General features: G+C 54.7%; 53 protein-coding genes (2 of these 53 cut by a window edge). 29 read left to right on the top strand and 24 right to left on the bottom strand.

Annotation, left to right across the window (positions count from 1 at the left end; genetic code table 11):
* The 11 genes from HUF19_RS18150 to HUF19_RS18100 form a co-directional block, all read left to right on the top strand.
* A protein-coding gene (locus tag HUF19_RS18150) for a ParB/RepB/Spo0J family partition protein (protein WP_260997896.1) crosses the window boundary here: on the top strand, window positions 1–521 show its 3' portion. Its footprint begins 385 nt before the window's first position; 521 of the gene's 906 nt are visible here — the last part of the coding sequence; the start codon falls outside the window, past its left edge; its stop codon occupies window positions 519–521.
* 445 nt (window positions 522–966) lie between these two features.
* Entirely contained in the window at window positions 967–1,335 is a 369-nt protein-coding gene (locus HUF19_RS18145; protein WP_260997895.1) for an ATP synthase subunit I, read from the top strand.
* Window positions 1,336–1,358: 23 nt separating this feature from the next.
* Entirely contained in the window at window positions 1,359–2,285 is a 927-nt protein-coding gene (atpB, locus tag HUF19_RS18140) for a F0F1 ATP synthase subunit A (protein ID WP_260997894.1), read from the top strand.
* 63 nt (window positions 2,286–2,348) lie between these two features.
* On the top strand, window positions 2,349–2,585 hold the full coding sequence (atpE, locus tag HUF19_RS18135) for a F0F1 ATP synthase subunit C (RefSeq protein ID WP_260997893.1): 237 nt from the start codon (window positions 2,349–2,351) through the stop codon (window positions 2,583–2,585).
* Between the two features lie 66 nt (window positions 2,586–2,651).
* Window positions 2,652–3,122, top strand: coding sequence for a F0F1 ATP synthase subunit B (locus HUF19_RS18130; RefSeq protein ID WP_260997892.1), 471 nt, complete (start codon window positions 2,652–2,654; stop codon window positions 3,120–3,122).
* 11 nt (window positions 3,123–3,133) lie between these two features.
* Window positions 3,134–3,670 carry a F0F1 ATP synthase subunit delta gene (locus tag HUF19_RS18125; protein WP_260997891.1) on the top strand — a complete coding sequence of 179 codons (537 nt, stop codon included), beginning with the start codon at window positions 3,134–3,136 and terminating at the stop codon, window positions 3,668–3,670.
* Window positions 3,671–3,687: 17 nt separating this feature from the next.
* Window positions 3,688–5,232 carry a F0F1 ATP synthase subunit alpha gene (atpA, locus tag HUF19_RS18120; protein WP_260997890.1) on the top strand — a complete coding sequence of 515 codons (1,545 nt, stop codon included), beginning with the start codon at window positions 3,688–3,690 and terminating at the stop codon, window positions 5,230–5,232.
* 64 nt (window positions 5,233–5,296) lie between these two features.
* On the top strand, window positions 5,297–6,157 hold the full coding sequence (gene atpG / locus HUF19_RS18115) for a F0F1 ATP synthase subunit gamma (RefSeq protein WP_260997889.1): 861 nt from the start codon (window positions 5,297–5,299) through the stop codon (window positions 6,155–6,157).
* A gap of 39 nt (window positions 6,158–6,196) precedes the next feature.
* A complete protein-coding gene (gene atpD, locus HUF19_RS18110) occupies window positions 6,197–7,591 on the top strand; it encodes a F0F1 ATP synthase subunit beta (RefSeq protein ID WP_260997888.1) in 1,395 nt (464 codons plus the stop codon).
* 66 nt (window positions 7,592–7,657) lie between these two features.
* Entirely contained in the window at window positions 7,658–8,086 is a 429-nt protein-coding gene (locus HUF19_RS18105; protein WP_260997887.1) for a F0F1 ATP synthase subunit epsilon, read from the top strand.
* A 730-nt stretch (window positions 8,087–8,816) separates the two neighbouring features.
* Window positions 8,817–9,416, top strand: a complete 600-nt coding sequence (locus tag HUF19_RS18100; protein WP_260997886.1) for a porin family protein — start codon at window positions 8,817–8,819, stop codon at window positions 9,414–9,416.
* A gap of 91 nt (window positions 9,417–9,507) precedes the next feature.
* Here HUF19_RS18100 and HUF19_RS18095 read toward each other — a convergent pair whose 3' ends face one another.
* Window positions 9,508–10,128, bottom strand: coding sequence for a TIGR02466 family protein (locus tag HUF19_RS18095; RefSeq protein ID WP_260997885.1), 621 nt, complete (start codon window positions 10,126–10,128; stop codon window positions 9,508–9,510).
* Between the two features lie 202 nt (window positions 10,129–10,330).
* Between HUF19_RS18095 and HUF19_RS18090 the strand changes: the two genes are divergently transcribed.
* The gene (locus HUF19_RS18090) at window positions 10,331–12,532 is read left to right on the top strand and encodes a choice-of-anchor Q domain-containing protein (protein WP_260997884.1); all 2,202 of its coding nucleotides are present in this window, start codon (window positions 10,331–10,333) and stop codon (window positions 12,530–12,532) included.
* 95 nt (window positions 12,533–12,627) lie between these two features.
* On the opposite strand, the gene HUF19_RS18085 is transcribed toward HUF19_RS18090, so the two are convergent.
* A complete protein-coding gene (locus HUF19_RS18085; protein ID WP_260997883.1) occupies window positions 12,628–13,482 on the bottom strand; it encodes a crotonase/enoyl-CoA hydratase family protein in 855 nt (284 codons plus the stop codon).
* A gap of 156 nt (window positions 13,483–13,638) precedes the next feature.
* Here HUF19_RS18085 and HUF19_RS18080 point away from each other — a divergent pair, with 156 nt between their 5' ends.
* Window positions 13,639–14,565 (top strand): LysR family transcriptional regulator, encoded by a 927-nt coding sequence (locus tag HUF19_RS18080; protein ID WP_260997882.1) that lies wholly within the window; start codon window positions 13,639–13,641, stop codon window positions 14,563–14,565.
* Here the strand turns inward: HUF19_RS18080 and HUF19_RS18075 are convergent.
* From HUF19_RS18075 to HUF19_RS18055, 5 genes are all read right to left on the bottom strand, one after another.
* Window positions 14,562–15,677 carry a hypothetical protein gene (locus HUF19_RS18075; protein WP_260997881.1) on the bottom strand — a complete coding sequence of 372 codons (1,116 nt, stop codon included), beginning with the start codon at window positions 15,675–15,677 and terminating at the stop codon, window positions 14,562–14,564. The genes HUF19_RS18080 and HUF19_RS18075 overlap by 4 nt on opposite strands.
* A 125-nt stretch (window positions 15,678–15,802) precedes the next feature.
* Complete coding sequence (gene cynS / locus HUF19_RS18070) at window positions 15,803–16,243, bottom strand: cyanase (RefSeq protein ID WP_145467426.1); 441 nt, start codon at window positions 16,241–16,243, stop codon at window positions 15,803–15,805.
* A gap of 119 nt (window positions 16,244–16,362) precedes the next feature.
* Entirely contained in the window at window positions 16,363–17,277 is a 915-nt protein-coding gene (locus HUF19_RS18065) for a histone deacetylase family protein (protein WP_260997880.1), read from the bottom strand.
* An 11-nt stretch (window positions 17,278–17,288) separates the two neighbouring features.
* Window positions 17,289–19,751: an EAL domain-containing protein gene (locus tag HUF19_RS18060; RefSeq protein ID WP_260997879.1), complete on the bottom strand. Its 2,463-nt coding sequence runs from the start codon at window positions 19,749–19,751 to the stop codon at window positions 17,289–17,291.
* Window positions 19,748–20,623, bottom strand: a complete 876-nt coding sequence (locus HUF19_RS18055; protein ID WP_260997878.1) for an ABC transporter substrate-binding protein — start codon at window positions 20,621–20,623, stop codon at window positions 19,748–19,750. The genes HUF19_RS18060 and HUF19_RS18055 overlap by 4 nt, the downstream gene beginning before the upstream one ends.
* A gap of 241 nt (window positions 20,624–20,864) precedes the next feature.
* On the opposite strand from HUF19_RS18055, the gene HUF19_RS18050 reads away from it, so the two are divergent.
* Window positions 20,865–21,143: a hypothetical protein gene (locus HUF19_RS18050; RefSeq protein WP_260997877.1), complete on the top strand. Its 279-nt coding sequence runs from the start codon at window positions 20,865–20,867 to the stop codon at window positions 21,141–21,143.
* A 143-nt stretch (window positions 21,144–21,286) separates the two neighbouring features.
* Here the strand turns inward: HUF19_RS18050 and HUF19_RS18045 are convergent, their stop codons facing one another.
* Entirely contained in the window at window positions 21,287–21,862 is a 576-nt protein-coding gene (locus HUF19_RS18045) for a YceI family protein (RefSeq protein ID WP_260997876.1), read from the bottom strand.
* A gap of 61 nt (window positions 21,863–21,923) precedes the next feature.
* Window positions 21,924–22,466, bottom strand: a complete 543-nt coding sequence (locus tag HUF19_RS18040; RefSeq protein WP_260997875.1) for a cytochrome b — start codon at window positions 22,464–22,466, stop codon at window positions 21,924–21,926.
* A 143-nt stretch (window positions 22,467–22,609) separates the two neighbouring features.
* Here HUF19_RS18040 and HUF19_RS18035 point away from each other — a divergent pair, with 143 nt between their 5' ends.
* A complete protein-coding gene (locus HUF19_RS18035) occupies window positions 22,610–23,506 on the top strand; it encodes a LysR family transcriptional regulator (protein WP_260997874.1) in 897 nt (298 codons plus the stop codon).
* 6 nt (window positions 23,507–23,512) lie between these two features.
* On the opposite strand, the gene HUF19_RS18030 is transcribed toward HUF19_RS18035, so the two are convergent.
* Both HUF19_RS18030 and HUF19_RS18025 read right to left on the bottom strand, forming a co-directional pair.
* Window positions 23,513–24,154 carry a hypothetical protein gene (locus tag HUF19_RS18030; RefSeq protein WP_260997873.1) on the bottom strand — a complete coding sequence of 214 codons (642 nt, stop codon included), beginning with the start codon at window positions 24,152–24,154 and terminating at the stop codon, window positions 23,513–23,515.
* A 210-nt stretch (window positions 24,155–24,364) separates the two neighbouring features.
* Complete coding sequence (locus HUF19_RS18025; protein ID WP_260997872.1) at window positions 24,365–25,693, bottom strand: MATE family efflux transporter; 1,329 nt, start codon at window positions 25,691–25,693, stop codon at window positions 24,365–24,367.
* Window positions 25,694–25,755: 62 nt separating this feature from the next.
* Between HUF19_RS18025 and HUF19_RS18020 the strand changes: the two genes are divergently transcribed.
* The gene (locus tag HUF19_RS18020; RefSeq protein ID WP_260997871.1) at window positions 25,756–26,379 is read left to right on the top strand and encodes an SCO family protein; all 624 of its coding nucleotides are present in this window, start codon (window positions 25,756–25,758) and stop codon (window positions 26,377–26,379) included.
* A gap of 7 nt (window positions 26,380–26,386) precedes the next feature.
* Here the strand turns inward: HUF19_RS18020 and HUF19_RS18015 are convergent, their stop codons facing one another.
* Together HUF19_RS18015 and HUF19_RS18010 are read right to left on the bottom strand one after the other, a co-directional pair.
* Window positions 26,387–26,803 (bottom strand): hypothetical protein, encoded by a 417-nt coding sequence (locus HUF19_RS18015; protein WP_260997870.1) that lies wholly within the window; start codon window positions 26,801–26,803, stop codon window positions 26,387–26,389.
* A gap of 88 nt (window positions 26,804–26,891) precedes the next feature.
* Window positions 26,892–29,564 carry a S8 family serine peptidase gene (locus HUF19_RS18010; RefSeq protein ID WP_260997869.1) on the bottom strand — a complete coding sequence of 891 codons (2,673 nt, stop codon included), beginning with the start codon at window positions 29,562–29,564 and terminating at the stop codon, window positions 26,892–26,894.
* A 142-nt stretch (window positions 29,565–29,706) separates the two neighbouring features.
* Between HUF19_RS18010 and HUF19_RS18005 the strand changes: the two genes are divergently transcribed.
* Both HUF19_RS18005 and HUF19_RS18000 read left to right on the top strand, forming a co-directional pair.
* Window positions 29,707–31,221, top strand: a complete 1,515-nt coding sequence (locus HUF19_RS18005; protein WP_260997868.1) for a YifB family Mg chelatase-like AAA ATPase — start codon at window positions 29,707–29,709, stop codon at window positions 31,219–31,221.
* 86 nt (window positions 31,222–31,307) lie between these two features.
* On the top strand, window positions 31,308–31,472 hold the full coding sequence (locus HUF19_RS18000; protein WP_260997867.1) for a hypothetical protein: 165 nt from the start codon (window positions 31,308–31,310) through the stop codon (window positions 31,470–31,472).
* Here HUF19_RS18000 and HUF19_RS17995 read toward each other — a convergent pair.
* A complete protein-coding gene (locus HUF19_RS17995; RefSeq protein ID WP_260997866.1) occupies window positions 31,454–32,893 on the bottom strand; it encodes an EAL domain-containing protein in 1,440 nt (479 codons plus the stop codon). The genes HUF19_RS18000 and HUF19_RS17995 overlap by 19 nt on opposite strands.
* Before the next feature lie 527 nt (window positions 32,894–33,420).
* Here HUF19_RS17995 and rep point away from each other — a divergent pair.
* A complete protein-coding gene (rep, locus tag HUF19_RS17990) occupies window positions 33,421–35,448 on the top strand; it encodes a DNA helicase Rep (protein WP_145467453.1) in 2,028 nt (675 codons plus the stop codon).
* Between the two features lie 75 nt (window positions 35,449–35,523).
* Here the strand turns inward: rep and HUF19_RS17985 are convergent, their stop codons facing one another.
* Window positions 35,524–37,812, bottom strand: a complete 2,289-nt coding sequence (locus tag HUF19_RS17985) for a hypothetical protein (protein WP_260997865.1) — start codon at window positions 37,810–37,812, stop codon at window positions 35,524–35,526.
* A 223-nt stretch (window positions 37,813–38,035) separates the two neighbouring features.
* On the opposite strand from HUF19_RS17985, the gene HUF19_RS17980 reads away from it, so the two are divergent.
* The 5 genes from HUF19_RS17980 to HUF19_RS17960 all read left to right on the top strand — a co-directional run bounded on the left by HUF19_RS17980 (window position 38,036) and on the right by HUF19_RS17960 (window position 44,626).
* Window positions 38,036–38,782, top strand: a complete 747-nt coding sequence (locus HUF19_RS17980) for a substrate-binding periplasmic protein (protein WP_260997864.1) — start codon at window positions 38,036–38,038, stop codon at window positions 38,780–38,782.
* Between the two features lie 235 nt (window positions 38,783–39,017).
* Window positions 39,018–40,181, top strand: a complete 1,164-nt coding sequence (locus HUF19_RS17975; RefSeq protein ID WP_260997863.1) for a hypothetical protein — start codon at window positions 39,018–39,020, stop codon at window positions 40,179–40,181.
* A 245-nt stretch (window positions 40,182–40,426) separates the two neighbouring features.
* A complete protein-coding gene (locus HUF19_RS17970; RefSeq protein WP_260997862.1) occupies window positions 40,427–43,231 on the top strand; it encodes a DUF2339 domain-containing protein in 2,805 nt (934 codons plus the stop codon).
* Window positions 43,232–43,304: 73 nt separating this feature from the next.
* Window positions 43,305–43,883, top strand: coding sequence for an LVIVD repeat-containing protein (locus HUF19_RS17965; protein WP_260997861.1), 579 nt, complete (start codon window positions 43,305–43,307; stop codon window positions 43,881–43,883).
* The gene (locus HUF19_RS17960) at window positions 43,880–44,626 is read left to right on the top strand and encodes an LVIVD repeat-containing protein (protein WP_260997860.1); all 747 of its coding nucleotides are present in this window, start codon (window positions 43,880–43,882) and stop codon (window positions 44,624–44,626) included. Before HUF19_RS17965 ends, HUF19_RS17960 begins: the two co-directional genes overlap by 4 nt.
* Window positions 44,627–44,635: 9 nt before the next feature.
* Here HUF19_RS17960 and HUF19_RS17955 read toward each other — a convergent pair whose 3' ends face one another.
* From HUF19_RS17955 to HUF19_RS17945, 3 genes are all read right to left on the bottom strand, one after another.
* Window positions 44,636–45,172 (bottom strand): hypothetical protein, encoded by a 537-nt coding sequence (locus HUF19_RS17955; protein WP_260997859.1) that lies wholly within the window; start codon window positions 45,170–45,172, stop codon window positions 44,636–44,638.
* Between the two features lie 103 nt (window positions 45,173–45,275).
* Window positions 45,276–45,923 (bottom strand): anti-sigma factor family protein, encoded by a 648-nt coding sequence (locus HUF19_RS17950; RefSeq protein ID WP_260997858.1) that lies wholly within the window; start codon window positions 45,921–45,923, stop codon window positions 45,276–45,278.
* Between the two features lie 9 nt (window positions 45,924–45,932).
* Window positions 45,933–46,421: an RNA polymerase sigma factor gene (locus HUF19_RS17945; RefSeq protein ID WP_260997857.1), complete on the bottom strand. Its 489-nt coding sequence runs from the start codon at window positions 46,419–46,421 to the stop codon at window positions 45,933–45,935.
* Window positions 46,422–46,567: 146 nt separating this feature from the next.
* Here HUF19_RS17945 and HUF19_RS17940 point away from each other — a divergent pair, with 146 nt between their 5' ends.
* The 3 genes from HUF19_RS17940 (at window position 46,568) to HUF19_RS17930 (ending at window position 50,320) form a co-directional block, all read left to right on the top strand.
* On the top strand, window positions 46,568–47,968 hold the full coding sequence (locus tag HUF19_RS17940; RefSeq protein WP_260997856.1) for a S8 family serine peptidase: 1,401 nt from the start codon (window positions 46,568–46,570) through the stop codon (window positions 47,966–47,968).
* 77 nt (window positions 47,969–48,045) lie between these two features.
* Window positions 48,046–49,401, top strand: a complete 1,356-nt coding sequence (locus HUF19_RS17935; protein WP_260997855.1) for a DUF5666 domain-containing protein — start codon at window positions 48,046–48,048, stop codon at window positions 49,399–49,401.
* A complete protein-coding gene (locus HUF19_RS17930; RefSeq protein WP_260997854.1) occupies window positions 49,394–50,320 on the top strand; it encodes a hypothetical protein in 927 nt (308 codons plus the stop codon). The genes HUF19_RS17935 and HUF19_RS17930 overlap by 8 nt, the downstream gene beginning before the upstream one ends.
* A 9-nt stretch (window positions 50,321–50,329) precedes the next feature.
* Here HUF19_RS17930 and HUF19_RS17925 read toward each other — a convergent pair whose 3' ends face one another.
* Complete coding sequence (locus HUF19_RS17925; RefSeq protein WP_260997853.1) at window positions 50,330–51,196, bottom strand: lipase family protein; 867 nt, start codon at window positions 51,194–51,196, stop codon at window positions 50,330–50,332.
* 174 nt (window positions 51,197–51,370) lie between these two features.
* Window positions 51,371–52,819: a hypothetical protein gene (locus tag HUF19_RS17920; RefSeq protein ID WP_260997852.1), complete on the bottom strand. Its 1,449-nt coding sequence runs from the start codon at window positions 52,817–52,819 to the stop codon at window positions 51,371–51,373.
* A 525-nt stretch (window positions 52,820–53,344) separates the two neighbouring features.
* On the opposite strand from HUF19_RS17920, the gene HUF19_RS17915 reads away from it, so the two are divergent.
* Window positions 53,345–53,554, top strand: coding sequence for a hypothetical protein (locus HUF19_RS17915; RefSeq protein WP_260997851.1), 210 nt, complete (start codon window positions 53,345–53,347; stop codon window positions 53,552–53,554).
* A gap of 113 nt (window positions 53,555–53,667) precedes the next feature.
* The gene (locus HUF19_RS17910; RefSeq protein ID WP_260997850.1) at window positions 53,668–54,051 is read left to right on the top strand and encodes a hypothetical protein; all 384 of its coding nucleotides are present in this window, start codon (window positions 53,668–53,670) and stop codon (window positions 54,049–54,051) included.
* Between the two features lie 15 nt (window positions 54,052–54,066).
* On the opposite strand, the gene HUF19_RS17905 is transcribed toward HUF19_RS17910, so the two are convergent.
* From HUF19_RS17905 to HUF19_RS17890, 4 genes are all read right to left on the bottom strand, one after another.
* Window positions 54,067–54,255, bottom strand: a complete 189-nt coding sequence (locus HUF19_RS17905) for a helix-turn-helix domain-containing protein (protein ID WP_260997849.1) — start codon at window positions 54,253–54,255, stop codon at window positions 54,067–54,069.
* A gap of 97 nt (window positions 54,256–54,352) precedes the next feature.
* Entirely contained in the window at window positions 54,353–56,167 is a 1,815-nt protein-coding gene (gene glmS, locus HUF19_RS17900; protein ID WP_260997848.1) for a glutamine--fructose-6-phosphate transaminase (isomerizing), read from the bottom strand.
* A 4-nt stretch (window positions 56,168–56,171) separates the two neighbouring features.
* Window positions 56,172–56,978 carry a DeoR/GlpR family DNA-binding transcription regulator gene (locus HUF19_RS17895; protein WP_260997847.1) on the bottom strand — a complete coding sequence of 269 codons (807 nt, stop codon included), beginning with the start codon at window positions 56,976–56,978 and terminating at the stop codon, window positions 56,172–56,174.
* A gap of 108 nt (window positions 56,979–57,086) precedes the next feature.
* Window positions 57,087–57,180, bottom strand: partial view of a GGDEF domain-containing protein gene (locus HUF19_RS17890; RefSeq protein ID WP_260997846.1) — the final stretch only. It continues 1,550 nt past the right edge of the window; only the last 94 of its 1,644 coding nucleotides appear in the window; its start codon lies off the right edge, out of view; the stop codon is at window positions 57,087–57,089.

Below are 57,180 nucleotides of genomic sequence, written 5' to 3'. Positions count from 1 at the left end.
CCATCGCCATGGCGCTGATTGAGAATATTCAGCGTGAAAACCTGAATCCGATGGAAGAAGCCGCGGCCCTGCACCGCCTGCAGCACGAGTTCGAACTGACGCAGATGGAAGTCGCCGAAGCCGTGGGTAAAAACCGCGCCACCGTTGCCAACCTGCTACGTCTGATGAATCTGAACGAAGACGTAAAACGCCTGCTTGAGCACGGCGATATCGAAATGGGCCATGCCCGCGCCCTGCTCGGCTTAAGTGGTGGCCAGCAGAGTGAAGCCGCGGCGCAGGTTGTCAGCCGTACGCTTACCGTGCGTCAGACCGAAGCGCTGGTGCGTCATCTGCAGGAAGGCAAAAGCGCAGATAAAACCGCCAGCAAACCCAATCCGGATATTCAGCGTCTGGAGCGTTTACTGGGCGACCGTCTGGGCGCCAAAGTGGCCATCAAGCACAGCGCCAAAGGCAAAGGCCAGCTGGTGATTAACTACACCAACCTGGATGAGCTGGACGGCATTCTGGCGCATATCAAGTAAGTTACTGTGCGGAGGCATTGCGGCTGTTCAGCAGCAGCGAATGCCTCTCCCCTTCCTCTTTTAATACCAACCAGGCCGCAGCTTTCTCACCCTGACTGAACATCAGCCGGCTCTTGTCAGGCGCGGTCCTGTTCAGCATCAGCAGGTCGCTGCGCCGGCAGGCAGGTCCGGCGGACTGACGCTCATCTGTAGCGGAAGAAAAACTGCAGTGACAAGATGGATAAGTGAGTCATCACTCTGTGATAAAGGCCTGACAAATCCTGACGTTAGCGGGAAGACGGCTGAAATTCAGCGCATATGGCCTTTCCCGGCTTGCCGGCCGAGCTATTGGCTGAATTATTCTCGCTTTGCCCCCGGTTTCGGTTGAAGCTGACTGGTCGAGCCAATATAATCACCGCGCCTTAAAATAGGCTGTTGCAGATTTTTGACTAATGTGAGGCTGGGGATGACAGGCATACCGCGTCCACCGGTCTATCGGATCGTGATTTTTCAGCTGATCCTGACGTTTGTTGTTGCACTGGTCGCCTGGTTGTATAGCGATGTAGCCGCCAAGTCGGCATTGATGGGGGGGCTGATCTGCGCTCTGCCTAATGCGTATTTCGTCTGGCGAGCATTCCGTTATCGCGGAGCCCGGTCATCAGCACAGATCGTGCAGTCGTTTTATCAGGGTGAAGCCTGGAAGTTTGTTCTGACCGGATTTGCCTTTGCTGCCGTGTTCAGCCAGAACTGGCCACTGAATTATTTGGCACTGTTTGCAGGCTTTGTGACAGTGCAGCTGGGACATTTGTTCTCAGCAAAAATTGCCAATTTATAAACCTTTGGAACAGAGAGTGAAGAATGGCTTGTAACTCACAAGAGTATATTGCTCATCACTTAACCAATCTTACCTACGGTAAATTGCCTTCCGGCTATGTCCGCAAAGAGTTAGTACCGGTTAAAGATGATGCAGGTAATGCGGTTGCAGATGACTCCGGTTGCCCGGTGACTACTGTTCGTGAAACTGAACTGACGACATCAACCTGGACCATCGCAGCAAACGGTCAGGAAGCCAAAGACATGGGCTTTATGGCTGTGCACGTGGATTCTCTGGGCTGGTCCGTCTTTATGGGTCTGCTGTTTGTATGGTTCTTCAGCCGTGTTGCTAAGAAAGCAACTTCTGGTGTTCCTGGTACTGCACAGAACCTGGTTGAAGCGGTGGTTGGCTTTGTTGATAACACCGTAAAAGAAACCTTCCATGGCCGCAGCCCGCTGATTGCTCCGCTGGCTCTGACCATTTTCGTATGGGTGTTCCTGATGAACTCCCTGAAGTGGATCCCGGTTGACGTTGTTCCTGGTATCGCACACGCGCTGGGCGCCCCTTACTTCAAGATCGTACCAACCGCTGACCCGAACGGTACCCTGGGTCTGTCCATCGGCGTATTCCTGCTGATTATTTTCTACAGTATTAAGGTGAAAGGCGCCGTTGGTTTTGCCAAAGAGCTGTCGTTTACTCCGTTCAATCACTGGCTGGCCGTACCTTTCAACCTGTTCCTTGAGATTCTGGGTCTGCTGACCAAGCCTCTGTCTCTGGCACTGCGTTTGTTTGGTAACATGTATGCCGGTGAGGTTGTATTTATTCTGATTGCGCTGCTGCCATTCTATGCGCAGTGGGTACTGAACGTACCCTGGGCAATCTTCCATATTCTGGTAATCCCGTTGCAGGCGTTTATTTTCATGGTTCTGACGATTGTATATCTGTCTCAGGCCCACGAAGATCATCACTGATACGGAATTGACAGACTGTTTTAAACCCTTAAATCACTAACTAGTAACTTTCAGGAGTCTCAAATGGAACTCGTATATATTGCTGCATCTATCATGATCGGTCTGGGTGCTCTGGGCACTGGTATCGGCTTCGCCCTGCTGGGTGGCAAGCTGTTAGAAGGTACCGCGCGTCAGCCTGAGCTGGGCCCACAGCTGCAAACCAAAACCTTCCTGATGGCAGGTCTGCTGGATGCTGTGCCAATGATCGGTGTTGGTATCGCGATGTACCTGATCTTCGTAGTAGCACCGTCTGCAGCCTGATAAGTAGGTGCGATCCCCGGATCGCTCGTCTACCTACTTTAACGTAATGGCAAGAGGTGAATCACTGTGAATATGAACCTGACCATCTTGGGTCAAATGATTGCCTTTGCGATTTTTGTCTGGTTCTGCATGAAGTTTGTATGGCCGCCACTTGTGGCTGCCATGCGCGAACGCCAGGAGAAAATTGCAGAAGGTCTTGACGCTGCTAACCGTGCTACACGTGATCTGGAATTGGCTCAGGAAAAGGCCATGAATCAGATGCGTGAAGGCAAGGAAAAAGCTGCCGAGATCATCGAACAGGCTAACAAGCGCGCCAATCAGATTATCGATGAGGCTAAAGAAGCCGCTCGTGCTGAAGGTGCACGTCTGGTAGCCGCTGCTCAGGCGGAAGTCGAGCAGGAAGTAAACCGCGCTAAAGAAGAACTGCGTAAGCAGGTGTCTGAGCTGGCCGTTGCCGGTGCAGCCAAAATTCTTGGCAAGTCAGTCGATGCAGCCGCCCATGGCGATCTGCTGAATAAATTAGCTGACGAGCTCTAAGCGAGGTTTCCATGGCTGAATTAACAACACTCGCTCGGCCATATGCCAAAGCGGTGTTTGCTGAAGCAAGTGAGAAAGGTGCCTTTGATGCCTGGTCTGCGGATCTGGCATTGCTGAGTGCATGTGTAGCTGATGAAACTTTAGTCGGCGTTCTGCAGCACCCTTCCCTTACTGCTACACAGCAGGCACAGACACTTACAGGCGTATGTGGCGATAAGCTGAATGAAGCAGCCAAAAACCTGGTCACTGTTCTGGCCGAAAACAAGCGTCTGGCGCTGCTGCCTGAAATTTCTGAATTGTATGAAGAAATGAAGGCGAAGCTGCAGAACACCGTGGATGTTGTGGTGAAAACAGCATATCCACTGAGTGATGAACAGAGCGAAAAGCTCTCTCAGGCGCTTAAAGCCAGACTGCAGTGTGATGTACGTATGAGCAGCGAAGTCGATGAGTCCATCATCGGTGGCGCCATCATTCGTGCCGGTGACCTGGTAATCGACGGCTCCTTAACCGGTAAGCTGTCCAAATTAGCCGAAGCGATGAAATCCTAATTTGAAGGACGATGCACATGCAGCAACTGAATCCATCTGAGATCAGTGAAGTCATCAAAAAACGCATCGAAAATCTCGATGTGACTTCACAAGCCCAGAACGAGGGCACCGTCGTATCTGTATCCGACGGTATCGTTCGTATCCATGGTCTTGCCGACGCTATGTACGGTGAGATGATTGAATTTGAAGGCGGCGTATACGGCCTGGCAATGAACCTGGAGCGTGACTCCGTTGGTGCTGTTGTTCTGGGTGAATACAAAGGTCTGGCTGAAGGCCAGACTGCCAAATGTACTGGCCGTATTCTGGAAGTACCAGTTGGTGAAGCCCTGCTGGGTCGCGTAGTCGACACTCTGGGTAACCCGATCGACGGTAAAGGTCCGATCGAAACCAACCTGACTGCTCCGATTGAACGTGTTGCGCCAGGCGTAATTGCACGTCAGTCCGTTGATCAGCCGGTTGAGACTGGTTACAAAGCAGTTGACTCCATGGTGCCGGTAGGCCGTGGCCAGCGTGAGCTGATCATTGGTGACCGTCAGACTGGTAAAACTGCGATGGCTATCGACGCCATCATCAACCAGAAAGGCTCTGGTATTAAGTGTATCTACGTTGCTATCGGTCAGAAGCAATCTTCTATCGCTAACGTAGTACGCAAACTGGAAGAACACGGCGCGATGGAACACACCATCATCGTCGCAGCAGGCGCGTCAGACCCGGCAGCAATGCTGTTCCTGGCTCCTTACGCCGGTTGTGCGATGGGTGAATACTTCCTGGATCGTGGTGAAGACGCTCTGATCGTTTATGACGATCTGACCAAGCAGGCATGGGCATATCGTCAGATCTCCCTGCTGCTGAAGCGCCCACCAGGCCGTGAAGCTTACCCAGGTGACGTATTCTACCTGCACTCCCGTCTGCTGGAGCGCGCATGTCGCGTGAACCCAACGTACGTTGAGCGCATGACTAACGGTGAAGTGACAGGCAAAACCGGTTCTTTGACCGCTCTGCCAATCATTGAGACCCAGGGCGGTGACGTATCTGCGTTCGTACCGACCAACGTGATCTCTATTACCGATGGTCAGATCTTCCTGGAAACTAACCTGTTCAACTCCGGTATCCGTCCGGCGATGAACGCGGGTATCTCTGTATCCCGTGTAGGTGGTGCTGCTCAGACCAAGATCATCAAGAAACTGGGCGGTGGTATCCGTCTGGCTCTGGCTCAGTACCGTGAACTGGCGGCTTTCGCCCAGTTTGCATCGGATCTGGACGAAGCGACTCGCGAACAGCTCGAACACGGCCGTGCCGTTACCGAACTGATGAAGCAGAAGCAGTACGCGCCAATGTCCACCGCTGAGATGGGTCTGGTGATCTACGCTGCGACTGAAGGCTTCCTGAAAGACGTTGACGTGAACAAGATTCAGTCATTCGAAGCCGCTCTGCTGAGCTACGCCAACAGCGAATACGCTGAACTGATGGCGAAGATCAACGTGAAGGGCGACTACAACGACGAAATCGCCGCCGGTCTGAAAGAGTGTATTGAGAAATTCAAGAGCACTCAGACCTGGTAAGTCCGGTGCTGGCGGCCCGGTAACGGTAACCGCCAGCTGGATTCACTCAACGTAGGGCAGCTAAATGGCAGTCGGAAAAGAGATTAAAGAGCAGATTACGAGTGTAAAAAGCACGCAGAAAATTACTTCAGCAATGGAAAAAGTTGCTGTAAGTAAAATGCGTCGCGCTCAGATGCGCATGATGGCAAGCCGTCCATACGCGGATAACATCCGTCGTGTGGTAGGTCACCTTGCCAGTGCTGCGACTGAGTCACGTCACCGTTATCTGCTTGATCGCGAAATTAAGCGAGTTGGCTATATCGTGGTGTCTTCCGACCGTGGACTGTGTGGCGGCTTGAACAACAACCTGTTCAAGCGTGTTGCTCAACAGTCAAAAGAGTGGAAAGACAAAGGTGTGGAAGTTGACTTCTGCGCTATCGGCTCTAAAGCCGGTCTGTTCTTTTCCAGCTTTGGTGGCAATGTTGTGGCGTCTAAAACCCATCTGGGTGACGCGCCTGAACTGGCCAGCCTGATCGGAGCTGTAAAAGTGATGCTTGATGCATACGATGAGGGTCAGATTGACCGTTTGTACATCGTGCATAATCGCTTTGTAAACACGATGACCCAACTGCCGGTCGCAGAACAATTACTCCCGTTAAAGGCAGTCGAAGACGATTTAACAAAGAAAAACTGGGATTACCTGTATGAGCCGGATGCAGAGACCATTCTTGATGGTCTGTTGCTGCGCTACATCGAATCACAGGTATACCAGGGTGTGATTGAAAACAACGCCTGTGAGCAGGCTGCGCGTATGCTGGCGATGAAAAACGCCACCGATAACGCCGGCGGCATGATCAAAGAGCTGAACTTGCTGTACAACAAAGCTCGTCAGGCAGCGATCACCCAGGAAATTTCAGAAATCGTTAGCGGTGCCGCGGCCGTTTAAGGCCCGGGAACACAGGTTTTAAGTTAAGAGGAACCGAATATGAGCGGACGTATCGTACAGATCATCGGTGCCGTTATCGACGTGGAATTCCCGCGCGATGTGGTGCCTAAGGTCTACGACGCCCTGACCGTAGATGGTACTGAAACAACTCTCGAAGTTCAGCAGCAGCTGGGCGACGGCGTAGTTCGTACTATTGCGATGGGCTCGACAGAAGGTCTGAAACGTGGCCTTTCTGTAACAAACTCTGGCGCACCAATCTCCGTACCTGTTGGTATCGAGACTCTGGGTCGCATCATGGACGTGCTCGGCCGTCCAATCGACGAATGTGGTCCTATCGGTGAGAAAGAAGTTGCTTCTATTCACCGTGCAGCACCAACCTTCGACGAGCAGTCTGCCAGCAGCGATCTGCTGGAAACCGGTATCAAGGTAATCGACCTGGTTTGTCCATTCGCTAAGGGTGGTAAAGTTGGTCTGTTCGGTGGTGCCGGTGTTGGTAAGACCGTTAACATGATGGAACTGATCAACAACATCGCCAAGGCACACTCCGGTCTGTCTGTATTCGCTGGTGTTGGTGAGCGTACCCGTGAAGGTAACGACTTCTACTACGAAATGGCTGAATCCGGCGTTGTAAACCTGGACGACAAAGTCAAATCCAAAGTAGCAATGGTTTACGGTCAGATGAACGAGCCACCGGGTAACCGTCTGCGTGTAGCTCTGACTGGTCTGACCATGGCTGAAAAATTCCGTGACGAAGGTAAAGACGTACTGTTGTTCGTAGACAACATCTACCGTTACACCCTCGCGGGAACCGAGGTATCTGCACTGCTGGGTCGTATGCCTTCAGCGGTAGGTTACCAGCCAACTCTGGCAGAAGAGATGGGCGTTCTGCAGGAACGTATTACTTCTACCAAGACTGGTTCCATTACTTCGGTACAGGCCGTATACGTACCTGCGGATGACTTGACTGACCCAAGCCCGGCGACCACCTTCGCCCACCTGGACTCAACCGTAGTACTGTCACGTGATATCGCTTCTAAAGGTATCTACCCTGCGATCGACCCACTGGATTCCACCTCTCGTCAGCTGGATCCACTGGTAATCGGTAACGAACACTACGACGTAGCTCGTGGCGTTCAGGGTGTTCTGCAGCGCTATAAAGAGCTGAAAGACATCATCGCGATTCTGGGTATGGACGAACTGTCCGACGAAGATAAGCAGCTGGTAGCCCGTGCACGTAAGATCGAGCGTTTCCTGTCTCAGCCATTCCACGTGGCCGAGATCTTTACTGGTGCGCCTGGTAAGTACGTGTCTCTGAAAGAAACCATCCGTGGTTTCCAGGGTATCCTCAATGGTGAATTCGATGACCTGCCAGAACAAGCGTTCTACATGGTTGGTACCATCGACGAAGCTATCGAGAAAGCCAAGAAAATGTAACTTGGGCGGGTCAGGGAGCGAGTAGTGTAGTCCGCTCCCCGGCCTCCTCAGTCTGAGGGAAAGATTATGGCGATTACCGTCCATTGCGATATCGTCAGCGCCGAAGAGAATCTGTTCTCCGGTCTGGTTGAGCGTGTGGTAGCCCGTGGTGTGATAGGTGAGTTAGGTATCGAACCTGGCCACGCTGCGCTGCTGACTCCGCTTGTGCCAGGCACTGTCCGTATTATCAGACAGGGTGGTGAAGAAGAGGTTGTTTACGTCTCTGGCGGTTATCTGGAAGTTCAGCCGAATTCAGTGACTGTACTGGCTGATACGGCGGTGCGCGCAGGCGACATCGACGAAGCTGCAGCTATTGAAGCCAAGAAACATGCGGAGCAGGCTATCGCGAATCAGGGTGCAGACTTTGATTATTCCCGTGCGCTTACTCAGTTGGCAGAAGCTGCGGCTCAGCTGCGTACCATCCAGCAGATCCGCGCAAAACTCGGTAAGCACTAAGCTTCCTTGTTTGGCTGCGAAAGAAGCCCGCTCTGTGCAAACAGAGTGGGTTTTTTTATGCCTGCTGAAATACGCAGCGTGCTGCGACTAAACCTGAGCCAGCAGATCCGCGCAAACCCCGGTAAGCACTAAGCTTCCTTGTTTGGCTGCGAAAGAAGCCCGCTCTGTGCAAACAGAGTGGGTTTTTTTATGCCTGCTGAAATACGCAGCGTGCTGCGACTAAACCTGAGCCAGCAGATCCGCGCAAAACCCGGTAAGCACTAAGCTTCCTTGTTTGGCTGCGAAAGAAGCCCGCTCTGTGCAAACAGAGTGGGTTTTTTATGCCTGCTGAAATACGCAGCGTGCTGCGACTAAACCTGAGCCAGCAGATCTGCGCACAACCCGGTAAGCACGAAGCTTCCTTGTTTGGCTGCTAAAGAAACCCGCTCTGTAGAAATGCAGCGTGGTTTTTTTATGCCTGCTGAAATACGCAGCGTGCTGCGACTAAACCTGAGCCAGCAGATCCGCGCAAAACTGGGCAAGCACTAAGCTTCCTTGTTTGGCTGTAAAAGAAACCCACTCTGTAGAAATGCAGCGTGGTTTTTTTTATGCCTGCTGGAATGCAGCCCGATGTGAATCGACTCTAGATTAGTTATGAAAAATGTTGATAAGGATAATCGAGGCTGGATAATGCACGACCGTGCAGAATGGTTCTGTACGTATTTCTTTGATGCTAAGGACAAGCATTTATATGACCAACACAATAAAAACCATTGCAGGCGTTCTTGCGCTTACGTCTTTTTCTTTATTTGCGCAGGCAGATATTGCTGAGTCTCGTCCCCGTTTTTATCTGGGCCTGACCGGAGGTTTAGGCGGCGGTGATACCGAGTTCGAGGGTAATATTACTATTACCGAAGATATGGACACGACATTATCAGCATTGGTATTAGGCGTTGAGCTCCGTACTGGTAACCGGTTTGAAGTGAGCTTTACATCCATTACTGCCGATTTTGAGAATGCTTCCGCTGATGATGAGTTTTCAGGTATCGATTTTGACTGGAAATTCCCTTTTGGCGAAGAAACGGTTAAGCCATTCCTTGGTTTAGGTCTCGGTTTGTATACTTGGGAAGATACCGCTGACTTGTTTGCTGACGATGAAGACCTGTCAGGTATTGCCCTGAATCTGATGGGGGGCGTTCTGGTTCAGCCGCATGAGCATTTGGAGTTTGAAGCGGGTTATCAGTACAAAGGCATTGGTTGGCAGACGATCCGGCCGGTAGGCTCAAATACGGATGTTGACACCTCAACCTCTATGGGCAATTTGTATATATCCGCGAAATACAAGTTCTGATGCCTGAAGCAGCGGAGCAGTTTTGCTCCGCTCAGCGCTCTTACTCCTTTCCCCCTTTCACCGCAAACAGGTCTTCGTGCTGCGCCGGTTGTTAACGCGCAAACCGCTGAATATTTGCCGCAACGCGGAAATTAAAAGCAACGCTGATACGCGGTTTATCGCTGAAGTGCGGTGCCACCATATGCATCAGATAAGACGGGAAGACATACATCGTACCTACCTTCGGCGTGTAGGCAACGGTGGTCGCTGGCCGGTACGGGGCTCCCACAGGTACCGGATCAAGGAACAGGATATCACCGTCGTGAATACCGCTTTCTGACACTGGTGCAATGTCTGCTACATCAATATAAAGCACGCCACTCCATTCACACGGCAAATGCACATGTGGAGCATTCCAGGCTCCGGCATCGTTGATATTGGCCCACATCGAACTCAGTAACAGCTCAGTATTATCGGGCATATGGTCTGCATGGCGGATCAGCTTACCGGCCACCTGAAAAATAACTTCACTCAGCCATTTGATTGGTTCAGCCGGGTGATTGAACAGGTCATCCTGTGAGTGCCAGCCGCGCTGATTCGATCGCTGAATACCGGTTTGCTGCGCTCTTATTTCCAGCAGCAGCTGAGCAATGTCCGCTGCACGCTCACACACTTCATCCAGCTGCACCTCGACAATAGGCACACCAAAATGGAGACGGTTTTCGGCTTTCATACAATCTGTCCGCAGTAAAAGCGGTCACTATTGCACAGAGAGCGGCCGGGCTGAACCCGTTGTGACGGTGAAATAGACCAAATTGACTGCTGTTATCGTTGTACGGGCAGGTATTTATTGACCAGAGCCCGGGCCTTCGGTTGAATGTCCGGATGAGAATAAATCTCAATAATATTAGAATTATTAATAGCCAGGAACGCCCATGGAATTTGTCTCTAAACATTCGGCTGTTTTAAAACCGCTCGCTGCAGTTATTGCGCTGGCCAATGCGCAAATGGCTTCGGCTGTTATGCTCGAGTGTCCATTACAGATCACAGTCGATGCTGTAGAAGCAGAAGATACGGCTGCTACCACAACGCTGGCGGAGGCATTGTCGACGGTGTCCGGCTGTTATATTCCTGACACTATGACGGTTACTGTTGCTGATTCACTGGCAGGCAGAACTGACAGTGTCAGCGGTGTCCCTTATTATTTCGACGGGGGCAAAAAGGTGGTACTGAATGGCCCTGCCGCAGGAGACTTCACGGTCACCGTAGCGGCCGCAAATCTGCCGTTACTGGAGATCAATGAATCGGCGGATGTCAGCATTAACGATATTAACTTTACCGGTAACGACGCTGAAACCCGCAGCGCTCCGCTGTTCAATATATACGGGGCGGATGTCACCTTTAACCGGGTTGATATCGATGATGTAGTCAGCAGTAGCAATCACGGTGCTATCGAGGTCAATGCACCGGCAATGGTATCCATCACTGACAGTAATATCCGCAACAATCAGAGTGTCTGGGCTGCCATAGGTGTCAACGGTAATGGGACGCCGGGCGCTACGGTCATTAATATCAGTGACAGTACCTTTTCAGGAAACAGCGCCAGCAGCAATCGTGGTGGGGCGCTGTACACCTTTGATGCTGACCTGACGGTCGAAGACAGCGTCTTCGGCAGTAATGCATCGACGGCAGACAATACCAGTTCGGGTGGTGGCGCCATTTATAACGCTGGAGAATACAGCCACGGTAATACCGTGATTCGCAATTCCACGTTCCGCAATAACCAGGCAAAGAACTATGGCGGAGCCATTTATCAGTCCAGTCTGGCGACCTTCAGCATAGAAGATTCCGTATTCGAAAATAATTCGGCATCGGCAGCGTCCAGTGAGTTCGGAATCGGCGCTACAGCAGAAGCGCATGGTGGTGCTTTAGCTCTGGACCGTTCAACGCAAATCAGCATTTCCGGTACGCGTTTCGTGGGTAATGATGCGCAATCGGCGGGCGGTGTTGTATATATTGGTCGCAGTGGGCGGAATGGTAGTGTGACTATCGAAAACTCGACCTTTGATAGCAATACAACCACCGTCAATGCCAACGTGTCTTCTCTGGCCAATGGTGGTGCAATCTACGCTGACGCGACGGATACCGACCCGTTCTCGATTCAGATCCGCAGCAGTACCTTCAGCAATAACCAGTCCGCAGGTGTTGCTGGCGTTATCTATGCTCTCGGAGCCGGTGTCGGTCTGGATATTGAATCATCCACCTTCGATGGTAACTCGGCGGCGACGTTCAGTGGTGGTTTGTTCCTGGCTGGTCTGGATGGTGCTTCCGTACGTCATACCACCGCAACCGGTAACAGCACGCCCGATACCTCTAATGTGGCGTCGGGCTTTATCTATGCGTCAGCTCCCAGCGGACCGATTGAAATCAGCCATTCAGTATTCCACGGTAATACCACAGGCAACCCGGCTGCGGGCAATATCTGTGTCAGCTCTGAATTCAGCTTTGATGCCCAGCTGAGTTACAGCTATTGGAATGGCGCCAATGCAGCAGGCTGTCGTCCACCCGTAACCGATCAGACGGTTATCACTTCTTCTGCTGACCCTCAGCTGGCAGCACTGGCTGACAACGGCGGTGATACCCTTACCCGTTACCCTGCCTATGGATCGCCGCTGATTGATGCCGGTGATGCGAATATCGCTGTTGCTCCGGCAACGGATCAGCGTGGCAGCACCCGTGTTACCCGTGGCGCGATTGATATTGGTGCTGTGGAATACGGCAACCTGCCACCGGAAGCAGATCCCGTCGAAGCGCTCAGCGCAACCCTTGGCGATAGTGTGGATGAAGATGCCAGCGACTGGTTCAGCGATCCGGAAGCCGACAGTCTGAGTTACCAGCTCAGCGGTGCTCCGGCGGGTGTCAGCATTGATGCCGAAAGCGGTGTGCTGTCTGGCACCCTGAATGAGGCAGGGACTTTCGCCGTCAGCGTTACCGCGACCGACGAGTACGGATTAAGCACCACTGCGACCTTTACCCTGACGGTTAAGTCCGCCAGTAAGAAAAGCTCAGGCGGTGCACTGTCACCCTGGTTGTTACTGGGTCTGCTCGGTTTGCGAGGCCTGCGCCGTCGTCGCTGAAAACTTCACGGCTCTGACAAAAAAGCCCTGCAGTTGCGGGGCTTTTTTTATGTGGCGCTGTTTATTCGGCAGTGTTTATACCGTACCGCGCCGGTTTATTCCTCGAACAGGCCCTTCAGCGGACGCAGGTCTTCGTATTCAGCCTGCTGCTTCTGTGCTTTGGCCTGGAAGGTTTTCATCATATCAGTCGGGCGGAACATACCGGACTGCCAGGTCGCCATATAGCGCAGGCTGTCTTCGACACTGTGGTCGCGGCTGTAATTCAGCATCTCTTTACAGCCGGTAACCGCCAGAGGTGAGTTTTTCGCGATCTGTGCGGCAATGGTCATTACGCCATCCAGCATGGCTTGCTGGGATTCGTAGACTTCATTAACAAAACCCAGTGCCTTGGCCTCCTGCGCGCTGAAGTTGCGGCCGGTATAAGCCAGCTCGCGCACCACGCCCTGCGGCATCAGTTTCGGCAGGCGCTGCAGGGTGCCGACGTCAGCGGTCATACCCAGCTCAGTTTCTTTGATGGTGAAGTAGGCATCGGCGCTGCAATAGCGGGAATCGGCGGCGCAGACCATATCCAGCGCACCACCAATACAACCACCCTGAATGGCGGCCAGTACCGGTAAACGGATTTGCTCCAATGAGCTTAAGGTGTCCTGCAGTTGCATTACTACACGACGCAGATTTTCGGCCATCCGGCCCGGATCACCGTTCATCGGTACCGCTTTCGGGTTGGTGAAAACACCCAGATCCATGCCGGCAGAGAAATGCTTGCCGGTCGAAGAAATCACAATTACCCGGGCATCAGTCTGGGCCTCAATAGCGCGCATGCATTGCGGCAGCTCCAGCCAGAAGGCCTGATTCATGGAGTTCAGGGCGTCGGGGCGGCACAGTTGTACGTGAGCGATGTGGTTTTCGACACTGACGTTAAAGCTCTGGAATTCAGGCAGGGCACTCATGGCAGATCCTTATGGTTGTCTGATGGCAGTTGTTATTGATTATGTTGACGCCGTCAATATAGGGGGAGGCTGTGCAGCAGGTCAAATAAGCGGCTGCCCCGGGTGTGGACTCGCATGGTACTCTTATTGTCTATATGAATACTGCTGGGCCTGTGTATGCAGAAAATGAATCTTTCCCGCGTCGATCTGAATCTCTTTGTGGTCTTTGATGTGATTTATCGTGAGGGCAATCTGACCCGTGCCAGCGAACAGCTGAACCTGTCGCAACCGGCGGTCAGTCATGCTCTGGGACGTTTGCGGGAGCGCTTTGACGATCCGCTGTTTGAACGCTCCGGCAAAGGCATGAGCCCGACGCCTTTGGCGAAAGCCATTATCGGCCGCGTGCGGGCGGCGTTACAGGATCTGGAATCCACGTTAACCGAGGGGCTGGCCTTTGACCCGGCGCAGGCCAACCGGGTATTTACCCTGGCCTCGCGTGATGTGATGGAGGCGACGGCACTGCCACTGTTAATGGCCCGGCTGCAACAGCAGGCGCCGGGTATTCAGTTGCGCAGTGTGCGGCTGGCACGGCGTGATATGGAAAGCGCGCTGTCATCCGGCCAGATCGATTTTGCCGCCGATGTGTTGCTGCCCGTTGGCGATGATATTGAGCATCAGGCGATTGGTGAGGAGAAGCTGGTCGTGGCAATGCGCAATGGGCATCCGCTACAGGGCAATCTCTGGGATCTGGATAGCTACCTGAGTGCCCGTCATGTACTGGTTTCCAGCCGTGCCGAAGGCCCGGGAGTGGAAGACTTTGCCCTGACCCGGCAGGGGAAGGTGCGACAGGTCGCGCTGCGCTGCCAGAATTATTACGCCGCGATTCAGGTGATGCAGCAAACCGATTTGTTACTGACATTGCCCGGCAGCTTTGCCCGTAATATGGCCAGCCGGCAGCCCGATTTCACCGTGCTGCCATTACCACTGCCTCTGGCACCGTTAGAGATGCATCTGTACTGGCACCGTAAGGCCAGCCGCGATCCGGCGGTGATGTGGCTGAAGGAACAGATGGCCGGGCTGATGCCCGGCGTTGTATCGGGTTAGGGGAGCGTCAGGGTTGTGCTGTAGCTGCCGGTGGCGTCCTGAGAGTCGTTGGCCAGGACTTTGGCTTCTGACAATACGGCGTTGCCACTGAGCTGGCTATTACTGCTGTTAATGCTCATTGGCTGAGCCTGATTATTCTGCAGGATTACATGCGTCTCAGTGTATTCACTCGACATCGCTGTCTGTTCGGCTTGCCCCTGCTGACTGTAGGCCAGGGAGGCCCGGCCAGTGCTGCTGCGGGTGCGGATCATCAGTGTCAGCACGCTGTCTTGCGGGGCCTCTGCGCACAGCTGAGTGGCGGACAGATCCCGTTGCTGTGTCAGGCAATAGACATCCTGATTGGCTTCATCAACTTCAGTTGTATCGTAATTGATTGCGACAGAATGCTGTCCGAAAGCCGCGGTGTTGGCCGAGATTTTGATGGCTTCAACATACTGTGACGTAAACACGGTTTGCCCTGTGCCGGTGCTGTAGTCGCTCATAGGCACCCCTAGCAGGTGGCTGTTGCTGCTGAGACTGAAACGCTGCTGTTCGTAATTGCTGCCGGAATCAAACAGAGGCAGGATGAAATGACCACTGGTATCCGGCAGGCTGGTGAACGTCAGTGCTCCGGAAGCGCAGTTTGCTACTTCAAGCTGGCCGGCATTATCGCGGATGACAAAGACGGATTTTTGCCAGCGCAGGCGTTTCTTCTCGCTGTTACCTACGCTGGGGGTCAGGGTACGGCTTTGCTTCTGCACCATAACCCAGGTGCCGACCAGGTTTTCGTTCAGATCGGTACGTTCGTTATACAGACTCAGGTCGTAATCCACGGTGTTGTTGGTATTGCCCAGAGTGTTCAGTGGGGTTACCTCTGCAACAGGCTGGTAGTTGCAGTCGGGCTCGGGATCGGGATCGGGATCGGGATCGGGATCGGGATCGGGATCGGGATCGGGATCGGGATCGGGATCGGGATCGGGATCGGGATCGGGATCGCCCGGGTTATCGCCGTCACCGGTATCGCCGCCGTCGCCGGGGGGATTAGTATCAGGGGCGGATTTGTGACCTGAACTGCTGTCACCACCGCAGGCGGCAAGCAGAAACATCAGGCAGAGGGCGAGTATGTGGCGCAAAATATTATCCTTATCATTATTTTGCCCAGAGACTAATGTTGTACGCTGGTTCTGTAAATGCAGAAAAGGATGCTTTGCCTGTTGTTTACGCGCCGGGTTTGCCAGCGCGCACTATGGCGGTCGGTTTACCAGCTTTTATACGGCAGGAATTTACCATTCAGGGTCAGCAGAACGCGGTCGCCTTTCGGGTCTTCGATTTTGTCGACTTCCATAGAAAAATCGATGGCGCTCATGATGCCGTCGCCGAATTTCTCCTGAATCACCTCTTTCAGTGTCTCGCCGTAGACGCCGACAATTTCGTACAGCCGGTAAATCAGCGGATCGGTGGGAACGGCCTGATCCCAGATTTTGGTGGGATAAGCTGCGAGGGCATTGCTGATTTCGCTGCCCAGCCCCAGGTAGTCGCTGATCGCGGCGGCTTTATCGGCAGGCGCACTGTTCATGCCCAGACAGGCTGAGGTCAGCCAGACCGGCGACATGCCCAGGTCTTTGCCCATCTGCTCCCAGCTCAGACCCTTGCTGAGTTTGGCGGCAATGATGGTTTCCGTCATGGTGACTTTATCCATAAGTAACTCCTGCTTCTGATTAAGGCGCCCGGGCGCGTAAATGCTCCGCCAGGGTGCGTTTTCCGGCTTCAGACACCGGCAGAGGATGGTCAGCAGGGAGTTAGCAAGGCGGGTGCCATTCAGCCCAGATACTGCGGATAGAGGTGAGCGGCCGTTTCAACCACGATGGCGTGGCGGCGGGCGAGGCGTTCATGGTCGCGGTCATAGCCTCCGCCAATCACGGTCGCCAGCGGAATATGGCGGCGCAGGCAGTGACTGAGTACCAGCTCATCGCGCTGCTGTACGCCGGCCCAACTGATATCCAGATGACCCAGTTCATCGCCCTGCCAGACATCGGCGCCGGCATCGTACAGCACCAGATCGGGCTGCTGCTCATCGAGCAGACGCTGCAGTGTGCTGTCTACGATGTCCAGATAGGGCTGGTCGGTGAGGTGTTTATCGAGACCGATATCCAGATCGCTGGCGGATTTGCGGAACGGAAAGTTTTTCTCGCAGTGAATCGAGCAGGTAAAGGCCCGTGGCTCACTGGCCAGTATGGCGGCGCTGCCATCGCCCTGATGCACATCCAGATCGAAGATCAGTATTTTGCTGACTTCACCCTGTGCCAGCAGCGTCAGAGCACTGTAGGCCAGATCATTGAGCAGACAGAAACCGGAGCCAAAATCGCGGTGGGCATGGTGTGTCCCGCCGGCCAGATGGCAGGCCATGCCGTGCTGCAGCGCCAGCCGGGCGGTCAGCAGGGTGCCGTTAGGTGCTGTCAGTGTGCGGTCAATAAGGCCCTGGCTCCAGGGCAGGCCGATACGGCGCCAGGCTTTCGGGTCCAGCGACTGATCACAGAGCATGGCCAGATATTCCGGGGTATGGGCGATGCTGAGATCGCTGAGTGTGGCGGCTTCAGAGCAGAACAGGTTATTACGGCCAATCAGTCCCTGTTGCCGGCAATAGTCGTGCAGACGCACAAACTTCGACATCACAAAACGGTGCTGCTCGGGGAAGGGGCAGGAATAATTCGGGTGGTATACCAGTGGCAGCACAGCGGTTGCAGTCAGTGAGTGGATGGGGGTTCATTTTGCCGCACAAATTCAATGAACTCATCTTCTGTCAGCGGCCTGCTGAACAGATAACCCTGATATTCATAGCAGCCATGATTTTGCAGATACATTCGCTGGGCATCGTATTCGACCCCTTCGGCGATGATTTCCATTCCCAGGTTTTGCCCCATCTGGATGATGGAGTCGACAATCCGTGCCGGCTTGCTGTCATCTTCAATATCCATCACAAAAGAGCGGTCGATTTTCAGTTTGTGCAGTGGCAGATGCTGCAGGTAACTGAGGGATGAATAACCGGTGCCGAAATCGTCCAGCGCAAAGGTAAAGCCCAGACTGCTCAGCCGCTCCATTTTACTGCGGATAATATTTTTATCGCCGAGGAAAATGCTCTCGGTAATTTCCAGCTCCAGTTGTGCTGAGCAGAGAGAGTGGCTGTTGACCTGAGCGGTGACGTAATGCTCGAAATTGTCGTCCATAAACTGCGCCGGGCTGATATTCACCGCGAGGCGTCGAAAGCTGTCGGGTAACCGGTTTTCCTGTCGCCAGCGTTTCAGGACACGGCAGCTTTCCGTCAGAATCCATTGCCCCAGTGGCAGAATCAGCCGGGTTTCTTCGGCGGCACGGATAAACACATCCGGGCTGACCGGTGTGCCGCGGTTATTCCAGCGGCACAGAACCTCGGCGCCGGTGACTTCGCCACGTTGATTAAGCTGTGGCTGGAAGACCAGAGTAAATGCCTGCTGCTGGATAGCCTGATGCAGATCGTTATACAGGTTCAGCTTATCCTGCGTTTCCTGTTGCATATTCTGGGTGTAAATACTGATCCCACTGCGCCCCTGAGCTTTGGCGTGATACATGGCAGTATCAGACTGGCGGATAAGATCGGCCGCTTCATTCTGGTCGGCGGGAAATACGGCGATGCCGATACTGGCTGACAGGTGGAAGCAGTGGATATCGATATTGAATGGCTCGCGGATCGCAGCCAGCAAGCGTTCAGCACAGTCGCTGCCGTACTGCGCGGCAGCTTCCGGCGTGTCACCCAGCTCGTCAAACAGTACCAGAAATTCATCACCGCCCAGACGGGCGGTCAGATCTTCACTGCGCACCAGGTTATTCAGTCGTTCACCCATCTGCACCAGTAATTTATCGCCCACCGGATGGCCGAGAGAATCATTGATGTTTTTAAAGTGATCAAGGTCGATGAACAACACGGCACCGTATTTTCCCACACGCCGGGCATGGGCCATTTTTTTCTCAATATGCAGCAGGGCAAAGCGGCGGTTGGCCAGACGGGTAAGGGAGTCGAAATTGGCCTGATACTCGATCTGCTGTTGTTTACGTTTTACCTCAGATATATCGCGGATCAGCCACAGCAGGCCATTCACCAGAGGTTGTCCGTCATCGTTCTGACTCAGCAGCGGCGTCATGCGTGACTCGATATAAAAGTCTTCGTGACGGAACTCGGTAATTTCCATGTCCTGTGATGCCAGCGCCTGATCGCGGTGCTCGGCGATGCGCTCGGCGGCCAGCGGCTGCAGCCAGCAGGTGAACGGCTGGCCGGTGAGGTCTGCGTGCAGCGCCGGCAGCGGACTTTCCTGATTGCCATAGCGACTGCGGATAATACCGTCGTTGTCGAGCAGGAAGGCAACATCGGGAAAGGCACGGGTAAAGGCCTGATCGCGCATGTGCTGGTCACGGATCTGCTGCATCGAATGCTGCAGGTGCAGGCTGAGATTGTTGAAGGCTCCCTCCAGATGAGCAAATTCAGAGGATGAGCCGGAATGAATGGTCTGCCCCAGCTGACCGGCCTGCAGAGTGCGGGTGAACTGCACCAGTCTGTACAGCGGGCGCAGTACCTGACGCTGGACAATGCGCTGCAGGCCGAGGGTATAAAGCACCAGCAGCAGAATCAGCAGAGCAATACGCAGTCCGGTGTTTTGCAGCATCTGCTGGCGCTGGTCACTGGCGTCGTAGTGGGCAAACAGCCAGCCCTGTTGCTGCTCACGCAGTTCTCGGGTACGGAACTGCAGCGGCTGCAACCCATAAAAATGTCCGCCGCGCTGCACAAACTGGAACTGTGGATTGTCTTTGGACAAATGCAGAGCATTCAGGTCGGTTTGAAATGGCTGGCCAATGTCGGCGCGCCGGGTTGATAGCAGGACTTTGCCATCAACCAGTAACACCAGATGGCTGACATGAGGGCGTGTTGCCATGCGGCTCAGGGTTTGGTCGCTCAGGCTCCATTCCTCATCTGCCAGCTGATGCTGCAGCGTCAGGCGCAGGCCGCTCAGTTCGGCTTCCATTTTGTTCGACCAGGTGCTGCTGAACTGCTGGGTTAATGCCTGAAACAGAAAGTAGCTGAGCAATAAGGTTGCGATGCCCAGAGCAATGGCCGACCAGCTGAGCAGAATTTTGCGCAGCGACCCCTGTTTCCTGCGTAGCTTCCGTGCTTTTTTCATGATGATTCCGGCAAAAAACGGGGGTCGGTGAGCTGTTTAAGCGGTGGCGGTGCGGGCATCAGCTTCTGTTTAACCATCAGTTGAGCAAGGCCTTCTGCTGTGCGGCTTAACGGTGAACGTTTGCCGTTAAGCAGGCGTCGGTTTTCTTCTGTATCCGGTAACTCCAGACCATCAAACATGGCGCCGACCTGCTCGTCCGGCAGACGCAGACGCTGGTTCATAATGGCAAATGCAGCCTGCGGAGAAGTTTGCATCAGCTGGCGGGCCTGCATATAGCCGTCAATCAGCTCGCGTACATGCTGTGGCTGCTTCTCCAGAACAGTACGGCGGACAGCCAGCACATCGACGATCTGCCCTTTGATTGCGCTGCTGTCGAATAAGATCCGGGCGCCAGCTCTGGCCAGTTCGCTGCTGAAAGGCTCATAGGTGATCATGGCATCGATTTTTCCGCTCTGATAAGCCCTGAGCTGATCACTCAGGTTCATATGGCGGATGCGTAATGAGCCATCCGGCAAGCCGGCAAAATCCATGGCATTTTTCAGCATCAGAGCGCCAACGGCTGTGGTTTCCAGAGCAATGGTTTTGCCGCGCAGATCGCTCAGGGTCTGTATATCCGGATGCGCCATCAGCATGTCGGCGCCGGCTGATATATTAAAAACCAGTACGACGACCAGATCCTGACCTTCCTGAATCAGGGACAAAACTTCATCCAGTGTCAGAGCACCGCCTTCGAGGTGGCCCATGCGCAGGGCATCGATAACATCTGATGCCGAAGGCAATTCGACCAGCTTGATATGATGATTGTAGAAGCCCTGCTCGCGGGCCAGATAAAGAGGTTCATAGCCGGGCCATACATTGGTACCAACCCGCAATAATGGGTCTGGCGCATAGCACCCGGTTATTGAATATAAAGACAGGCAGAGAAGTACTCCCGAAATCCAACCCCGCACAGAAACTCCGCCTATTTACAAATACAGTGTTAAGCCTAGCAGTTTATGACTTTCCTGCTGCGGAAAGTGGCATATTCGTCCGTCAGGCTTCCGACCATCGGCTAATGGTTCCGTGTGCCGGAATATGATCCTCTGAAGGTTCAACTGAAGACAGGTACAGGCTATGTCAGACAAGAATAACAATAAGCGCAGTCACGCTAAGGCAGATGCAGAAACAACGCCTGCCAATGATGCCGGTTCGCGTTTTGAAAGAGTGTTTTATCGTTATCTGGCCTGGTTTCCGATTCTGGTGCTGCCGATGATGGTGTGGGACATGATGGGAACGGGTCAGTATGGGGTTGGCAGCATTGTTGCGCTGATCCATGCCGTACTGGTGTTCCGCTTTGTGCAGGTCATCAATTTGCCGGGAATCTTTAAGCGTCGTCGCCCAACAGACGCCTGAAAACCAGAGATGCCTGAAAAACAGAGATGCCTGAAAACAAAGGGCGTCTGAAAAACAGGGGACGCCTGAAACAAAACAGGCAGAAAGCGGGTAACGCTTTCTGCCTGTTGTTTTTCCGCCTGCTTTATTTCAGGTGCCAGTGATTACTGACGGATACCTTCGATAAACAGACCAATCTCAACGCTGGTAGACGCGGGTCCCAGGTTGTAATCGATACCGTAGTCAGACAGCTTCAGTGTGGTTTTACCTTCAAAACCAGCGCGGTAGCCACCCCATGGATCTTTACCTTCACCGATCATTTTCACCGGAAAACTGATCGACTTGGTGACGCCGTGCAGCGTGAAATCGCCGGTCAGAACGCCTTCGCCGGCGCCGGTGGATTTAAAACCGGTGCTCTTGAATGTGGACTGCGGGAATTTGCTGACGTCGAGGAAATCAGAACCTTTCAGGTGCTTGTCACGTTCAGCATGATTGGAATCCAGGCTGGCGGTTTCAATGGTCACTTCAATGGCTGACTTTTCCGGTGCCTTGGCATCGTATTCAAACTGACCGTCAAAAGTATTGAAACGACCCAGCAGCCAGCTGTAACCCAGATGCTGGATCTTAAACTGGATAAAGGCGTGGGCGCCCTGGGTATCAATTTTATAAGTCGCTGCCTGGGACAGGGACGGCATCAGCAATGCGGCGCTCAGGCCGGCAGCAAGCATCAGTTTTTTCATTGTTCGCTCCTTGGTTTTTTAAAGCGGTTTTGTCATTGAATCTGTTGTCGCACGGAGTGATTTAAGCGCCGGGCTTAAGCATCCGCACCAGTGTTTTGTCTTTATCCAGCCAGTGATGTTTGATCGCTGCCACAGCATGCAATCCGGCAATGAGCATCAAAGTCCAGGCCAGCGCCCAGTGAATAACACCGGCGACATCTTCCTGATTAGCGTGGGTCAGGGTGGCGGGTAACTCAAATAAGCCGAACACCTCAATGGCCCGGCCATCGGCGGTGGAAATCAGATAGCCACTGATAAACAGTGCCAGCATCAGCAGATACAGCAGAATATGCGTCAGGTGAGCAATCTTATGCTCCCAGACCTTGCTGCCCAGTGGCTTTGGCTGCGGGTTACGCAGCTTCCAGATCAGGCGCAACAGCCACGCCAGCGCCAGTATGACGCCGGCACTTTTATGCAGATCCAGCGAACCCCGGTACCAGGCGTCGTAATAGGTCAGCTCAACCATATACAGGCCGAGGCCAAACAGCCCGAAAACGGCCAGCGCCATCAGCCAGTGGAAGGCAATGCTTACCCAGCCATAGGAAGAAGAAGTGTTGCGAAGCATAAAGTCCGGCCCTGAGTACCCTTGAGAATTGATCTCGATAAGAACCCACCATAGCGGCTTTAGTTCAGCAAAAAAACACGCATAATCGGACAACTGTTGTGCAAATATGCACAACTCAGATGCATTGATGAACGGAGAATCCGATGGAAACGAGCTGGGATGATATCCGCATTGCTTATCAGGTGGCGGAGTCGGGCAGTCTGAGTCGTGCCGGTGAACGGCTGGGTATGAACCACAGCACGGTGCTGCGTCACATCAACCGGCTGGAGCAGCAACTGGGGCATAAGCTTTTTATCCGTCATCAGCGCGGTTACCGGCTGACCGATGCAGGGCAGCTGCTGCTGGAAAAAATGCATCCGATTGTCGCAGAGATGCGCCGTCTGCAGGGGACGCTGTCGACGCTGGATGCTTCACCTTCCGGTACTTTGCGTATTTCGACAGTGTCTGATTTTTCACCGTTTTTTACGCCATTGTTGCATGCGTTCCGCCAGGAATTTCCCCAGATCCGGGTGCAGATTGTTGCCACCGATGATGTGTTATCCCTGGCGCGTGGTGATGTGCATGTGGCCATCCGTATGGGCGCCGAGCCGCGCGAACCCGATCTGATTGCCCGGGCGCTGTTGCCGGTGCAGATGCACTATTGTGCTGCTGAAAGCTATATCGAGCGCCATGGTTTGCCGCGTTCGATGGCCGATATCAACCGCCATTGGTGGGCATTACCGACCGGCGAAAAGCAGCGTATATCGGGCATCAGGCAGCTGCTGGAAAAGCTCGATCCGGGCCAGATTGCCTTTCAGAGCAACAGCTTTAACGACATCCTTTCGGCGGTAAAGGAAGGCATGGGGATAGGTCCGGTTGGTGCTTTGCAGCGTCTGGCCGACAGTGTGTCAGGCCTGAAGCAGGTAGAATTCGGACTCAGTGCCGAACCGTCATTGATGTGGTTTGTGTATCACAAGGACATGCGCCGCAGTGCGCGGGTGCAGGCGCTGCAGGAGTTTATTCTGCAACGCCTGCCGGAAATTCAGCACAGGCTTGGCTGAGCGCTATCACAGCAGGTTGCTGGTTAATCCCATTTCGTTTGACATGGATGGCCACTGACGCCAGATATGTACCAGATTGCTGGCTTCCTGACGGTTCATAAAGGCTTTGAACTCCGGGCTCTGATAGGCCATCTGCGGGCCGAACAGACGTTTCACGGCAATGTCGACCAGCTGATCCAGATCGTTGGCAAAAGGTTCGCCGATCAGGGTGTGGATAATCACATTCGACAGTGTCATATCCATCGGAATCAGTGGTTGGCCGACGCGGTGAATATAGGTTTCGTTCACTTCTTCCAGCAGACGGTGGGCCAGATAGGCTTTATCCATCAGCGCAGCAAGGCCCGCTTCATGGTTGAGTGCAGCAGGAGGCGTAATAAAGAACTCGGTTGCCATGCGGATAACCGGCTGGACGTAGTGGCTTAAGCCAGCTTCCAGCGCGGCGGCCTGCAGATCGAGCAGCATCTGCGGCACGTCTTCGATATAACGGATGACAAATTCCAGTAATTTTTCAGCGGCTTCGCCTTCCGGCAGGTCAACGATGCGGGCTACCTGGTCGGCACGGGAGCTGAGGGCATTTTGCAGTTGCAGGGTAATGGCTTCATCGCTGATAGCATTGCGGATTTGCTGGTGGATAACTTCCATGGTCATGCGTTTGCCTCGTTTCCAATCTGCCGTGATTGACGTGTGGTAAAGCTATAAGTTCCGTTTTACACACGCAATGGAAAATCACGGCACAACTTAGACGGAATTGATCTAAAAATTAATTTGTTAAAAAATCTTTTAAAATCAATAGTTTACGAATCTAGTTTCTGTCGACATTGGAAAGTATAGTAAAGTTTGACGCTCTGGCCAGTCGATTCAGACAAAATTTTGTGGACGCTTCCACAGTGTCAGAAAAGTGTTAACTGCAAATAAGGCCCGGGCCAGCAGGAAGGCGTAGAACGCCCACCACAGTCCGTCATTTCCCCATTCTCTGGTCAGCCACCAGACCGGCAGAAATATCAGCAAAGCTGCAGCCAGCATAGCATTGCGCATAGCACTGCTCGCTTGTGCACCAATAAAAACACCGTCCAGCCAATAACTGGCTACCCCCACTAAAGGCAACCAGAACAGGTAGTGCTGATAGCGCTGCAGTTGTGGCAGCAACTCCGGCTGACTGGTCATCAGGCTGAGCAGATAAGGGCCTGCCAGCCACAGCAAAAGAGTCAGGGCGGCGGCCAGTCCCAGCATGTTCAGGCCGGTGAGCAGCAGCGTCTGGCGCAGTTGTCCGCTGTCGGCCTGGCCCAGACTGTGTCCGGTCAGGCTTTCGGCAGCATGGGCAAAACCATCCAGCGCATTGGATATCAGCAACAGCGCTGTAATCAGCAGGGCGTTGGTGGCCAGTGTCAGTTCGCCCATGCGCGCTCCCTGAGCGGTAAAGAAAGCAAACACCAGCAGCAGGCACAGCGTGCGCACAAACAGATGATGGTTGATGCGCAGCAGCGGACGCAGGGTTGCCAGTGGCGGGCGGATTCCCAGTGATTGCAAGCCATGGCGGCGGGCAAAATACAGCGCCGCGATTAAGCCGCTGTAATCCGCCAGCACGCTGCCCAGGGCAACCCCATCGCTGGTCATGCCGGCGTGGAATACCAGCACATAATCCAGTACGGCATTGAGGCTGTTGACCAGTGTCAGAATCAGCAGCGGAATGCGGGTTTTACCCAAACCGATAAACCAGCCGGTGAGTACATACTGCGCCAGTACCGCCGGCGCCGACAGCAGACGAATACTGAGATACTCCGCTGCGCCGCTTTGCACACTATCGCTGCCGCCCATTAACGGCAGCAGCCACGGCAGGGCAATAAACGCGGCGGTCATTACCAGCAGGCAGACCGGCAGTACCAGCCACAGAGAGTGTTGCAGGCTCTCAATAATCTGTACCTGCTGCTGTGCACCGGCGGCGCGGGCGGTTACCGCGGTGGTACCCATGCGCAGAAAACCGAAGCTCCACAACAGCAGGGTAAACAGTTGTGCGCCTATCGCTACCGCCCCCAGATGTTGTGGATCAGGCAGGTGGGCCAGTACCGCACTGTCGGCCAGACCCAGCAGCGGCACCGTAATGTTGCTGAGCATTATCGGCCAGGCCAGCATCCAGATGCGGCGTTGTGTCGCAGCCAGAGAAGGGGCTGTTGCTGCGTGGCTGGTCATTATGGCTGATATACTCCGCGTCTCAGATTTTGGGGCACTATAGGGTATAGGGGCTGGCACTAATGAAAAAAGCGATTGTACTGTTTTTACTGTTACTTGCGGCATGGCTGGCCGGTGCCGGTGTTGCTTATGCGCCGCAATGGCAACAGACGCAGCTGCTGCAGCAGGATGGCCTGATGCTGTTTCCGCGTGCGCTGGCGGTGAGCGATCAGACCTTTATTAACCAGCATGGGCAGCGGATGGCATTGAGTGAATTACAGGGACGCAATGTGCTGCTGTTTTTTGGTTATACCTTTTGCCCGGATATCTGCCCGACCACCCTCGCCGATCTCAGCCGCAGCTGGAAACAGCTGCCGGCGGATATCCGCGAACAATGGCAGGTGGTGCTGGTGTCGGTCGATCCTGAACGCGACAGTCCGCAGTCTCTGCAGCCTTATATGGCGTACTTCAATAAGAGTTTTCTGGGTTTAACCGGTAATGCCGCTGGTCTGGGCGTGCTGGCGGCAGAACTCAATGCGGTGTACGGCAAGGTGGAGCGCGGCGAAGGTGTGGCTTATCTGATGGATCACAGTGCCAATCTGGTGATTCTGGATAAACAGGGCGCTTATCGTGGCTATATCGCCCCGCCGCATTATCCACAACGTCTGGTGCCGCTGCTGCAGGCGCTTAGTGCCCGCCTTCAATAACCTGCCGTCAGTAACGGCTGATCTGCATGGGCGCAGATTGCAATGGCGGCTGTACGCGTTTGATCAGCTGCCGTAATCCGCTGTCGGCGCAGCGCCCCTGATACTCCAGCCAGTGAATGGTATTACCCGCCAGATAAACAGAGCCGGAGACGATAGCGCTGCCGGCGGTCCAGCCTCCGACAATCACCACATAGGCTGCGAGGCACACTTCGGTGCTTTGCTGACAATCCCCCAGCCCCCGTAGCAGGTTGGCATGTGTGTTCGCCTCCAGCCACTCATAGTTCAGTGCCAGCTGGCGTGATACCAGTTCGCAGCGGGCATAGCCCTGATCGAACGGCACTTTGCTGGGGTACACGGTGCAGCCGCTGAGCAGCAATACCAGCGTCAGCGCGGCAAGCTGCAGGCGGTTATCCGGTAGTTTCATCCATGACATCCATCGGGCACAGAGCCGTCAGTATGCTGAACGGCGGCTAAACCGCAGCTGAACCGCTGCGGTTCTCCTGATATCAGGCTCAGGGCGCGGTGCTTTTGCCAGCTTCGGCAGATTCTGTGGGAGGCCGGCTCAGTATGCGCTGGCTATTCAGGCTGCTGTTCAGGCTGACCATAAAATTCATGCCACTGCGGTTGCTATTCAGTTCGATGATTTGCGGTGTGCCAGAACCCGGATAGACACCACAGGTTTCGCCGGTCTGACACAGGTGGTTGTCGGCATCGATATCTGATCCGGCCAGCAGGGCGTAGCGTCCTGCCGGAATACCATAAAAGTAGTAACGGCCATCCGCTCTGGCGTAGATGCTGCGCGTGCACTCGCCGTTATCGCGCCCGGCGGCTATGCAGTCGGCATCTTCCAGCAGCACATACTGCTGGGTCATGCTGTTACTGATATCGACAGCACCGTTCTGCATATAGACCGGAATGCTCAGGCTGTAGCTGCCGGCACTGACGGTAATGGTGGCGCTGTAGTAGCCGTCGCTCAGCCCGGTACGGTCAATGCTGGCGTTGTAGCTGCCAAAGTTCTTGCTGTCGGTTGTGCCCGGGGTAATCGTCAGCCAGTCGGCATTACCGCTGACGCTGAGAGTCAGAGCTTCCTCATCACCTGCGTTCGACAGGATAAATCCCAGGCTGTTACCGGCGCCGAACACCAGCTCAGCCGGAACAGATTGCAGGGTTACCGGACGTGGCGGCAGGGTGCCGCCGCCTTCCAGCCGGAGTGCTTCACTGACCGCGCGGTAGGCATCAATCTGACCATAGCCCAGCTGGTTATCGCGGTTGCAGTTATTGGCTTTGCTGGTGATAGCGCAACTTTGTAAAAGCAACTCGACATCGGCTGCGGAGAGTGACGGGTAGGCGGATTTCATCAGCGCAATAACCCCGGCGACATGCGGGCTGGCCATGGATGTTCCTTCGAACAGGCTATAGCCGGGTTGGCGTGTGCCACTGCTGTCATCGGCAACGGTGCTGAGCACCCCATCTTTCTGGCCATCCAGATTATCGTCATTACTCAGTTCACCACCGGGAGCGGCAACGCTGATACTGCTGCCAAAGTTGGAGTAGCTGGCCGGCGCGCCCTGATAGTTGGTGGCGCTGACGGAAATCACTTCCGGGTAGGCGGCCGGGAAAAAGGGAACAGACGACGCGTCATTACCGGCGGCGGCAACAACGATCACGCCAGCATCACGGAGTTCGCTGTACAGAGCCTGTTCTGCAGCCGATGAGTTATAGCCGCCGAGGCTGAGGTTGATGATATCGGCCTTTTTGGCAGGCAGCGTGTTGCTGTCATTGCTCAGGCGTGCGGCATAACGTACAGCCTGAATGATGTCGTAGGAGGTGCCGTTATTTTTACCCAGCACCCGCAGCGGCATTATTTTCGCGTTCGGGGCGATACCGGCACCACCAATAGCGTTATTGGTTAGCGCGGCAATGGTGCCGGCAACATGGGTGCCATGCCAGGAGCTGGCGCCGGGTAACGGGCTGTCGCCCGGATCATCGGGATTGTCGTCAAGGCCATCACCATCGCGCGCACTGTCTCTGCTGGCGATAAAATCATAGCCTGCAATCCACTGACCACTCAGATCCGGATGGTCCAGAAAAACCCCGGTATCAATCACGGCCACGATGACGTCGTCGCCTTTGCTCAGATTCCAGGCCTGTGGCAGGTTAATCGCGGGGTAGTGCCACTGGTAGCGGTAACCCGGGTCGTTGGGCGTAGCCTGTGCCTTGCGGCGGATGTAATTCGGTTCGGCATACTCGATACCTTCCTGCTGGCGCAGGCGTTTGATATCCATCAGGGTCTGGCGTTTGTTGTACAGGGTTGGGCTGAATGTCAGCAGCGGGTCAGCATCGGTGCTGCCGCTGCTCAGCAGGGCGGTGTTTCGTCTGATGCTGAGCAGTTGCGGCTTATCTGAATCAGTTGCCGTTGCGTCCGAACTCAGCGTGCTCAGAGCCACAGGATTGAGCGCAGTGGTTAAGCTGGCGCTGCGGATCTGGGCGCTGAGCGTATGGCCGGCTCTGGCTTTAACAATGATTTCATCAGCCACAAAATCATCCATACCGTGGGCAGGCGCTGTGCTGCTGGCCGGCAGAATCTGCAGTACGTATTTGGATATGCCGCTCACCGCTGTCACGTTAATCAGATAGTTGCCATCTTCTGCCACTACAAGTTCTTCAATGGCGTTGTAGCTGGTAGTCATCTGCACGGGACCATCCGGGTTCCAGGCGCCGTTGTTATCGAGAGAGAACAGCCCCAGCTCCAGATCATTCAGTTGTGGGTTGTCTGCGTCAAAATCGGCAACCTGTAAACGTAATATCTGCCCTTTCTGCAGGGCGGCACGGAAGTAGTCGTCTTGATCGGCGCTGTCTGCGAAACGCTCATATTCCTGATTGCCACCGGTTTTAACGCTGGAAACGAAACCCTGTACGCTGCCACGGTTGTTCAGTTGCTGCGGCTTGGCAGGATCATCGTTACTGGCAAAAAAAGGCGCGGCTTTATCGTTGATATCGGAATCGGTAACAATGCCGCTGGCGATACTCAGGCGACCGGACAGGGAGAAAACGGGGCTCTGAGCGGAAGGGTCATTATCGTCAGTACCGGGGATAAGACTGCCTCCATCCCCACCACAGGCACTCAGGGTAAGGCTCAATAACAGGCTCAGGGAAAGGCGGGGGCTTGAGAGGCGGGTGGTCATGAATCATTCCGGCAGACATGGGATAGGCCATTCTAACGTCTAAAATAGCGTCTGTGTGCAATGAGGTTGCTGTTTTGATGCATAGGCAATGACAGCACTTTGCATTACCCTGAGATTTCAGCCGTACAGCAAAGGATTGCTTATGTCGTTAGCCCGCGTATTTACCCGCGCGCAGCTGGGTATTGATGCTCCGCCGGTCATTGTCGAGGTGCACCTGTCCAGTGGCCTGCCGTCGCTCAGTCTGGTGGGATTACCGGAAACCGCCGTTAAAGAAAGCAAAGACCGTGTGCGTTCCGCGCTGATGAATGCGCAGTTTGAATTCCCGGCCAAGCGCATCACCATCAACCTGTCTCCTGCCGATCTGCCAAAAGAAGGTGGCCGTTATGATCTGGCCATCGCGCTGGGCATTCTTGCGGCTTCCGGCCAGATTCCGGCCACCGCTCTGGATGGCCATGAATTTATCGGCGAGCTGAGTCTGGGCGGAGAACTACAGCCGGTACCCGGTGTACTGCCCTGTGCGTTGCAATGCGCGCGGGCGGATCATGTGCTGGTGCTGCCGGTTGCCAACGCCGCCGAAGCGGCACTGTGTTCGCAGGGGGAATTCCGCAGCGCCGCCAGCCTGCTGGAGGTGACCGCTTATCTGCATGGCCAACAGAGTCTGACAGCTGTAACAGCGGGCAATGCTGTCCCCGCGGGGCGTCTGCAACAGGCTGATTTAACCGATGTGCGCGGCCAGCCACAGGCGCGGCGGGCGCTGGAAATCGCCGCCGCCGGGCAGCATAACCTGCTGTTTATCGGCCCGCCGGGCACCGGCAAAACCATGCTGGCCAGCCGTCTGCCCGGCATTCTGCCACCTATGAGTGAAGAAGAAGCGCTGGTATCGGCGTCGGTGTATTCCATCAGCAGCCAGCCGTCACAATGGCAGGAGCAGTGGCGTGTAAGGCCTTTTCGTGCGCCCCACCATACCGCTTCCGGAGTGGCGCTGGTTGGTGGCGGCACAACCCCCAAACCCGGAGAAATCTCGCTGGCCCATGGCGGAGTGCTGTTTCTGGATGAGCTGCCGGAATTCAGCCGTAAAGTGCTGGATGTGCTGCGCGAACCGCTGGAAAGCGGACGTATTGTTATCAGTCGTGCCAACCGCTCCATTACCTATCCGGCGCGTTTTCAGCTGATTGCGGCGATGAACCCCTGTCCCTGTGGTTATTTTGGTGATCCGTCCGGACGCTGCCACTGCACCCAGGAGCAGATCCGCCGTTATCAGGGGCAGACCTCGGGGCCGCTGCTTGACCGCATCGACCTGCACGTTGAGGTACCGCCAATTCCCACCGCTTTACTGCAGCAGGCGCCGCCGGGCGAGAGCAGCGCCGCGGTGCAGCAACGGGTGATGGCCGCGCAGGCACTGCAGCAACAGCGCCAGGGTTGTGCCAATGCCGAACTGAATCCCACCCAGCGTGAGCAGTTCTGCGTGCTGAATGAAGACGATCAGCACTGGCTGCTGGCGGCGATTGAGCGGCTGCAGCTGTCGGCCCGGGGCTATCACCGCCTGCTGAATATTGCCCGTACTATTGCTGATCTGGATGCCCAGCCGGCTATCGGTCGCGTGCATCTTCTGGAAGCGCTGAGCTACCGCACACTCGACCGTTATCGTCAGGGGTAATATCGGGGCTTACAGATTTGTGCATTATTTGCACTGTTGTCAGTACCTGCCACACTTGATGAAACTCCACGGATAAGCACGCAGGTATGGTAAAACAACTGATTGTCTTCCTGATTATCATCGCTCTGGCCGTGGCGGTTATGGTGTATTACCACGAAAACACGGAAAGCCCTTTTGATGGTGAAGCCTTCTTTGGCCCGAAAGAGCGCCCCGCAGAACCGTCACCTTCGCCTCAGAACAAACGTCCCTGAGTAAAGCCGGAATGCTGCGGGAAACCACTTTTCGCCTGTGAAATCAGTTCGCCCAGCGCCAGTGGGCGGGCGTAGATATACCCCTGTATACGGTCGCAGCCAAGCCTGCGTATCTCCTCCAGACAAGCAATGTCCTCAACGCCTTCAGCGGTGGTTTCCAGTTGCAGGCGGTTCGCCAGATCCAGCATGGTGGTAACAATATGATTCTGTGGTCCGTGATCGGGCAACGGTGAGACAAAGGCCCGGTCAAGTTTAATGCCGGTCAGTGGCAGGTCATTTAAATGAGATAACGATGAGAAGCCGGTGCCAAAATCATCCAGCACAATGTGTACGCCGGCGGCTTTCAGCTGGCGCAGATTCAGCAAGGATACGCTGGTGTCACGTATCATGGCGGTTTCGGTCAGCTCCAGCTCGAGAAACTGCGGTGGCATGCCAAGCTGGTCGAGTAAGCCGAGTACCTGTTGCGCATAAAAGGGGTCGGCTATTTCCGGAAAGGAGACATTCACTGCCATGCGCAGCGGCTGGTCCAGCAACTCCTGCAGTTGCTTCCAGGCGCTGATGGTTTCACGCAAGGCCCACTGCCCCAGTGCCTGAATCAGACCGGCATTTTCGGCCTCGCGGATAAACACCGTGGGCGGGATAACGCCCAGTGCCGGATGACGCCAGCGCATTAACGCTTCAGCCCCGACCAGAGCACCGGTCCGGCTGTCGAACTGGGGCTGGTATTCAAGGTAAAACTCATCACGCTGCAAGGCCAGATGGATACCGCTCAGCAGGCTCAGACCGGTGTCCTGCTGGCGCCATTCGAACTGGGCTTCCTGCACCAGCCGTTCGCGGGCAATCTGCTGTACGCCTTCCTGTAACACTGCGCTCAGGGCAGAGAAGCCGCTGATAGACAGCGGTGAGCTGTGGTACACCACCCAGGGACGGGCGTCATCGTCCGGCTGCAGCGGCAGCCAGTCGGCATGGAGTTCGTAGTAATTATCACTGACCACAACCAGCTGATCGTCCAGTATGCGGCCGATAATGGCTCCGGCGGGGGCGCGCTGGCTGATGGTGCGTTCAAATTCCTGCTGGATATCTTCCCGTTGCTGCCAGCCGTCGCGATCCTGCTGATGCCGTAACCAGCGGCATTGCAGCACCTGCAGATAATAGCCGTGGTCTGTCTGGCTCAGCTGCTGGCGCAGGCGGGTAAAAAACTCATTGTGTTGTAAGGGGGCCGGGATGTTTCTGAGTACCTGCTGCTGCAGAGGCCCCAGACTCTGAAAGAAACGCTGACGATTAAAATCATCCAGCGCCAGCCAGTGTCCGGACGAAGGCAATTGATCGCGGTGTTTGGTGGTGGAAATAATCAGGCAGGGCAGGTGTGGCGGAAGTTGGGTAAGCCATTGTTGCTGGGCAGTTGTAAAGGTGTCTATCAACAGTACTGCAGCATGCCAGCCGTCGCCTGAGGGGGGCAGGTCAGACGCAGAGAGCGGATTCAGGAACCGGAATTCCGTTCGCATAGCGTCCGGCCTCTGATGTTGGCCCAGCCAGTGTTGCAGGTCTCCGAGGCGCTGTTCGCAGGTGCTCAGAATCAACAGATTGAGTCTGGACTGGTGTGGTGAAAATTCCATAAAACCTGAACTGAATAAGGTCGGGTGTGTGCCTGCCTGTAAGGCGGCGCCCGGTTATGTGGTCTGCGTATTGTTGCCTGAGTGGCAATATACGACACGATCCATAACCATTTCTTTTAATAATCAGCGTTTATATATAGGACATTTCGGGCAGTCTGTCTTCTTTTGTGGCATAAAAATTTCCTTCGCCGACAATGACTTGCATGCCGTAGCCGCAGCTTTGGGGATAAAAAGAGTGACACTTGTGTCTGTATTCTGCCTGACTCGCTCCGTGGCAGATTCCAACCATGCGCTGAGCTGTTAGAATGCCCGCCCGTCAGAGAGGTAAGCCCGTGGTCGATCTAAGTCAGCTCAATCCCCGTCAGAAAGAAGCCGCCAAGTATGTGGATGGCCCGCTGCTGGTGCTGGCCGGTGCTGGCTCCGGCAAGACGTCGGTGATTACCCGTAAGATTGCTTACCTGATCGGTGTTTGTGGCATCAAGTCGTACCATATCGCTGCAGTAACCTTTACCAATAAAGCCGCGCGCGAGATGAAAGAGCGGGTGATGTCGCTGGTGGGTAAAGGCGGGGCCAAAGGTCTGACAGTATCGACCTTCCACAACCTTGGCCTGAATATTATCCGCCATGAGCTGACCACCGCCGGCTATAAAAACGGTTTCTCGATTCTTGATCAGGATGACTGCAAAGGCATTATCCGCGACGTGATGCACCGTGAACACGGTGACGACGGCGATATGATCGAGCTGGTGCAGAACGCCATCTCCAACCTCAAAAACGACCTGATCGCCCCCGACCATGCCATCAAAGTGGCATCGACGCCGCAGGAATTGCTGATCGCCCAGACCTACAGCGTTTATCAGCGCATGCTGAAAGCCTATAACGCGGTGGATTTTGACGACCTGATCATGGTGCCGACGGTGCTGTTCCGTGATCATCCGGAAGTGCTGACCCGCTGGCAGAAGAAGATCCGCTATCTGCTGGTGGATGAGTATCAGGACACCAATACCAGCCAGTACGAGCTGGTGAAGCTGCTGGTTGGTCACCGTACCGGTCTCACCGTGGTAGGTGACGATGACCAGTCGATCTATGCCTGGCGTGGTGCGCGGCCGGAAAACCTGTCGCTGCTGAAGAAAGACTTCCCGACGCTGAAAATCGTCAAACTGGAGCAGAATTACCGCTCCACCGGCCTGATCCTGAACGCCGCTAACCGCGTAATCGACAACAACCCGCACGAATTCGAGAAAAAGCTGTGGTCCGATATGGGCTACGGCGACCCGATCAAGATTCTTAAATGCCGCAACGACGAAGTGGAAGCCGAGCGCATTGCCACCGAAATCGTCGAGCGCCGCCTGCGTTATGGTTGTGGCTACCGCGATTTTGCCGTGCTCTATCGTGGTAACCACCAGTCGCGTGTGATCGAGATGAAACTGCAGGCCTATCAGGTGCCGTACAAACTCAGCGGTGGCCAGTCGTTTTTTGGCCGCAACGAGATCAAAGACATCATGGGTTACCTGCGGCTGCTGATTAACCCGACCGATGATGCGGCTTTCCTGCGTGTGATTAACACGCCGCGTCGCGAAATCGGCCCGACCACCATCGAAAAGTTGGGCGAATACGCCGCCATGCGCGGTATCTCCATGATGGCGGCGACCACCGAAATGGGGCTGGAGCAACAGCTGATGCCCAAGGCGCTGGATCGTCTGCGCCGCTTTGGCCACTGGCTCGAAGGCATTACCCGCAACGCCTATACCGATGATCCGGTGGCGGCGGTCAAAGAGATGATCAGCGATATCGACTACGAAGGTTATCTGCTGCAGAACTCCGGCACGCCGAATCAGGCCGAACGGCGCATGAAGAACGTCTGGTTCCTGGTCGATTCGATCAGCAAGATGATCGCCAAAGCGGAAGAGCTGGGCGATGAATGCACCATAGAAGATGCGGTGTCCAAGCTGATTCTGCGCGACATGATGGAGCAGCAGGAAAAAGAAGACGAAGCCGATCAGGTGCAGCTGATGACCCTGCATGCCTCCAAAGGTCTGGAGTTTCCGCACGTTTACATCATGGGCATGGAAGAAGAGCTGATGCCGCACCGCAACAGCATCGAGGCCGATACCATCGAGGAAGAACGGCGCCTGATGTACGTGGGCATTACCCGCGCCAAGCGCACCCTCACTCTTACCTATGCGGGTAAACGGCGTCAGTTTGGCGAAGCCATGGACACCACCCATTCGCGCTTCCTCGATGAGCTGCCACCGGACGATATCGTCTGGGAAGGTAAAACCGAAACCTCCGCCGAAGAACAGAAACAGCGCGGCCAGGAAACCCTGTCCAGTCTGCGCAATATGCTGGCTGATTTCTGACAGACCGCATAAAAAAACGCCCGGCATTGCGTCAGTAATGCCGGGCGTTTTTGTTTCTGGCGAACGCTGTGGTTATCAGCGGATATTCCATACCTCGCCGCGGACATCACCACTGGCGCTGTCCAGTCCGGCTTCGCTGTCGGCTTCCAGCCCCAGGGTAACCACACTGACCTGACGCGCATTCTGCTCAACCTTGGCAATGTTCATGCGCAGGTAGAGGGTGGTGCCGTCGCCGTTCGGTGTAGAAGTGTTAATGACGATGTAGCCGCTGCCATCAATGCTCCAGGTGAAGTCGAGATACTTCTGGCCATCATCACCCAGCTCACCAAAGTAGCTGCCGGTGTTATTGGCAGCGAAGGTGAATATGCCGAAGTCAGAGGTCAGAGATTTACCGGCGACATCATCACTGATAAAGGCCGTGGCGGAGCAGCCCGTTGCTGCGGTATCCAGAGCGCCGATTAACGCAGCGTCAGCATCTCCGGCGGTACAGGCAACCAGACTGACGAGCAGATCATCGTCGAATGCAGCTTTGATATCGTCGCGCGCGGTATCGTTAAAGACCCATTCATCATCACTGCTGCTGCCGGCTTTGGCGACGTAGCCGCGGCGCACATAGCCTTCATGTACGGTGAAAAACTGCACGCGGTCATAGCGATCGAAATCCCCCTGAGCAGCAACCAGCTCCGGCAGGGTAAATTGCAGAATGGTTTTGCCGTCGACGGTTTTCTGTACCCAGCTGCCGCTGACTTTGCTGCCCAGTGTTGGTCCGCCTTCCCCATAACTGAACGGGTAGAAGTTGAGTGTGCCACCGCTGACAAACTCCATCAGCCAGCTCTTGTCGTTGCCGTAAAGGTCGGTGCCTTTGATGTCTTCCGGGGTTTCCGGGCTGACCGCCGCATTGGCCGAAATCAGCTCAGACAGTGCCGCGGCGGCATTGCCGTCGGTCTGTGCGTTGCCATCACCGGTACGGGTAAAGGCGTTATTACACCAGGTGTCGGTTGGCGCCCACGGGCCTTCGGTATTGGCGGTGCCATCCCAGCAGTCAGCAATACTGGCTGTGTTGTCTTTATACAGTTCGTAGTAGTCGTTGCTGCGGGTAAAGGTCAGTTTATAACCTGTGGCGTTGGTGCTGAACTTAGCGGTCGGATCAAGAGCGAGGCTGAAGTATTCATCGTTGGCATAGGTCTGAATACGTTTGTCCGTGAGGCTTACGGCGATGCCGCTGATGGTTTCCTGAGCAACGCTGAGACCACCGCGGCTGACCACGACGCTGTCACCGCTGATGGCAATGGTTTCAGCGTCTTCGCTGACGCAGGTCCAGCTGCCGGAAGACAGGATGCAGGTTTGTTCGCTGTTGCTCTCGCTGGCCTGGGTTTCCCACAGGCCGTTGCTGCTGTTATAGCGATAGTCAGTGACAGTGACACTGCTGCCGCCGCCAGACGACACTGTGCCATAGTAAAAACTGACCTGGCCGTTGTCTTCGTCACTTTCAAAGAAGTGCAGGCTGCCGCCGCCGCTCAGTACACCGGCGATGCTGACACTGCTGGCATTGCGCTCGGCTTCACGTTCCGCCAGATCGTCTTCGACCACAGAAGGGTCGATGCCGGCATCATCAACCACACCGGAGTCGACCAGTGCGTCGGCATCAAATTCTCCGCTGCTGTTATCAACGGCGGTGCCGATGGTTTCCAGTGCTTCCAGAACCTGACTGACGATTAACGCCAGCACATCTTCAAAAGAAACGTTGGCGCCATCCAGTACCTGGGTAACGGTTTCGATATTCTGCTGCATGACCGCACGGGTAACCTGCGCCACTTTATGCACGCGCTCAAATTCGGCGGCGTCATTGCCACCACCATCACTGCCGGCAACATAGTCTTCTTCGAGGTCGACGCTGGTGCCCAGACGGGTCTGAATCGAGGCTTTGGCCTCGTCAGGAGTGACGCCTTTTTCCCGTACTTCATTCTGTACCATGGTGGTCAGCGGGCTGACAAAGCCATAACCGGCGGGGGCCGTCAGGGTGTAGGTTTTATTAATGGCGGTGCCGGGATTGTCTTCATCGATGGTTTCGCCGACGATGATTTCAACCACGATGGCGGCACTGGCAATTTGCTCAGCGGTGGCGTTGGTAATGGTGAAACTGCCACCTGAGGAGGACGTTGTGGAGGGTTCGCCATCATCACAAACCTGGTTGGCGTTCAGGTCGAGACACACTCTGGCACCGGCCAGATAGCCATCGGCCACTTTACCGGACATGGTTGTACTGCTGCCTGAACTGCTGTTGGATGAGTCGTTACTGCAGGCCGCCAAACCTGCGCCAAGCAGTCCGCTCAGCAGAATTCTGAGGGGAATATTGCTGCTCATACTTACACTCCTGTGAATCTTTTCTGGGGGGTAAATTGAGTAAAGCAGAGCATCAATGCACACTTAGAAAGATTGGTTCTAACCGCCGGAAAGCACCCTTCTGCTGTTATTTTTACTAATAACGCCAGCGGTCCTCAGAGTGCGACAGCAGAGATTTCAGCATCTACACTCAGGGCAGTAATCAGGCGGTGAGAGATCTATGCAATACACCCTGAGATGCGCCATGGTATGGCTGGTTATCAGTCTGCTGCCGGCACAGCCGGTCCGGGCTGAAACGGTGCTGCGGATTTGCGGCGATGCAGCCGGCTGGCCGCCTTATACCTTTGAGTCTGATGGTGCCGTGCGTGGGTATGATGTGGATGTACTGGCACTGATTCTGCCGGCGGCCGGCTTTGATTATGAGATTCATATGCTGCCGTGGAAGCGTTGTCTGCTGGAGGTTGAAAAAGGCCTGTATCAGATCGCTCTCAGCGCCTCGGCCAGCGCCGAACGCCAGAAAAACTTTCTTACCAGCAAACCTTATTATCAGGTGCAGCCCGGCTACGCCTATTCGCGTAAGCGCTTCTCTTCAGCACCGCCGATAAGTAGCAGTAATGACCTGAAAAATTATCTTCTCTGTGGTTTGCGCGGTTATGACTACAGCCGTTTTGGCATTGAGAATCGCTGGGTGATGCGTGAGGCCAATCATTACGCTCAGGCGCTGGCGCAGATCCGGCGCGGCCGTTGCGACCTGTTTCTGACACGCCTGGAAATATTGCACAGCCTGTATCGTCAGGGGGATGTTGATCTGGGTGATGACATTCAGGTGGAGGCGTTGCCCGGGGTCGCGGCAGATGATTTTGTGATGCTGATTTCGCGCCTGTACAGCCGCGCGCCACAGCTCAAAATCGTTCTCGATGAAGGCATCAGCCGGCTACGCAAAGAAGGGAGGCTGCAGGAGCTGCTGGAGTTCTATCTCAGTCAGCCATAATCACAGATTCTGAAAACCTGACTATTTTTCGCTCATATCTCGTCGAGGATATCAGGGTGCGACGCAAGCTTTTGATATTAAAGGATTTTTTATCGATCCTTATGTAGGGGTTTATCAATTTCTCAGGGAGAAACATTCCGTTACATATATTCCATACAACAAAGAAGACAATTCTGGAATGATGCTGCGCTTTTTATGACCGCTTGGTCAGGTTTTAATCATCGCAGAGAATTTCATGTCTAACGCTACCTTCTCCCGCGCCTTACTGGCGACCCTGTTGATTGGCCCTCAGGCCTTTGCTGATACCCACGAAACCAACAGTCTGGAACAGCGGGTAACCGCGCTGGAAAATGTACGCCTGACTGGTGGCTTCCGTCTGAATTACACCTATAAAGACTGGAACGAAGCGCAGACCGAACGCGGTGGCGATTTCACCTATAACCAGATCAACCTCGGTATCGAAGCTGAACATCAGGGCGTACGTCTGTCGAGCCAGTACCGCTGGTACGACAGCGGCAATGGCGCCATGGTGCACCACCTGTATTTTGCTACCGATGCGTCTGACAACACCGAAGTACAGGTCGGTATCACCAAGGTGCCGTTCGGTATCCTGCCGTACGAATCTCACAGCTACTGGGGCGATGCCACTCTGTATCTGGGTTTTAACGACGACTATGACAGCGGCATCAAGGTACTGAGCAAGCAGGGTAAGTGGGATCTGCAGCTGGCTTACTTCGCCAGTGGCGATGCGGCTCCGACCGATGCTCAGCGTTTCTCATTTGATGTGGTCTCCGATGGCGATGCCGGTGTGCAGCAGAATCAGGAAACCCACCAGTTCAACCTGCGTGCGGCTTATGCCCTGAGCGAACAGGCGGAAGCTGGCGTGTCGCTGCAGTATGGCGGTCTGTATAACGAAACCACCGGCAAGATGGGTAATGCCCAGGCTCTGGCGCTGCATTACATCGCGACCTACGGTGCCTTTGGTGTGCAGTCGGAAGCGATCCGCTATTCCTACAATGCCGAAAACGCTGATGGCGTCAGCGATGACACCATTCAGATGGGTGGTTTTGGTGCGCGTTACATGGCCGCCGCACAGGCGAATGTCTATGTCCTGAACCTGAGCTACGACCTGCCGTGGAAAGGTGGCATCGTCAATCAGGTGCAGCTGTACAACGACTACAACCTGCTGGATAAAAACAAAGAAGCCTTCCGCGATTCACAGATCAACACGCTGGGTGTACTGGTGGTGACCGGTAATCTGTACACCAACTTCGATGTCACCAGCGCCAAGAACGTACCTTTCATCGGCGCCGGTGATTACACCAAAGCCTTTGCAGAAGGCGATGGCGAAAACGGCTGGCAGACCTTCTTTAATGTGCAGTTTGGTTACTACTTCTGAGTGTGAGCAGCACAAGCTGATAAAGAAAAGCGGGCACGGGTTTATACACCGGCCCGCTTTTTTTATGCCCGCTATTTGCCACAACAACTCTCTGCCTGATCAGCCTGAGGCTCAGGTCACCTTTTCCCGTGCTGCTGGCGTTATACTCTGGCGCTTCGGTTCCTGAGCAAAGATCAGGACAGCGGCAGGGCGGATTGCGTATAGTCTCCTGCTGAGTTATCAGTCAATGAAAGTGAATGGTGTTTATGGATGAATTTGTCACTCTGACGCTGCTGTTGGTACTGGCTTTAATCGGCGCATTGGTACTGGGTGTCGTCGCGTTCTTTAAAGTCAGTACGCTGGAGCAGCGTATCGGGCAGCTGGAAGCCGCCCTGCGCCGCCTTACCGCCAGCCGGGAAAAACCAGCAGAAACTGAGCGCCCGGTTACTTCGCCTCCACCGACAGCGGTCGGTTCTGCGCAACAGGTACCAGCCGCAACCGGACAGACTGAGGTTGCCGCCAGCGCGGTTCAGCCTGTTAATGCCTCTGAATCAGCCTCCGAATCAGTATCCGAATCAGGACCAGAACCTGTATCCGCACCAGCATCTGAGCCTGCTGCTGAACTGCCGGTGTATTCTCCGACCGCGCCTTCTTATCAGGCGCCGGCGGCTTCTGCTGCTCACTCTTCCGGGACAGCAAGCCGCGAACCGGATCTGCTTGAGCGCCTGCTGCAGAATATCCGCAACAACTGGATGGTCTGGCTCGGTGGTATCTGTGTCGGTCTGGCCGGCGTGTTTATGGTGCGTTACTCCATCGAGCAGGGGCTGCTGGGGCCGGAAACCCGCGTAGTGCTGTCGTTGCTGGCGGGTATCGGCCTGCATGTTGCGGCGGAATGGCTGCGGCGTAACAAAGGGCAGAATAACGTCTTTGCGGCGCTGGCCGGTGGCGCCAGCATCATCCTTTATTCCGCGTTATTTGCAGCCTTCAAATTATTGCCGGGCACGTCGCCCGGATTGGTGTTTACCGGCATGGCGCTGGTGTCTTTTGCCACGCTGGCGCTGGCACTCCGCCATGGCCCGGTGCTGGCGGCGCTGGGCATGCTCGGTGGTTATCTGGTGCCAATTCTGCTCAGCAGTGGTTCGGGGCAGATTGCCGTGGCGCTGGTGTATATCAGCATTCTGACGCTGTTCTCGCTCTGGTTGCTGGCCTATGTTCAGCAACGCTGGCTGTGGATCGGTGTGATTGCCGGCTCTCTTTTGTGGTGGCTGATCAGTCTGATGACCGAACCTGCTGATGGCGTGCGTTCTCTTTACCTGCTTGCGCTGGCCTATATGTTTCTTGCGGTACCGCATTTTGACTGGTTACTGCAGAACCGCCATCAGGATAACGATGATGAGCCTGCCAGCGCAGACAGCTGGTGGCAGCGGGTGCAGAGCTGGCGTGCCGATCCGCACTGGCCTGCTTTGCCGGGCGTATTGCTGGTGTTGCTGGCGCAGGGGATTACCCTCGCCGGCGAAGGCGTGATTGATTCGGGTTACTTCACCCTGCTGGCATTGCCGGTACTGATGTTGCTGGCGGCCAGCCGTCGCCCGGAACTGAACCCGCTGGCGGCGCTGCCATTAGTGCTGATTGTGCTGGCGACGGTTATCCCCATGCTGACCTATATCGGCGATGAACTGGTGCTGTTGGGTCCGGACGCCGCCGGGCAGGCGCAGCTGGGTGTACGTTTCCTGTGGCTGACATTGCTGTACTGCGGCAGTGCGCTGTGGCTGCTGCGTATGCGCGTGCCTTACCCGGCGTTCTGGACCGGGCTGGGCAGCGCCGTACCGCTGCTGATGCTGGCTTTGGGGTATTACCTGTTTACCGATTTCCGCCTCGACTGGGCCTGGGGGCTGGTAGCGCTGGTGTTGGGCATGCTGTATCTGTGGCTGGCCAATATGAACCAGCAGCGTTATGGCGATGCCCGGCCGCTGATCAGCGTGATTCTGATCAGCGCGGCGCATCTGGGTCTGTCACTGGCGGCGGTGATCTGGCTGGCCGAAGCGACCCTGACGCTGGCCTTTGCCCTGCAGCTGGTGTCGCTGGCCTGGCTGCAGCAACGTTATCAGCTGCCGCTGATGGCGTGGATTATCCGCGCCGTGCTGTTGCTGGTGGTTGTGCGTCTGACCTTTAACCCCTGGCTGCTGAGCTACGACGCTGGCACTCACTGGTCACTCTGGACCTATGGCGGCGCTACGCTCTGCGCGGCGGCGGCGGCCTGGATTCTGCGCCATGAAGTGAAAATGCAGCCCTGGCTGCAGGGTGGTGCCGCACAGCTGCTGGTGCTGACGCTGGCCGCAGAAGTGCGCTACTGGCTGTACGACGGCGATATTTTCCATCATGAATTCAGCTTTCTTGAAGCAAGTCTCAATGTGCTGATCTGGGGCTGTGCGGCGGTGATCTACCTGTGGCGTGCACGCTTAAGCGAACAGCTGCCGCGTTTCTATCAGGTGGTGGGTCTGCTGCATCTTGCAGCGGCTGCAGCAACTTATCTGTTTGTGCTGATGCTGGCGGAAAACCCGCTGTGGAATAACGGCAATATCGGTTCGACGCCGCTGTTTAATATGCTGTTACTCAGCTACGGTCTGCCAACGCTGATTATGCTGGCGCTGTGGCGTCAGCTGCCGGCGCAGTACGGCCGTTTTGCCGCACTGGCTGCCGGGCTGAACACGCTCTGGTTTATCTCGCTGGAAATCCGCCAGATCTGGCAGGGCGATGCCGGTATGAGCCTGAGTAACTACACCCCGGATGGCGAACTCTACACCTACTCAGTGGTGTGGATGCTGCTGGCCGCCGGCGCGCTGACGCTGGGGCGCTGGCTCGCCAGCCGCGATATTTACCGTGGCGGTATGGTGTTGTTGCTGGTGGTCGTGGCCAAGCTGTTCCTGATTGATATGGCGGGCCTGACCGGGCTGTGGCGTGTGGCGTCCTTTATGGGGCTGGGTCTGGCACTGCTGGCTCTGGCGTGGCTGCATCAGAAGTTTGGCGAACGCTACGGACCCGATGCCGATACCCGCTTGCCGGGACTTTGAGTAGTTAATGCTGCAATAACCGTTTTGTCATCAATTCCTGATAGGGTGCGTTTACCTATCAGGGACGATGACTATGCAATTCAGGATTCTGGCATTTTTTTCTGTTGTTACACTGGTTGGCTGCAATCCCTTCTATCAGAAGTGGCATGAAAAAGTCTGCCAGCACGATGATCAATACTGTGACATCCCGGTGTACCTCGATCCGGATGATCTGCAACGCCTGCCTGTCCCGGTTTACGGTAACAGCGTGCCGTTACGCAGTCCGGGTAAACTGCTGCAGAGCGGTGATTTACTGGTCGTTAATGACCGTTACTCCGGGCATCACTTCTTCGATATCTCTGATCGACAGAATCCCCTGCGGATAGGCTTCTACCCTCTGCCTGGTGCCACCGAGCTGACCATCAGTAATGGCTACCTTTACACCAACAGCTTTACCGACCTGTATGCCATCAACCTTGCCGATCTGCGCGATGCCACCTACAGCGCCAATAGCGTGAAGCGGGTTACCGATCAGTATTCCATGCCGCGCCAGCCCAGTAAGTGGATTGAGGGCGCTGATTTTAAGAGTGGGGTTCTGGATGGAGGGCATCCGCTGATCATTGGCTATGACACGGTGGATGGCCGTCGTTTTCTTTATGGGGTGCAACAATGACTGCGAACTGGAAGCTGCTCACTCTTGCTCTGTGTCTGACAGGGCTGCTCAGCGCCTGTGGTGGTGATTCGGGTAGTTCGGATCTGAGCAGCAGCGTTAATGGCTCCACGTCGGGAATGGTTATACAGAATGGCTATCTGGTGGTGCTGAGTAATTCAGAGCGGGTTCATACCTACGATCTGAGCGATCCGGCAAAACCGGTATTGCGGGATTCGCTGGATCTGAGCTTTGGCGAAACACTGTCAGTGGAAGGAACGGACAAGGTTCTTGTCGGCGCCAGCGACGGCAGCTATGTACTGCAGGTTGGCAGTGATGGAGCGCTGATGCGGCTGGCCTTTGCCCGCCATGCCCGCAGTTGTGATCCTGCTATTGGCCGTGATGACCTGATGTACATTACCGTCAGGGCTGGCAATCGCTGCGGTGATGAAGGAGAAGACCGGTTGTTGATTTACGACACAAGCTCTGGCGATAACATCTGGTTGCTGGCTGTTTTGCCGTTACCCCAGCCGCAGGGGCTCGCGTTGTCGGGTTCTGTGCTCTATGTCTGCACCGCTGCAGGTTTGCAGGAAGTGGATGTCAGCAATCCGCTGCAGCCCACAGTCGCTGCGCTGCACACAGGTTTGAATTGTACGGATCTGATTGTGCAGGGGAACGAGGTGGTACTCAGTGGTGATGATGGAATCATGCTGGCAACTCTTGAGCAGCTTGCAACACCTTCTGCTCAGATCATGACCGGGCAGTAGCCCGGTGTATTACCAGCGGTGGAGCCGGCCCAGGGCACGGATGCGCAATGGTAAATGCAGCCCCACAGATATCTGCCAGTGCGGGTTGCCATCGGTACGTTCCGAATTATCAGAGCAGGCTCCGGCCGGTGTGGACGGTACAACATAACCAACACTGCTACTGACGCTGAAACGATCATAGCGGGGCGTTATTCCTACAAACAGACTGGCACCATAACAGGGCTCTTCGGTGCTGATTCCGTCTTCTCCGTAGCTGGTTGCAAGCGCGACAGCACCGTACATGGCACCGTAACCAAAACGCGGATAGCTCTCCAGTGGCCGGTGTTGTAAACCGAGTGCGCCACCAAGGCCGATAACAGGCAGCAGATCCATGGTATCTGTCAGGGGAATATCCAGCCGCAGGCCGGTAACCGAAAACGTGCTGCCGCTGCCGATGCCAATGGCCATGCGTTCCTGCCAGTTGTCTTTTGCCAGGGGCTCGGCATGCAAAGAACCGGCGCAGAGAAGTACGAGAGCCGGATAAAGAGGGTTCATCAGATTGCGCATATCCTTTGCCATTTCAATAACAGAAGGTCAGGGTCGCATACACAGATGACAAAAATATTTACTGCCCACTGTCTGAGAACGCAGCCCTAAACAGGCGTGCGGCTTAGTCGGCCTGTATCTGCTGTGACAGGGTACGCAGCCAGCGTTCTTCCTCGTCGGCGCTCAGGCTTTGCGCTGGCTGTTCGCTGGCGCTGGCCGGCTGGTACTGACTGCTGCTTCCCGGTGACTGATAAAGCCACTGCTCACCCTGCCAGCAGGCGCTGCTTTCCTCTGAGCTGACCGGTGTATGCACAATAAAATACCGGCAGAACTGGCCTGCGCTGTTCAGCTCTGAGCGGGTAATCTCAAGACGTTCCTCTGCGTTCATAATTTTTACGCTGCCGGAACTCATGCTGAGCAAAGCGCGGTCGGTTGCGGTATAGGCCGCCGGTGACAGTAGTTGCCAGACAAGGCCAACGCTCAGCACTACGCTGGCGGCAATGGCCCATGGCCAGCGTACGCGCGGCTGGAATTGCACTACCTCCGCTTCGGGCTGGTGCGCCTTTATCTGTTCCAGCAGGCCGGCGGGCAGGGGGATATCATCCTGACTGGCAAAAAACTGCCGTGCCATCTCATCGGCCTGTTGCAGTTTGTGCAGGCGCTCCCTGAGTTCCGCAGACTCCGCCAGCAAGTTATTGATATGATGCATTTCGCTGTCGGGTAAAGCCTTATCAATAAAGGCCGATAACTGTTCGTCGCTGATGGTATGCATGCTGTTCTCCTACAGTGCCAGACTGAGCTGTTGGCGGGCGCGGGCAAGGCGGCTCATGATGGTACCCACTGGTACTTCCATAATGTCGGCCGCTTCCTGATAGCTGTGGCCTTCAACTGCGACCAGATAAAGTGTGGTGCGCAGTACTTCGCTTAACTGCTGCATATGTGCCTGCACCCTGGCCAGTGTGGTATGGGTTTCGTACTGTTCGGCGAGATTGCTGCCGGAAAGCACGGTGTCGTGTTCTTCATCCAGACTGTCGCTTGGTTTTTCCCGGCGCATGGTATCAATCCAAAGGTTGCGGCAGAGACGATATAACCAACGATCAAAGTGGGTGTCTGCCTGATATTGTTGCCAGCGAGCCAGTGCCCGCTCGACCGTTGCCTGAAGCAGATCATCGGCACTGTGTTGCTGACCGGTAAGCGCCAGGCAATAGCGTCGGATTGCCGGAAGCGCTGCCAGTAATTGCTGCTGAAAATGTTGATGCTGAATATTCATATCAGGTAAACGCGGGACATGAAGTTTTATTCCATGTGCAGGAAATATTCCGGCCGGATAATCGTTAAAGAGAGAAGCAACCGGATAACCCAGTGTTTAACACAGGCTGGCGATACCGGAATAAGCACAGACAGCGGGAGTTTAGAGTGAAAGCGTGTTGGCTGCTGTACATTTTATTAGTCATGCCCCTGCCGCTGCTGGCGGAAAGCGATGCGGATGACGACCTGGAAGAGCAGGAAGAACTGCTGGAAGAGCGTCTGGAGGAACAGCTGGAAGAGATGCTCGATGCTCAGGAGGAACTTGAAGACCGGCTGGAGGAAGAGCTGGAAGAACGGCTGGAAGACGAGCTCGATGATGATCTGGAAGACGAGCTTGAGGACGAACTGGAAGACAAGCTGGACGATTCTCTGGATGACCGTGAAGAGGAGCTGGAAGATAAACTGCAGCATATTCTGGCCGCCCGGCAGTTAGATGAACTGGAAGAACAGCTCGAAGATGCGTTCGACGAGACTGAACCTGAGCGCTTTATTGCCTTATTAAGTGCGGAAGAATGGCAGGCCCTGCAGGCTCAGGGTGTTAAGGCGGTGGCGGCTGAGCCTCTGCCTGCGCTTGGGCTGCATCTGATCACGTTTGACGAAATGCCAGAGCTGCCAGAACAGCAGAAAGCGCTGCAGGATACGGTTGCGCCGGATCATTACTACCGGCTCGACGGTGATGCGGCTCCGAACGCAGCGCAGAAACCGGCCCCCGGTTCGGGACTACACGCAGCGGATGCACTGGGCTGGCCGCAGGCCAGAACGGCACAGCGGATTATCGGCATGATGGATTCCGCCATTGATACCCAACACCCCTGTTTTGCCGGCGTGAATATCGCGCAGCGTGAGTTTCATGCTGCGGATGCATTGCCCGACAGCCGCCATGGTACGGCCATCGCCGGTCTGCTGGCGGCCAACTCCGGCTGTGCGGTTCCGGGTCTGCTGACCTCGGTGCAACTGGTCAATGCGGTGGTGTTTGCCCGCTCGGCGGACGGGCCGGTGCAGGCCAGCGCCGGTCAGCTGATCGCCGGTCTGGACTGGCTGCTGCAGAACGATGTGGAGCTGATCAATATGTCGCTCTCCGGTCCGCCTAACCCCTTGCTGCAACGTGTGCTGACTCAGGTACAGGCGCGTGGTGTGCAGTTGCTGTCATCGGTGGGTAATGACGGTGCGGCCGCCTTTCCGCGTTATCCGGCAGCCTATGCGGAGGTGATTGCCATCACCGCAGTGGATGAGCAGCAGCGGATTTTTAACCGGGCAGTACAGGGCGAGCATGTTGAGTTTGCATTGCCGGGGGTCAACCTCAGGGTGGTCACAGCTGACGGCCACGGGATGATGTCCGGTACCTCTTTCGCTACGGCGCTGGCCACGGCGGTACTGGCCTCAAGCCCGCCAGAGGACTGTCAGACAGAGCGTGAACGTTTATCCCGCCAGGCTCTGGATCTGGGCGAGGCCGGACGCGATCCGGTTTTTGGCTTTGGTCTTATGCAATCTCTCTTTAACGAAAGTTAACAATAATGGATGGAATATTTTTCAACCGCCGGCGTTTTTACCAGTGAGTTCACTGAAATAAACGAGAGAGTATTGCTATGAAAAAACATCTTCTGTCTGTTGCCGTTTGTCTGGCTGGTTCGCTGCTGGTAACCGCTTGTGGTGGTGGTTCTTCATCTGCCAAAGACAATGGCAAGCAGGTAACACGTGGTGTTATCGACGGCTTTGGCAGTGTGATTGTTAACGGTGTGCATTTTAACAGCGACCGCAGCCAGTTTATGGTGGATGACCGCGCTGGTATCCAGGGCGACCTGCGGGTTGGTCAGGTGGTTACTATTGTCGGTAACCACAATGGTGCAGAAGGTGTGGCTGTTGAAATTATTTATGACGTCAGCGTTGAAGGTACAGTAACCGCCGTTGATGCAGCGGCAGGTACACTGACGGTGCTCGGCCAGACGGTTGTGACCGATGCCATGACCATTTTTGAAGGCCTTGATCTGGCGACTCTGAGTGCAGGTCAGCGCGTTGAAGTCAGCGGTTACAGCGCCGGTGAAGGACGCATCATCGCCAGCTTTATTGCCGCAGATGACGATGACCAGAGCCCGGAAGAACTGACCGGTGTTGTGGCTGGCCTCGACAGTGCTGCGCAGACTTTCCTGATCGGTTCTCAGCTGATCAGCTATGCCAGCGTTGCCAGTCTGGATCTGGATGGCGCCACGCTGAGCGATGGCATGCTGGTTGAAGTTGAAGGTGCTCTGGACGGCGACGTGCTGGTTGCCAGCGAAATTGAAGCCGAAGACAGCGACTTTGAAGAAGATACCGAGCTGGAAATGTCAGGCGTGGTGACCGCCGTTGATAGCGACAACAGCCAGTTTGTTGTAAACGGTATGACCGTGCGCTTTGACAGCGAAACCGAATTTGATGACGGCGAGCAGTCGGCTTTACAGGCGGGTGTGATGGTTGAAGTCGAAGGCGTTGTCGGTAGCGATGGCGTACTGCTGGCGGAAGAAATCGAGTTTGAAGAAGCACCGGAAATTGAACTGGAAGGTGTGGTTCAGGCGACCACTGAAAACACCCTGACCGTAATGGGTATTACCGTAAGCGTCGACCTGCGTACCCGTGTACGCGATGACCGCGACGGTGAAGTGTACTTTAATCTGAGCATGCTGCAGCCCGGTGATCATGTTGAACTGCTGCTCGAAGAAACCACGGCCGGTCAGTACCGTGCACAGCTGCTGGAACGTGTTGACGCCGACAGCAAGGTGGAACTGAAAGCCCCGGTATCGGACATCAACCTGAGTGCCGGTACTATTGTGCTGCTGGGACTGACGGTGGATGTCAGCGCGCAGGACCCGGCTATGCTGTCCTCTCTGGTGAGTGGCAATATGGTTGAAATTGAAGGCTCATTCGACGGTCAGGTTCTGATCGTGCAGTCGATGGAAATTGATGACTGATATTTTGCTCAATCCTTTAGCAACCCTAACAGCAGCCCCCCTGCGCGGAGTATTCCGGCAGCGGGGGCTGCTGCTTATCTTATTACTGGTGTTTGCCGCTCAGGCAAAGGCCGGACTGCAGCTCGAGCTGGCCGCCGGTGCCGGCTACGACTCCAATGTTGCCCCCGACGTTACCGATATCAATGCTGGCCTGGGTGACAGTTATCATGCACTGGAAGCTTCGCTTGGCTGGCGTACGGCGGGGCGTCGTGGTGTGCAGTTTGAGACCAGCTACTGGCTGAAAGAACAACGCTGGCAGATCTACAGTGAATATGACAACCGCCTGCAGACCGGCCTTTTGCGCCTTGGTTATCAGGGTGATGTGCTGGCCACCGATGTTTCACTGATTGCGGCCACCGCAGATGTGGACGGGCAGAGTTATATGCAGCTCGAACGTATCAGCCCGGCTCTGGGCTTTATCCCGTCAGAATCCCTGTATGTGCGCACCCAGTTCGATTTTATGCGCAAAACCTACGAACAAAACAGCGCCCGCGACAGTGAGCGCAGCGCTGCCCGTCTGCAGCTGTACTGGTTTTTCCGCAGCAGCGGCTTATCGCTCAGCGCCCTGATACAGGGGGTGGATGAACAGGCGAATGCTCAGGTTTACAGTTATCAGGCGGGTATCGGACGGCTGTCACTCAGACACCGCAGCCGCTGGTTTGGGCTCGGTGTGGTGAATCATCTGAGGGCGCGGCTGGAGCAGCGTCAGTACGACGCGGTAACGGAACAGCGCCAGCGTCTGGAGATCAGCAGCCGCTGGCAACTCAGTAAACGCTGGCAGTGGTCGGTCAGTTTGCAGCGTGATGATCGCCAGTCTGACGTTGCCGCAGCAAGCTATGGCCAAAACCGGCTGGAAAGCACCATAAACTGGAGTTTTTAAGGCTGCCGGTTAATTAATCGACAGCCCGAACAGATTGATTTCCATCTGGTAAGGCACTTCTTCGGCCGACTGCAGCAGCTCACCGATCAGCGCCTGATAAGTGGTGATCTGATGCGCCTGAAGGTTGCTTTCATCCGGCAGTGCCGTGCTCAGTTTGGTTGCGCGCAGCATGCTTTTTAACCCGCGGGTCTGCGAATATTGCTGGCCGCCGAGCAGAATAATTTCTTCGCCCATATGCCAGTAAACATCCAGATCCTTAATCTGCAGCGGGCTCAGTGGCGGCACCAGTGGCACCAGATCTTTCTGGGTAACGACCCGCGTCAGCGGAATACTGCTGTAGATATCAGCGCCGGTAACGTTGGTGACCTTGGGCTGGCCGAAAGTAATTACCTGCGTTATCTGCATTGCCGTATCGTGTTTTAAATACATCGCCAGCACGACGGCAATGGCACCACCCAGACTGTGGCCGGTAATCTGCACCGGCATGCCGGCAACCAGCCGTGGTCTGACATCGTTAAACACGGCCTCGGCGGCACTGCGGAAGCCGTTATGCAGGGTAATGCCCAGACGCTCGTCCGGCTGAAATTCAATATCCAGATCGACCATCACATTCGCCAGATTGGCGGTGCCACGGATCGCGATGGTCTGCACGCCATTGCCCTGACTGAGAAAATAACTGACCTGCGAATCCGCCAGCGTAGCCTGATGAATCAGCGTCTGGCCCTGCTGCAGAAGCTGCGCTTCACGTTCGCTGTCGGTCAGGTAAGTATCGCCGGACAGCTGCGCCTGCACTCGTAGTTCAGCGAAATCAGGAGCAGCCTGTACCGCTGGCAGAAAGCAGCAGAGCAGCGTGGTGGTGAGTAATTTTCTGAGCATATCCAGACAGTCCGGGAAATGAGTTAGTTGTAGCCTGTGAATAAAGTTTGATAAGAAATCCGCCGTTTTTGAGTGAGCTATAATCATTTTTTAAATAAAGTTTGATTAAAATACCGAGGAGTTTTAGAAAAACTCCAGATTCTTTATCAAATAGAGTTTGATATAAAAGTAGACTCAAGCTGAGTTTTCTTTGGAGTGCGTGGCTCCCGGGCCTTGCAATGGATCAATAATGGCTTCGTTTGGATCAAACGCAGACCAGAACGGCATTGCTAGCTCGCTTCCCACAGGGAGCTTTGTACCAGGGGTGTTCTTACGCTTTTCAATTTGCTCATAAACCCGTTTTTTTGGTGAGATGAATTGTCTGCGTTGCGTTTTTCGCTCGTTCTCCTGGCCCGGTCTAGGAGGTTTGGCTTCTATCAACAGGTAGCTTGATCTTTTTTTGTATAACTCCGTGATTGTTTTGTATCTGTTTTTCTCTTCTGGCCTGTCGTTGTCCTTGATGATCCAATTTTCCATCATTCTGTTGAGCTCAGGTTCGTGATTCTCATAGACTGCGCCAGGTGTAGTTCTGATACTGAAGCTGGCTACTGCTGGTTTACCGCATAAGAATGACCTGATAAGTTTTTCAATGATCTTAATCTTGCCAAGCCGTGAAGTTGTGTCGTTTAACCCTATGCTTCTCAAAACATCATTTTTCCCACCATTTGACCCTAGGTGATCGTCAAAAAGCCCGACTCTATGCTCTAGATCGAAGCTTAAGATTGCTGCGATGATGCTTGGGCATTGGTCAAGTCGCTTAACAATGCCCATGGAGTTCTTTTCCTGCCATGAGGCCATTGTGTTTAGCACATCTCTTGACGTTAAAGTCACCTTGCTTCTTTTGCCGCGAATACGGTGGAATTGAGAGACCTTACCCGTTTTATACAGTTCAGCTTGTATGCCAGCTGAAAGAGCATCGATGAATGCTTCAAACTCACCGAAATTACTTACAGATGTTAGATAAGCGCGATCCATTCTGATATCAAGTGATGTATCGGAAAGATAAAATTCGACTTGCTCGGTGAAGTGCTCATGAATCTTGTTGCTTCGTGGATTGGCCCAAAGATTGGCTGATATACGTTCGAACTCCCCCAGTACACTGCTTTCTATCTGCTGGAATACTTCATCTTCGGTCGGTAAGGTAGGTTCTCTCGTGACTGGTATGTGTTTTATGGCACAGCTAACAATGAGCTCCTCAGGTGCCGGTAGAAACAGTAGCTGTTGAAATAACGGCAATGTCTTGCTTAGAGCCAAATGCATTTGCTGAAAGCTATACGGATGTCTGTCGTCGTTCTTTGGGAATGTGATCGAACTGCATGCTAGGGCATCTTCAAGATCGGACGCCGCTCCTTTTAAGGCAGATCGGTTTAAGTGGGAAGTTAGCTCATCGCCTTTTATCTGTTTTGACTCATCATCGAGGCTATGCCTGAATTCTCCCAAGATGCTCGGGCAGCTATATCCGATCGATAGCTTTCTCAGCATGTCAGGCACTGCACTCTCCACGTAATTATTGTTAAGTCTTTCCAGCACATGAACCATCCGAATGCGCTGCGCGTAATTGTGAGCTTTTTCTTTCTCTTCCAAGACATAACAACTCCGAGAATACAGGCAAAGTGCAAACGTCTGCTCCCAAAGGTAGTGCTGAATATGGCGTGTCTGTCTAAGTAGGCGCCTTATATTTGAAGCGCCGAATCGTTCTTTTAATAGGGAGATCGATATTTCTGACATTTTTTTGCAGCTCAAACCGAGGTGGACGAATGTTCGCGCTCTTATTTCTAGTTACCCATAGCCAACTAAAAAATAAGTAATTTTTAATATTATTCCAATAAAATATTTCATTGGGTATGGATTTCATTTTAATTATTGAAATACATTACCCAGTGCTTTTGTTGTTCGAAATATATATATGGCTGAGTGCATTTTCAACTTACCCAAGGTTATGTTTGACTAGAAATCCCTGCTTGAGGGGCTAACTCAGAAATCTTGGAGAATGTCATGCACAAAAATATCACCCGATCTACAAAAGTTGGCTTGGCTGGAGGTGGCTTAACAGCTGCATCAGCGGCTTCTACGGCATCAGCAGTTGTTGGAGGGTCAGGGGCAACAATCATGTCGGCAACATCAGGTACTTTGGGTGCAACTTTGGCTGCATCAGCTGGTGCTGCAGGAACAACGGGAGCGGCGGCCATTGCTTCTGGAATGGCCACCATTGGTGGTGTCGTTGGTGGAGGAATGGCTACCGGAGCCATCATCACCGCTGCAGCTCCGGTAGCCATAGCCGCTGGCGTTATTTATGGCATCAGCTGCCTTTTTGATTGAGGTTAATATCATGGTTTTTATCAGTTTAACGCCTGTTAAGAAATTCGGCGTTCTGGTCTTTCGAGCCGGGTGGTGCAACTGCTGTGACCAGGAAGGTGACATCCAGAGTTGCTGTGATCGCTGTTACTACTGCTGTGATTGTTAAAAAATTACTACTTTACGAAGGACAGATCATGAGTCAAACAAAGAAACGTCTTGCTGTGGCTACCATCGAAGACAACCTTGAAACCCAAGGTAAAGAGGGGGAATATCAACCCAAACGTGAGGAGAGCGATTACGAAAGAGGCTTTCGCGACGGTGTGGAAGCGGGAGCCCGAGCAATGATCCAGCAACTAAGGCCTCTTGTTGAGGAGCTGGTCACAGAAAAGCTGAAGTCATCTGATCTAATCAAAGAAGCTTTGGCTGAAGGGACTCGACTTGGGAGCGGTAAATCAGGAAGGGCATTGGTGAGCCTTTATCGTTATGGCAAAGACTTAAACGGGGTAACTATTCAGTAACTTCTTAGTGAAAAACTAGATGATGTCTGACACCTTAGCAGGCGGAAGCAGCTCCCCTGGCTCACAACCCAGCTCTGCCGCAATGCGGTAGAGCTTTTCCACTGTAATGTTTACCTCGCCCCGTTCAATTCTGCCCATGTAGCTACGGTCCAGGCCGCAGTGTTGCGCAAAGCCATCCGGAGAAAACTTTTTCTGCTTTCTCATTGCTCTTATCTTGCTCTCGAGTGCTCTGATAGGGACTGCATACAGTCCTCAACTGAATATGAGGACGGGGTAGAACCCGTGGCCGTTCAGCCGTTGCTTACTCCACCGTCACACTCTTGGCCAGATTCCGCGGCTGGTCGACGTCGGTGCCTTTGATTACGGCAACGTGGTAGCTCAGTAACTGCAGCGGCAATGTGTAGAGTACCGGGGCGATGATGTCGTCGCAGTGCGGAACGGCCATTACCTGCATATTGGCCTGCGGGCTGATTTCCGCGGCTTCGTCGGCAAACACGTACAGCTCGCCGCCACGGGCGCGTACTTCTTCGATATTCGATTTCAGTTTTTCCACCAGATCGTTGTGCGGTGCAACCACGACGATCGGCATTTCGGCGTCGATCAGTGCCAGCGGGCCGTGTTTCAGTTCACCGGCGGCGTAGGCTTCGGCATGAATATAAGAAATTTCTTTCAGCTTCAGCGCACCTTCCATCGCAATCGGGTACTGGTCGCCACGGCCAAGGAACAGAGCGTGGTGCTTCTCGGCAAAGTGCTCGGCCAGCTTCTGAATGTCGGCGTTCATCTGCAGTGCTTTATCGATTAAGCCCGGCAGGCTGGTGAGGGCGTCGGCGATACGCTGTTCGCTGGCTTTATCCATATCACGGCCACGGCCCAGTGCCGCGGTCAGCAGCAGCAGGGCGACCAGCTGGGTGGTGAAGGCTTTGGTTGAGGCCACGCCGATTTCGGCACCGGCACGGGTCATCAGTGCCATATCGGATTCGCGCACCAGTGAAGAGCCGGGCACGTTACAGACGGTCAGTGTTTTGCTGAAACCCAGTTCTTTACCCAGGCGCAGGGCGGCCAGGGTGTCGGCGGTTTCGCCACTCTGGGAAATGGTGACCAGCAGACTGTTGGGGCGCACCACGGATTTGCGGTAACGGAATTCCGAGGCGATCTCGATATTACAGGCCACGCCGGCAATATCTTCGATCCAGTAGCGCGCGGTCATGCCAGCGTGATAACTGGTGCCGCAGGCGATAATCTGTACCTGTTCGATACCGCTCAGGTCGCCCAGCGCTTCGAGGTTCAGCTGGCCGTTAAACAGGCGGCCTTCGAGGGTATTGGCAATGGCCTGCGGCTGTTCGTAGATTTCTTTCAGCATGTAGTGGCGGAATTCGCCTTTGTCACCGGCATCATGTTCGACGGTGCTTTCGTGGGCTTCGCGTTCAACGGCGTTGTTGTCGCGATCGTAAACGCTGACGCCATCGCGGCGGATCTCGGCCACATCACCTTCTTCTAGGAAAGCGAATTTGCGCGTCACCGGCAGAAGGGCCAGCTGGTCAGAGGCGACAAAGTGCTCACCAATACCAAAACCAATCACCAGCGGGCTGCCGGAGCGGGCGACGATCATATGCTCTGGCTGCTGGCGCTCGATCACCACCATGCCATAAGCGCCATGCAGCTGGCTGCGGGCAGCCATAACGGCGGCCAGCAGCGAGTCGGCGTTTTTCAGTTCGCGCTCGACCAGATGGGCGATCACTTCGGTATCGGTCTGCGAGGTAAACACATAACCCTGGGCCTGCAGTTCGCGGCGCAGGGTTTCGTGGTTTTCGATGATGCCGTTATGCACCACGGCGATGTCGCCGGAAATATGCGGGTGGGCGTTGGCTTCGGACGGCTCACCGTGGGTCGCCCAGCGGGTGTGAGCGATGCCGGTACCGCCGGGCAGCGGATCGGCTTTTACCGCATCGGCCAGCGCCTGAACCTTGCCCAGACGACGCAGGCGTTTCAGTTCGGCCTGACCATTAATAATCGCCAGGCCGGCGGAGTCGTAACCGCGGTATTCCAGACGCTTTAAGCCTTCGAGCAGGATTTCCGCCACATCACGCTGCGCTACCGCGCCGACAATGCCACACATATTGTTATTCTCCGTTGCCGGACGCCGCGATGATTACGCGCACGCCCTGTTGTTCGATTAATGTCTGTTGCTCAGTGCTGAGCCGGTCATCGGTAATCAGAATATTGACCGCTGACCAGGGTAATTCGAGGTTGGGAATACGCCGTCCGACCTTGTCGGCTTCCGCCAGTACAATCACTTCGCGCGCCGCTTCGGCCATCACCCGGCTTAAGCCCAGCAGCTCGTTAAAGGTGGTGGTGCCGCGTTCGAGGTCGATACCGTCGCAGCCGATAAACAGCTGGTCGAAGTCGTAAGAGCGCAGTACCTGCTCGGCAATCTGGCCCTGAAAGGACTCGGAATGGGCATCCCAGGTGCCGCCGCTGAGCAGCAGCGTCGGCTCGTTTTCCAGCTCGCGCACGGCGTTGGCAACGTTCAGCGAGTTGGTCATTACCACCAGACCGCGCTTGCTCTGTAACTCCGGAATCAGTGCGGCGGTGGTGCTGCCGAAATCGATAATGATGCGGTTATGGTCGCGGATACAGCTGGCGGCGGCCCGGGCAATTGCCTGCTTTCGTTTCGAAACTTTCTGCTGAGCAGGACTCTGACCATCATCCGTGCCCGCAGGTTCACTCATCAGCTCGCTTGGCAGCGGAATTGCGCCACCGTAGCGGCGCAGCAGCAGGCCGCTTTGCTCAAGGGTCGCAAGGTCTTTGCGGATGGTGACTTCGGAGGTATCAAAACGCCGCGCCAGTTCTTCAACCTGGACCTGACCGTGCTTACTCAGCTGGCTGAGAATGCCGTGGCGGCGTTGTACCGTATTGCGTTTGGGCATTATTATGTTTCGAATCGAAAGATTTGAGGCGGGAATTTATCAGAGCGAAAGAAAAGATCAATAGTTGCAGCCAGATTTCTGCCATTGTGGCGCTATCTGTCAGGGCTATCAGCCCTGACAGATACGGTTACGGCCTTCTTTTTTGGCCTGATACAGTGCTTTGTCGGCACGATCGAAAACGGCGTCCGGTGATTCCAGTGCA

The sequence above is a fragment of the Thalassolituus hydrocarboniclasticus genome, from assembly GCF_025345565.1.
GTDB classification, from domain to species: Bacteria; Pseudomonadota; Gammaproteobacteria; order Pseudomonadales; family Oceanobacteraceae; genus Venatoribacter; species Venatoribacter hydrocarboniclasticus.
The sequence above is the reverse complement of the archived record's forward strand: the minus strand, read 5'-3'. Positions and strand labels throughout refer to the sequence as shown.

What these genes read in the sequence shown, in the direction of transcription:
- HUF19_RS18145 (WP_260997895.1), top strand. Translation starts at nt 967, where the DNA reads ATGACAGGCATACCGCGTCCACCGGTCTATCGGATCGTGATTTTTCAG.
- atpB (WP_260997894.1), top strand. Translation starts at nt 1,359, where the DNA reads ATGGCTTGTAACTCACAAGAGTATATTGCTCATCACTTAACCAATCTT.
- atpE (WP_260997893.1), top strand. Translation starts at nt 2,349, where the DNA reads ATGGAACTCGTATATATTGCTGCATCTATCATGATCGGTCTGGGTGCT.
- HUF19_RS18125 (WP_260997891.1), top strand. Translation starts at nt 3,134, where the DNA reads ATGGCTGAATTAACAACACTCGCTCGGCCATATGCCAAAGCGGTGTTT.
- atpA (WP_260997890.1), top strand. Translation starts at nt 3,688, where the DNA reads ATGCAGCAACTGAATCCATCTGAGATCAGTGAAGTCATCAAAAAACGC.
- atpG (WP_260997889.1), top strand. Translation starts at nt 5,297, where the DNA reads ATGGCAGTCGGAAAAGAGATTAAAGAGCAGATTACGAGTGTAAAAAGC.
- atpD (WP_260997888.1), top strand. Translation starts at nt 6,197, where the DNA reads ATGAGCGGACGTATCGTACAGATCATCGGTGCCGTTATCGACGTGGAA.
- HUF19_RS18105 (WP_260997887.1), top strand. Translation starts at nt 7,658, where the DNA reads ATGGCGATTACCGTCCATTGCGATATCGTCAGCGCCGAAGAGAATCTG.
- HUF19_RS18100 (WP_260997886.1), top strand. Translation starts at nt 8,817, where the DNA reads ATGACCAACACAATAAAAACCATTGCAGGCGTTCTTGCGCTTACGTCT.
- HUF19_RS18095 (WP_260997885.1), bottom strand. Translation starts at nt 10,128, where the DNA reads ATGAAAGCCGAAAACCGTCTCCATTTTGGTGTGCCTATTGTCGAGGTG.
- HUF19_RS18090 (WP_260997884.1), top strand. Translation starts at nt 10,331, where the DNA reads ATGGAATTTGTCTCTAAACATTCGGCTGTTTTAAAACCGCTCGCTGCA.
- HUF19_RS18085 (WP_260997883.1), bottom strand. Translation starts at nt 13,482, where the DNA reads ATGAGTGCCCTGCCTGAATTCCAGAGCTTTAACGTCAGTGTCGAAAAC.
- HUF19_RS18080 (WP_260997882.1), top strand. Translation starts at nt 13,639, where the DNA reads ATGCAGAAAATGAATCTTTCCCGCGTCGATCTGAATCTCTTTGTGGTC.
- cynS (WP_145467426.1), bottom strand. Translation starts at nt 16,243, where the DNA reads ATGGATAAAGTCACCATGACGGAAACCATCATTGCCGCCAAACTCAGC.
- HUF19_RS18060 (WP_260997879.1), bottom strand. Translation starts at nt 19,751, where the DNA reads ATGAAAAAAGCACGGAAGCTACGCAGGAAACAGGGGTCGCTGCGCAAA.
- HUF19_RS18050 (WP_260997877.1), top strand. Translation starts at nt 20,865, where the DNA reads ATGTCAGACAAGAATAACAATAAGCGCAGTCACGCTAAGGCAGATGCA.
- HUF19_RS18045 (WP_260997876.1), bottom strand. Translation starts at nt 21,862, where the DNA reads ATGAAAAAACTGATGCTTGCTGCCGGCCTGAGCGCCGCATTGCTGATG.
- HUF19_RS18040 (WP_260997875.1), bottom strand. Translation starts at nt 22,466, where the DNA reads ATGCTTCGCAACACTTCTTCTTCCTATGGCTGGGTAAGCATTGCCTTC.
- HUF19_RS18035 (WP_260997874.1), top strand. Translation starts at nt 22,610, where the DNA reads ATGGAAACGAGCTGGGATGATATCCGCATTGCTTATCAGGTGGCGGAG.
- HUF19_RS18030 (WP_260997873.1), bottom strand. Translation starts at nt 24,154, where the DNA reads ATGACCATGGAAGTTATCCACCAGCAAATCCGCAATGCTATCAGCGAT.
- HUF19_RS18025 (WP_260997872.1), bottom strand. Translation starts at nt 25,693, where the DNA reads ATGACCAGCCACGCAGCAACAGCCCCTTCTCTGGCTGCGACACAACGC.
- HUF19_RS18020 (WP_260997871.1), top strand. Translation starts at nt 25,756, where the DNA reads ATGAAAAAAGCGATTGTACTGTTTTTACTGTTACTTGCGGCATGGCTG.
- HUF19_RS18015 (WP_260997870.1), bottom strand. Translation starts at nt 26,803, where the DNA reads ATGAAACTACCGGATAACCGCCTGCAGCTTGCCGCGCTGACGCTGGTA.
- HUF19_RS18010 (WP_260997869.1), bottom strand. Translation starts at nt 29,564, where the DNA reads ATGACCACCCGCCTCTCAAGCCCCCGCCTTTCCCTGAGCCTGTTATTG.
- HUF19_RS18005 (WP_260997868.1), top strand. Translation starts at nt 29,707, where the DNA reads ATGTCGTTAGCCCGCGTATTTACCCGCGCGCAGCTGGGTATTGATGCT.
- HUF19_RS18000 (WP_260997867.1), top strand. Translation starts at nt 31,308, where the DNA reads ATGGTAAAACAACTGATTGTCTTCCTGATTATCATCGCTCTGGCCGTG.
- HUF19_RS17985 (WP_260997865.1), bottom strand. Translation starts at nt 37,812, where the DNA reads ATGAGCAGCAATATTCCCCTCAGAATTCTGCTGAGCGGACTGCTTGGC.
- HUF19_RS17980 (WP_260997864.1), top strand. Translation starts at nt 38,036, where the DNA reads ATGGTATGGCTGGTTATCAGTCTGCTGCCGGCACAGCCGGTCCGGGCT.
- HUF19_RS17975 (WP_260997863.1), top strand. Translation starts at nt 39,018, where the DNA reads ATGTCTAACGCTACCTTCTCCCGCGCCTTACTGGCGACCCTGTTGATT.
- HUF19_RS17970 (WP_260997862.1), top strand. Translation starts at nt 40,427, where the DNA reads ATGGATGAATTTGTCACTCTGACGCTGCTGTTGGTACTGGCTTTAATC.
- HUF19_RS17965 (WP_260997861.1), top strand. Translation starts at nt 43,305, where the DNA reads ATGCAATTCAGGATTCTGGCATTTTTTTCTGTTGTTACACTGGTTGGC.
- HUF19_RS17960 (WP_260997860.1), top strand. Translation starts at nt 43,880, where the DNA reads ATGACTGCGAACTGGAAGCTGCTCACTCTTGCTCTGTGTCTGACAGGG.
- HUF19_RS17955 (WP_260997859.1), bottom strand. Translation starts at nt 45,172, where the DNA reads ATGCGCAATCTGATGAACCCTCTTTATCCGGCTCTCGTACTTCTCTGC.
- HUF19_RS17950 (WP_260997858.1), bottom strand. Translation starts at nt 45,923, where the DNA reads ATGCATACCATCAGCGACGAACAGTTATCGGCCTTTATTGATAAGGCT.
- HUF19_RS17945 (WP_260997857.1), bottom strand. Translation starts at nt 46,421, where the DNA reads ATGAATATTCAGCATCAACATTTTCAGCAGCAATTACTGGCAGCGCTT.
- HUF19_RS17935 (WP_260997855.1), top strand. Translation starts at nt 48,046, where the DNA reads ATGAAAAAACATCTTCTGTCTGTTGCCGTTTGTCTGGCTGGTTCGCTG.
- HUF19_RS17930 (WP_260997854.1), top strand. Translation starts at nt 49,394, where the DNA reads ATGACTGATATTTTGCTCAATCCTTTAGCAACCCTAACAGCAGCCCCC.
- HUF19_RS17925 (WP_260997853.1), bottom strand. Translation starts at nt 51,196, where the DNA reads ATGCTCAGAAAATTACTCACCACCACGCTGCTCTGCTGCTTTCTGCCA.
- HUF19_RS17915 (WP_260997851.1), top strand. Translation starts at nt 53,345, where the DNA reads ATGTCGGCAACATCAGGTACTTTGGGTGCAACTTTGGCTGCATCAGCT.
- HUF19_RS17905 (WP_260997849.1), bottom strand. Translation starts at nt 54,255, where the DNA reads ATGAGAAAGCAGAAAAAGTTTTCTCCGGATGGCTTTGCGCAACACTGC.
- glmS (WP_260997848.1), bottom strand. Translation starts at nt 56,167, where the DNA reads ATGTGTGGCATTGTCGGCGCGGTAGCGCAGCGTGATGTGGCGGAAATC.
- HUF19_RS17895 (WP_260997847.1), bottom strand. Translation starts at nt 56,978, where the DNA reads ATGCCCAAACGCAATACGGTACAACGCCGCCACGGCATTCTCAGCCAG.